The organism is Magnetospirillum fulvum, assembly GCF_900108475.1.
GTDB lineage: Bacteria > Pseudomonadota > Alphaproteobacteria > Rhodospirillales > Magnetospirillaceae > Phaeospirillum > Phaeospirillum fulvum_A.
Window position 1 is genome coordinate 111,019 of record NZ_FNWO01000010.1, and the last position, 50,676, is coordinate 161,694.

49 protein-coding genes and 1 pseudogene (1 of these 50 only partly in view) are annotated in these 50,676 nt (G+C 66.4%); 25 read left to right on the forward strand and 25 right to left on the reverse strand.

From position 1 onward, the window contains the following. From BLW40_RS12360 to BLW40_RS12385, 6 genes are all read right to left on the reverse strand, one after another. Positions 1-473, reverse strand: partial view of a glutamate-5-semialdehyde dehydrogenase gene (locus BLW40_RS12360; RefSeq protein WP_074769005.1) — the 5' end (the start) only. 793 nt of this gene lie to the left of the window's left edge; the window shows 473 of its 1,266 coding nt (coding positions 1-473); it begins with the start codon at positions 471-473; the stop codon falls past the left edge of the window. 2 nt (positions 474-475) lie between these two features. Beyond that, the gene (gene proB, locus BLW40_RS12365; protein ID WP_074769007.1) at positions 476-1,603 is read right to left on the reverse strand and encodes a glutamate 5-kinase; all 1,128 of its coding nucleotides are present in this window, start codon (positions 1,601-1,603) and stop codon (positions 476-478) included. Beyond that, positions 1,572-2,768 (reverse strand): GTPase ObgE, encoded by a 1,197-nt coding sequence (obgE, locus tag BLW40_RS12370; RefSeq protein WP_074769009.1) that lies wholly within the window; start codon positions 2,766-2,768, stop codon positions 1,572-1,574. Before obgE ends, proB begins: the two co-directional genes overlap by 32 nt. A 115-nt stretch (positions 2,769-2,883) precedes the next feature. Next, positions 2,884-3,153: a 50S ribosomal protein L27 gene (gene rpmA / locus BLW40_RS12375; RefSeq protein WP_002729644.1), complete on the reverse strand. Its 270-nt coding sequence runs from the start codon at positions 3,151-3,153 to the stop codon at positions 2,884-2,886. A 30-nt stretch (positions 3,154-3,183) separates the two neighbouring features. Next, the gene (rplU, locus tag BLW40_RS12380; RefSeq protein ID WP_021132514.1) at positions 3,184-3,486 is read right to left on the reverse strand and encodes a 50S ribosomal protein L21; all 303 of its coding nucleotides are present in this window, start codon (positions 3,484-3,486) and stop codon (positions 3,184-3,186) included. A gap of 93 nt (positions 3,487-3,579) precedes the next feature. Further along, the gene (locus BLW40_RS12385; protein ID WP_074769011.1) at positions 3,580-3,768 is read right to left on the reverse strand and encodes a DUF1289 domain-containing protein; all 189 of its coding nucleotides are present in this window, start codon (positions 3,766-3,768) and stop codon (positions 3,580-3,582) included. Positions 3,769-3,915: 147 nt separating this feature from the next. Here BLW40_RS12385 and BLW40_RS12390 point away from each other — a divergent pair, with 147 nt between their 5' ends. After that, complete coding sequence (locus BLW40_RS12390) at positions 3,916-5,130, forward strand: 6-phosphofructokinase (RefSeq protein WP_074769013.1); 1,215 nt, start codon at positions 3,916-3,918, stop codon at positions 5,128-5,130. 162 nt (positions 5,131-5,292) lie between these two features. Here the strand turns inward: BLW40_RS12390 and BLW40_RS12395 are convergent, their stop codons facing one another. The 5 genes from BLW40_RS12395 to BLW40_RS12415 all read right to left on the reverse strand — a co-directional run bounded on the left by BLW40_RS12395 (position 5,293) and on the right by BLW40_RS12415 (position 10,878). Further along, positions 5,293-6,444 (reverse strand): hypothetical protein, encoded by a 1,152-nt coding sequence (locus tag BLW40_RS12395; RefSeq protein ID WP_074769015.1) that lies wholly within the window; start codon positions 6,442-6,444, stop codon positions 5,293-5,295. Between the two features lie 19 nt (positions 6,445-6,463). Then, positions 6,464-7,528 carry a hypothetical protein gene (locus BLW40_RS12400; RefSeq protein WP_244511178.1) on the reverse strand — a complete coding sequence of 355 codons (1,065 nt, stop codon included), beginning with the start codon at positions 7,526-7,528 and terminating at the stop codon, positions 6,464-6,466. A gap of 152 nt (positions 7,529-7,680) precedes the next feature. Continuing rightward, the gene (gene map / locus BLW40_RS12405; protein ID WP_074769019.1) at positions 7,681-8,484 is read right to left on the reverse strand and encodes a type I methionyl aminopeptidase; all 804 of its coding nucleotides are present in this window, start codon (positions 8,482-8,484) and stop codon (positions 7,681-7,683) included. A gap of 124 nt (positions 8,485-8,608) precedes the next feature. Continuing rightward, positions 8,609-9,415, reverse strand: a complete 807-nt coding sequence (locus BLW40_RS12410; protein ID WP_074769021.1) for a methyltransferase domain-containing protein — start codon at positions 9,413-9,415, stop codon at positions 8,609-8,611. Between the two features lie 206 nt (positions 9,416-9,621). After that, on the reverse strand, positions 9,622-10,878 hold the full coding sequence (locus tag BLW40_RS12415) for a D-alanyl-D-alanine carboxypeptidase family protein (protein WP_244511179.1): 1,257 nt from the start codon (positions 10,876-10,878) through the stop codon (positions 9,622-9,624). A 270-nt stretch (positions 10,879-11,148) separates the two neighbouring features. On the opposite strand from BLW40_RS12415, the gene BLW40_RS12420 reads away from it, so the two are divergent. From BLW40_RS12420 to clpA, 4 genes are all read left to right on the forward strand, one after another. Continuing rightward, on the forward strand, positions 11,149-11,814 hold the full coding sequence (locus BLW40_RS12420) for a hypothetical protein (protein ID WP_074769025.1): 666 nt from the start codon (positions 11,149-11,151) through the stop codon (positions 11,812-11,814). A 171-nt stretch (positions 11,815-11,985) separates the two neighbouring features. Further along, entirely contained in the window at positions 11,986-12,627 is a 642-nt protein-coding gene (locus tag BLW40_RS12425; RefSeq protein ID WP_211656770.1) for a phasin family protein, read from the forward strand. Positions 12,628-12,783: 156 nt separating this feature from the next. Then, complete coding sequence (clpS, locus tag BLW40_RS12430) at positions 12,784-13,116, forward strand: ATP-dependent Clp protease adapter ClpS (RefSeq protein WP_074769029.1); 333 nt, start codon at positions 12,784-12,786, stop codon at positions 13,114-13,116. Between the two features lie 40 nt (positions 13,117-13,156). Next, positions 13,157-15,457, forward strand: a complete 2,301-nt coding sequence (gene clpA / locus BLW40_RS12435) for an ATP-dependent Clp protease ATP-binding subunit ClpA (protein ID WP_074769031.1) — start codon at positions 13,157-13,159, stop codon at positions 15,455-15,457. A gap of 82 nt (positions 15,458-15,539) precedes the next feature. Here clpA and BLW40_RS12440 read toward each other — a convergent pair whose 3' ends face one another. Beyond that, positions 15,540-16,670, reverse strand: coding sequence for a patatin-like phospholipase family protein (locus BLW40_RS12440; protein ID WP_074769033.1), 1,131 nt, complete (start codon positions 16,668-16,670; stop codon positions 15,540-15,542). Positions 16,671-16,937: 267 nt separating this feature from the next. Between BLW40_RS12440 and fabI the strand changes: the two genes are divergently transcribed. Together fabI and aroC are read left to right on the forward strand one after the other, a co-directional pair. Then, on the forward strand, positions 16,938-17,756 hold the full coding sequence (fabI, locus tag BLW40_RS12445) for an enoyl-ACP reductase FabI (protein WP_074769035.1): 819 nt from the start codon (positions 16,938-16,940) through the stop codon (positions 17,754-17,756). Between the two features lie 5 nt (positions 17,757-17,761). Further along, on the forward strand, positions 17,762-18,847 hold the full coding sequence (gene aroC / locus BLW40_RS12450) for a chorismate synthase (RefSeq protein WP_074769037.1): 1,086 nt from the start codon (positions 17,762-17,764) through the stop codon (positions 18,845-18,847). Between the two features lie 4 nt (positions 18,848-18,851). On the opposite strand, the gene BLW40_RS12455 is transcribed toward aroC, so the two are convergent. The 3 genes and pseudogenes from BLW40_RS12455 to BLW40_RS12465 all read right to left on the reverse strand — a co-directional run. After that, positions 18,852-20,495, reverse strand: a complete 1,644-nt coding sequence (locus BLW40_RS12455; RefSeq protein ID WP_074769039.1) for an AMP-binding protein — start codon at positions 20,493-20,495, stop codon at positions 18,852-18,854. A gap of 89 nt (positions 20,496-20,584) precedes the next feature. Continuing rightward, entirely contained in the window at positions 20,585-21,805 is a 1,221-nt protein-coding gene (locus BLW40_RS12460) for a hypothetical protein (RefSeq protein WP_074769041.1), read from the reverse strand. Next, positions 21,802-22,923: pseudogene (locus tag BLW40_RS12465) on the reverse strand (NAD(P)/FAD-dependent oxidoreductase); the annotation flags it as partial. The gene BLW40_RS12460 and the pseudogene BLW40_RS12465, both read right to left, overlap by 4 nt. Positions 22,924-23,094: 171 nt before the next feature. On the opposite strand from BLW40_RS12465, the gene BLW40_RS12470 reads away from it, so the two are divergent. From BLW40_RS12470 to BLW40_RS17805, 12 genes are all read left to right on the forward strand, one after another. Next, the gene (locus tag BLW40_RS12470) at positions 23,095-23,916 is read left to right on the forward strand and encodes a division plane positioning ATPase MipZ (protein ID WP_074769043.1); all 822 of its coding nucleotides are present in this window, start codon (positions 23,095-23,097) and stop codon (positions 23,914-23,916) included. A 102-nt stretch (positions 23,917-24,018) separates the two neighbouring features. Continuing rightward, entirely contained in the window at positions 24,019-24,423 is a 405-nt protein-coding gene (locus BLW40_RS12475) for a DUF6481 family protein (protein ID WP_074769045.1), read from the forward strand. 179 nt (positions 24,424-24,602) lie between these two features. After that, positions 24,603-26,618 carry a hydrogenase 4 subunit B gene (gene hyfB, locus BLW40_RS12480; RefSeq protein WP_074769047.1) on the forward strand — a complete coding sequence of 672 codons (2,016 nt, stop codon included), beginning with the start codon at positions 24,603-24,605 and terminating at the stop codon, positions 26,616-26,618. Beyond that, complete coding sequence (locus tag BLW40_RS12485) at positions 26,615-27,562, forward strand: respiratory chain complex I subunit 1 family protein (protein WP_074769049.1); 948 nt, start codon at positions 26,615-26,617, stop codon at positions 27,560-27,562. The genes hyfB and BLW40_RS12485 overlap by 4 nt, the downstream gene beginning before the upstream one ends. Next, positions 27,562-28,230 carry a hydrogenase-4 component E gene (locus BLW40_RS12490; RefSeq protein ID WP_074769051.1) on the forward strand — a complete coding sequence of 223 codons (669 nt, stop codon included), beginning with the start codon at positions 27,562-27,564 and terminating at the stop codon, positions 28,228-28,230. Before BLW40_RS12485 ends, BLW40_RS12490 begins: the two co-directional genes overlap by 1 nt. Next, positions 28,227-29,717 (forward strand): hydrogenase 4 subunit F, encoded by a 1,491-nt coding sequence (locus tag BLW40_RS12495; protein ID WP_074769053.1) that lies wholly within the window; start codon positions 28,227-28,229, stop codon positions 29,715-29,717. Before BLW40_RS12490 ends, BLW40_RS12495 begins: the two co-directional genes overlap by 4 nt. After that, positions 29,714-31,234, forward strand: coding sequence for a hydrogenase large subunit (locus BLW40_RS12500; protein ID WP_139305585.1), 1,521 nt, complete (start codon positions 29,714-29,716; stop codon positions 31,232-31,234). The genes BLW40_RS12495 and BLW40_RS12500 overlap by 4 nt, the downstream gene beginning before the upstream one ends. Continuing rightward, a complete protein-coding gene (locus BLW40_RS12505) occupies positions 31,231-31,767 on the forward strand; it encodes an NADH-quinone oxidoreductase subunit B family protein (protein ID WP_074769055.1) in 537 nt (178 codons plus the stop codon). Before BLW40_RS12500 ends, BLW40_RS12505 begins: the two co-directional genes overlap by 4 nt. A 129-nt stretch (positions 31,768-31,896) precedes the next feature. Continuing rightward, a complete protein-coding gene (locus tag BLW40_RS12510; RefSeq protein ID WP_083386767.1) occupies positions 31,897-32,370 on the forward strand; it encodes a CreA family protein in 474 nt (157 codons plus the stop codon). Between the two features lies 1 nt (position 32,371). After that, positions 32,372-33,997, forward strand: coding sequence for a hypothetical protein (locus BLW40_RS12515; protein ID WP_074769057.1), 1,626 nt, complete (start codon positions 32,372-32,374; stop codon positions 33,995-33,997). Beyond that, on the forward strand, positions 33,997-34,947 hold the full coding sequence (locus tag BLW40_RS12520) for a glycosyltransferase family 9 protein (RefSeq protein ID WP_074769059.1): 951 nt from the start codon (positions 33,997-33,999) through the stop codon (positions 34,945-34,947). Before BLW40_RS12515 ends, BLW40_RS12520 begins: the two co-directional genes overlap by 1 nt. Positions 34,948-34,958: 11 nt before the next feature. Continuing rightward, positions 34,959-35,702, forward strand: a complete 744-nt coding sequence (locus tag BLW40_RS17805; protein ID WP_074769112.1) for a hypothetical protein — start codon at positions 34,959-34,961, stop codon at positions 35,700-35,702. A 140-nt stretch (positions 35,703-35,842) separates the two neighbouring features. Here BLW40_RS17805 and BLW40_RS12530 read toward each other — a convergent pair whose 3' ends face one another. The 5 genes from BLW40_RS12530 to BLW40_RS12545 all read right to left on the reverse strand — a co-directional run bounded on the left by BLW40_RS12530 (position 35,843) and on the right by BLW40_RS12545 (position 38,136). Next, positions 35,843-36,478: a ChrR family anti-sigma-E factor gene (locus BLW40_RS12530; RefSeq protein WP_074769061.1), complete on the reverse strand. Its 636-nt coding sequence runs from the start codon at positions 36,476-36,478 to the stop codon at positions 35,843-35,845. Next, positions 36,475-37,059: a sigma-70 family RNA polymerase sigma factor gene (locus BLW40_RS12535; protein ID WP_074769063.1), complete on the reverse strand. Its 585-nt coding sequence runs from the start codon at positions 37,057-37,059 to the stop codon at positions 36,475-36,477. The genes BLW40_RS12530 and BLW40_RS12535 overlap by 4 nt, the downstream gene beginning before the upstream one ends. A gap of 93 nt (positions 37,060-37,152) precedes the next feature. Continuing rightward, positions 37,153-37,308: a hypothetical protein gene (locus tag BLW40_RS17670; RefSeq protein WP_170834575.1), complete on the reverse strand. Its 156-nt coding sequence runs from the start codon at positions 37,306-37,308 to the stop codon at positions 37,153-37,155. A gap of 79 nt (positions 37,309-37,387) precedes the next feature. Beyond that, the gene (locus BLW40_RS12540) at positions 37,388-37,816 is read right to left on the reverse strand and encodes a hypothetical protein (protein WP_074769065.1); all 429 of its coding nucleotides are present in this window, start codon (positions 37,814-37,816) and stop codon (positions 37,388-37,390) included. Further along, positions 37,813-38,136, reverse strand: a complete 324-nt coding sequence (locus tag BLW40_RS12545; protein ID WP_074769067.1) for a hypothetical protein — start codon at positions 38,134-38,136, stop codon at positions 37,813-37,815. Before BLW40_RS12545 ends, BLW40_RS12540 begins: the two co-directional genes overlap by 4 nt. 189 nt (positions 38,137-38,325) lie before the next feature. On the opposite strand from BLW40_RS12545, the gene BLW40_RS12550 reads away from it, so the two are divergent. Beyond that, a complete protein-coding gene (locus BLW40_RS12550) occupies positions 38,326-38,799 on the forward strand; it encodes an SH3 domain-containing protein (RefSeq protein ID WP_342027668.1) in 474 nt (157 codons plus the stop codon). Positions 38,800-38,811: 12 nt separating this feature from the next. On the opposite strand, the gene BLW40_RS12555 is transcribed toward BLW40_RS12550, so the two are convergent. The 3 genes from BLW40_RS12555 to BLW40_RS12565 form a co-directional block, all read right to left on the reverse strand. After that, positions 38,812-39,765 (reverse strand): hypothetical protein, encoded by a 954-nt coding sequence (locus tag BLW40_RS12555; protein ID WP_083386765.1) that lies wholly within the window; start codon positions 39,763-39,765, stop codon positions 38,812-38,814. A gap of 271 nt (positions 39,766-40,036) precedes the next feature. Continuing rightward, on the reverse strand, positions 40,037-40,582 hold the full coding sequence (gene ppa, locus BLW40_RS12560; protein WP_074769073.1) for an inorganic diphosphatase: 546 nt from the start codon (positions 40,580-40,582) through the stop codon (positions 40,037-40,039). 180 nt (positions 40,583-40,762) lie between these two features. Beyond that, positions 40,763-42,100 (reverse strand): AmpG family muropeptide MFS transporter, encoded by a 1,338-nt coding sequence (locus tag BLW40_RS12565; RefSeq protein ID WP_074769075.1) that lies wholly within the window; start codon positions 42,098-42,100, stop codon positions 40,763-40,765. A 302-nt stretch (positions 42,101-42,402) separates the two neighbouring features. On the opposite strand from BLW40_RS12565, the gene dnaK reads away from it, so the two are divergent. The 3 genes from dnaK (at position 42,403) to BLW40_RS12580 (ending at position 46,246) form a co-directional block, all read left to right on the forward strand. After that, positions 42,403-44,313: a molecular chaperone DnaK gene (gene dnaK / locus BLW40_RS12570; RefSeq protein WP_074769077.1), complete on the forward strand. Its 1,911-nt coding sequence runs from the start codon at positions 42,403-42,405 to the stop codon at positions 44,311-44,313. A gap of 131 nt (positions 44,314-44,444) precedes the next feature. Next, positions 44,445-45,587: a molecular chaperone DnaJ gene (gene dnaJ, locus BLW40_RS12575; protein WP_074769079.1), complete on the forward strand. Its 1,143-nt coding sequence runs from the start codon at positions 44,445-44,447 to the stop codon at positions 45,585-45,587. An 11-nt stretch (positions 45,588-45,598) separates the two neighbouring features. After that, positions 45,599-46,246 (forward strand): response regulator transcription factor, encoded by a 648-nt coding sequence (locus BLW40_RS12580; protein ID WP_244511180.1) that lies wholly within the window; start codon positions 45,599-45,601, stop codon positions 46,244-46,246. 52 nt (positions 46,247-46,298) lie between these two features. On the opposite strand, the gene BLW40_RS12585 is transcribed toward BLW40_RS12580, so the two are convergent. Both BLW40_RS12585 and BLW40_RS12590 read right to left on the reverse strand, forming a co-directional pair. Beyond that, entirely contained in the window at positions 46,299-47,345 is a 1,047-nt protein-coding gene (locus BLW40_RS12585; RefSeq protein ID WP_074769083.1) for a glycosyltransferase family 4 protein, read from the reverse strand. A 29-nt stretch (positions 47,346-47,374) separates the two neighbouring features. Next, complete coding sequence (locus BLW40_RS12590; protein WP_074769085.1) at positions 47,375-48,208, reverse strand: UDP-2,3-diacylglucosamine diphosphatase; 834 nt, start codon at positions 48,206-48,208, stop codon at positions 47,375-47,377. A gap of 190 nt (positions 48,209-48,398) precedes the next feature. Here BLW40_RS12590 and BLW40_RS12595 point away from each other — a divergent pair, with 190 nt between their 5' ends. Both BLW40_RS12595 and BLW40_RS12600 read left to right on the forward strand, forming a co-directional pair. Continuing rightward, on the forward strand, positions 48,399-49,337 hold the full coding sequence (locus BLW40_RS12595; RefSeq protein ID WP_074769114.1) for a diacylglycerol/lipid kinase family protein: 939 nt from the start codon (positions 48,399-48,401) through the stop codon (positions 49,335-49,337). Positions 49,338-49,485: 148 nt separating this feature from the next. Continuing rightward, positions 49,486-50,616 (forward strand): IS481 family transposase, encoded by a 1,131-nt coding sequence (locus BLW40_RS12600; protein ID WP_074769087.1) that lies wholly within the window; start codon positions 49,486-49,488, stop codon positions 50,614-50,616. The last annotated feature ends 60 nt before the right edge of the window (positions 50,617-50,676 follow it).

Sequence of the window (50,676 nt, forward strand, 5' to 3'; positions counted from 1 at the left end):
GAGCGGAAGCTTTCCGAGCCGCCGCGCAGGATGCAGGCATTGCCCGATTTCAGGCACAGTCCGGCGGCGTCGGCGGTGACGTTGGGGCGGCTTTCATAGATGATCCCGATCACGCCGAGCGGCACCGCGATCCGGCTGATCCTCAGCCCGTTGGGGCGGGTCCAGTCGGCCAGGACGCGGCCGAGCGGATCGGGCAGCGCCGCGACCACTTCCAGCCCCGAGGCCATCGCCTCGATCCGGGCCGGGGTCAGGGTCAGCCGGTCGATCATCGCCGCCGACAGACCCTTGGCGGTCGCGGCGGCGACATCCTCGCGGTTGGCATCGGCGATTGCGGCGGCATCGGCGCGGATCGCGGCGGCGGCAAGGCTAAGCGCGCGGTTGCGCTGATCGGCGGGAGATTGCGCCAAGGCGCGTCCGGCGGCGCGGGCGCGACGCCCCATGTCGGTCAGCGTCGCTTCGATTTGGTCCGACATCGCTATCCCTCCACCACCAGATCGTCGCGATGGATCAGTTCATCGCGACCATGAAAGCCTAGAATTTGCTCGATTTCGGCGGATTGACGACCGGCGATCCGCCGCGCGTCCTCGGCGCTATAGGCCGACAGGCCGCGTCCCAAAATCTGCCCGTCCTTGCCCTGGACCAGGACGCAATCGCCCCGCTCGAAGCTGCCTTCGACCGCGACGACGCCAGCCGGCAGCAGCGAGCGGCCATGGCGCAGGGCGCGCACCGCGCCATCGTCGAGGATCACCGCCCCGGTCGGGCTCATCGCGCCGTAAATCCATTGCTTGCGGGCGGTGCGCGGCTCGGCCGAGGGCAGGAACCAGGTGCAGCGCCCCCCCGCCTCGATCGCGGCTAACGGGTTCATCGCCTGCCCGCGCGCGATCGCCATCTTGCATCCGGCCGACAGGCAGATCTTTGCCGCCACCAGCTTGGTCACCATCCCGCCCGAGCCATAGGCCGAGCCGGGATCGCCCGCCATCGCCTCGATCTCGGGGGTCAACTCGCGGACTTCGGGGATGAAGGCGGCGTCCTTGTCCTTGCGCGGATCGGCGGTGTAAAGCCCGTCGATGTCCGAGAACAGCACCAGCGCGTCGGCCGAAACCATCTGCGCCACCCGCGCCGCCAGCCGGTCATTGTCGCCAAAGCGGATTTCGGCGGTGGCGACGGTGTCGTTTTCGTTGATGACCGGCACCGCTCCCAGCCGCAGCAGGGTTTCCAGGGTGGCCCGCGCGTTGAGATAGCGGCGGCGATTGTCGGAATCGTCCAGGGTCAGCAGCACTTGGGCGACGGAGAGGCCGTGATGGGCCAGCGCTTCCTGATAATCATGGGCGAGACGGATCTGGCCGGTGGCGGCGGCGGCCTGCTTCTCTTCCAGCTTCAAGGGCGGGGTGAGGCCGAGGCGGCGGCGACCCACCGCCACCGCGCCCGACGAGACGACGATCACCTCCTGGCCGCGCTTGCGGCAGGCGGCGATATCGGTGCAGACGGAATCCAGCCAGGTGCGGCGGACCAGACCGCTGGCCTCATCGACCAGCAGGGACGAGCCGATCTTGACGATCAGCCGTTTCGCCTCAGCGATCGGACCCGTCTTCGTCTTCACCATCGTCTTCGTCCCCGTCCTCGTCATCCCAGATCCATTCGCCGTCCGGGCCGTAATGTCCGTCATCTTCTTCGTCGTCCTCCGCCTCGGCGGCGGCAAGGGCGGTCGCGAATAACGGGGTGGCCCGCTTGGCGGCACCGATCGCACCCGAAGCGGCCAGGATTCCCGGCTCGGCCTCGCGGGCGTCGCGGATATGCAGGAACAACCGCGACAGCACCGGCTTTAGCCCGATTCCCGACACGCCGGACAGCGGCAGCACTTCGGCCCCGCACGCCGCCGACAGCGCGGCCAGCTTGTCCTCGATCTCTTCGGGCATCAGCGAATCGCATTTGTTGAGCGCGACCACTTCGGGCTTTTCGGCCAGTCCGCCGCCATAGGCGGCCAGCTCGCCCCGGACGATCCGATAGGAGTCGGCGACGTCGTCGGCGGTGCCGTCGATCAGATGCAGCAGCACCCGGCAGCGCTCGATATGGCCGAGGAAGCGGTCGCCGATTCCGGCCCCTTCATGCGCGCCCTCGATCAGGCCGGGAATGTCGGCGATGACGAATTCCTCGTCGCCCAGCGTCACCACGCCCAGATTGGGGTGAAGGGTGGTGAAGGGGTAATCGGCGATCTTCGGCCGTGCCCGGGTGACGGCGGCCAGGAAGGTCGATTTCCCGGCATTGGGCAGACCGACCAGACCGGCATCGGCGATCATCTTCAGCTTCAGCCAGATCCAGCGTTCCTCGCCCGGCCAGCCTTCGTCGGAGCGGCGCGGCGCCTGATTGGTCGAGGTCTTGAAATGCAGGTTGCCGAACCCGCCGTCGCCGCCGGTCAGCAGCACGATGCGCTGGCCCGGCTGGGTCAGGTCGGCCAGCACCGTTTCGCGGTCTTCGTCGAGAATCTGGGTGCCGACCGGCACCTTCAGGGTGACGTCGTCGCCCTTGCCGCCGGTCTTGTTGCGGCCCTGACCGTGATTGCCCTTCTGCGCCTTGAAATGCTGCTGATAGCGGTAATCGATCAGGGTGTTGAGGTTGGCGACGCATTCCAGGATGACGTCGCCGCCGCGTCCGCCGTCGCCGCCGTCCGGTCCGCCGAACTCGATGTACTTCTCGCGGCGAAAGCTGCAACAGCCGGCTCCGCCGTCGCCGCTCTTCACGAAGATCTTGGCCTGATCGAGGAATTTCATCGCGGGGGTTCTCTGGACAGGAGGGGCGTCAGGACAGGGCGAACAGAAACCAAAAGGGGGGAACGGTGCCCCGTTCCCCCCCTGGCAAAACGAAATGCGTTCCGGGAACGGCGCGCTATTCGGCGGCCTCCGGCAACGGCTCGACCACGACGAAGGTGCGGCCCTGCGCCTTGTGGCGGAACGCGACACGGCCCGGCGCGGTGGCGAACAAGGTGTGATCCTTGCCCATGCCGACATTGGTGCCGGGATAGTACACGGTGCCGCGCTGGCGGATGATGATGTTGCCGGGGATCACCAACTCGCCGCCGAACTTCTTGACGCCGAGACGCTGAGAATTCGAATCGCGACCGTTGCGCGACGAACCGCCCGCCTTTTTATGAGCCATGGTCCAAACTCCTGCTTACAGCCGGGCTTATCAGCCAGCCGTGATGTCGGTGATGCGCAGGATCGTCAGGTCCTGGCGGTGGCCGTTCTTGCGGCGGGAATTCTGCCGACGGCGCTTCTTGAAGACGATGATCTTTTCGCCACGGGCCTGAGCCACCACAGTGGCAGTCACAGCGGCACCGGACACCAGCGGAGCGCCGATCTTGTCGCCGACCATCAGGACCTGATCGAGCACGATCTCGCCCCCGGCCTCGCCAGCCAGCTTCTCGACGCGGATCACGTCGTCCTTGGCCACCTTGTACTGCTTACCGCCGGTCTGGATGACTGCGAACATGACGATTCTACCTGAGCATAAGGAATGACGCCGCGCAAGACACATAGCACCCCGCGCGAGAGGGCCGCACTATTACCGCGGCGGGGCCAAGAGTCAACGTCTTTGTCGCGGGGCGGACGCACGACGGGCGCATCGGGCCAGAATCGCGTGGCGTTCGGCGTCGTCGGCATCGCGCCAGGCGGCGATTTCGTCGGCGGTGCGACCGCATCCGGCGCAGCAGCCCAGGTCGAAATCGAGATGGCAGCGCGAGATGCAGGGGGATTCGGGCGGTGGTGGCGGCATCGGCGGCTTTCGGCTGGTTTGACGGGGGTATAATGATAAATGGGAAGGCCGACCCGCCGAGAAAAGAGAGGCGGAGGCACAAAGACGGAGGTACGCTTCGTCTGACCGGCGCGCGAAGACGCCGTCGCGACGATAAAGGGGGATGGGATGCTGCAAGGGAAGGTTCTGGTCGCTCAGGGCGGCGGTCCGACGGCGGTGATTAACCAGTCGCTGGTCGGCGCGGTCCTGGAATCGCGTAAGTTCCGTAATGTCGATCTGGTCTATGGGGCGCATCACGGCGTGCGCGGCATCGTCGATGAGGAATTTTTCGACCTGACCCAGGAAACCAGCCACAATCTCGAGATGGTGGCGCAGACGCCGTCCTCGGCGCTGGGTTCGACGCGGGACAAGCCCGACCTGAAATATTGCCAGGAGATCTTCAAGGTTCTGAAGGCTCACGGCATCGCCTATTTCTTCTATACTGGCGGCAACGATTCCTCGGACACGGTGCGGATCGTCAGCGAGCAAGCCCGTCAGGCCGAGTATCCGCTCCGCTGTATCCACATCCCGAAGACGATCGACAACGATCTGGTCCATAACGACCACACCCCGGGCTTCCCCTCGGCGGCGCGCTTCGTCGCCCAGGCGTTCATGGGGGTCAATCTCGACAATACCGCGCTGAAAGGCGTCTATGTCGCGGTGGTGATGGGCCGTCATGCCGGGTTCCTGACCGCCGCCTCGGCGCTGGGCAAGAAGTTCCCCGACGACGGTCCCCACCTGATCTATATCCCGGAACGGACCTTCTCGGTCGATCGCTTCCTCGCCGATGTGCGCGAGACCTACGACCGCTATGGCCGCTGCGTCGTCGCGGTGTCCGAAGGCATCCACGACGAAAACGGCGCGCCGATCATCACCCGACTGGCCAAGGAGGTCGAACACGACCAGCACGGCAATATTCAATTGTCGGGGACCGGGGCGCTGGCCGACCTGCTCTGTCACGAGATCAAGGAAAAGCTCGGGATCAAGCGGGTGCGCGGCGATACCTTCGGCTATCTGCAACGCTCGTTCATCGGCTGCGTTTCCGACGTCGATCAGCGCGAGGCACGCGAAGTCGGCGAGAAGGCGGTCCAGTACGGGATGTGGGGCGACCGCGACGGCTCGGTGACGATCCAGCGCACCGGGTTCTATTCGGTCGATTACGCCCTGATGCCGCTCGAGGCGGTCGCGGGCAAGACCCGGGTGATGGAAGACCATTTCATCGCGCCGTCGGGCACCGACGTCACCGACGCCTTCCGGATGTATCTGCGCCCGCTGCTGGGGTCGGGGATGCCCGACGCCTTCCGCCTGCGCCATAATTCGGTGCCGAAAATCCTGGGGAAATAATACCGGCCAACCTTTGTTTTGACCTGTTGGCCGGTATCTGGCCGCCATTGCGGCGGCGGCCAAGCGGCCGGATGGCCGCGCTTAGGCCGAGGGGCAATACGGCGGATCAAGTCATTGAGCCGCCGGTATGACAAGGCGAGGGCTGGCCCCGATTGCGTGGGGTCAGCCTCGTTTGACCGAGGCGAAGAGGCGGCGGCAGAAGACGGCGATCCCCGCAAGCGGGGTGGTCTGGTCGATCCCGGCCGCCTTGGCCCGGTCGATGAACTTGCCGACATACTCAAGATTGCCGGTCAGCCCGAACGAGCGGCTGAACATCTCCGCCCCGACCATCTCGTAGATCGTCAGCATCATCACCACCAATTGCTCCGGGCGCAGCCCCAATTCGCCGATCAGCCGCTTGGCGGGCAGGCCGCCGACCTCGGCCAATTGCCCGGTCAGTCGCACCGTCTGTTCGGGCTGCGACAGCGCCGCCCGAACCTCGGGATTGAGCAGGATCAGGGTAAAGGCTTCGGGGCGCAGCCGCTTTTGATCGGCGGTGAGAATGTCGGCGATCCGGGCGCGGTGGTCGCCGCCCGGAACGGCGACGGGCGGCGGCATCCCCGGACCGGGCGCGGGCGGGCGCGGCGGCGGGGGAAGAGCGGCGGCACTTTCGGCCACCGGTTCGGGCGGGCGGGTGGGCGGCGGTGGGTTGAACGGATTCTCGCGCAGCCGTTTGATATCCTCGGGGATGCGGTAATCGAGGATGCGGGCTCCCATCCGTCGCACCAATTGCGGCGACAGGGTCGAATAATCCGGCACCAGGGCGACCTGCCAATCGTGGCGCAGATGCTCCTTGAACGAATCGTAGAGGATGTCGCCCCGGCTGCGACGGGGCGGCGGCGGTGGCGAGAACAGATGGCTCAACCGCTTCAGCAGGCTGTCCGGGCTTTTGCCACGGGAGCGGTCGGCCCCGCGCAAGGGGCGCGAGACGCCGTCCAGCCGCTGGCGGAACTGACGCTTGGCGCAGGTCCGAACCACCATCCCCACCACCTCGTCGAGGGTGCGGCCACAGGCCAGCATCGCGTCGGCCTGGTCGATCGGCAGGTTCTGGCGATCGACCAGCAGGGCATAGAAGCGCTCGGGCTCGGCCCGGAACGCCTTGAAGCAGCGGTCGAGCAGATCGGGATCGTCCAACACCCGTTCCAGCACGCCCCGACGCGGCAGCTTTTTCAGTTCGGGGACCATCTGGGCCAGCACGTCGGCCACCGGACCTTCCAGGGTCAGGTTGATCCGTCGGATTGCCTGGGACCGGGTCGAGGACGGCGGGCGAGGCATGGGGACCGCACCGGTCTCGTTAGGAATCGCGGCGGGAGCGATGGCCGAAGCGGGCGAACACGCTGCGCATGAAGATGGCGCATTCGATCACTCCGGAGTCCGGCCCGATACCGTGCAGGCGGGCGCGGACCAGGATACGATCGAGCAGTTCGGGATCGGCGCGCGGTCCGAACAGGCGGCCAAACACGATGGTGCCGATGCAATCGTGGGCCACCAGCAGCATCACCGCCAGTTGGTCCTTGCGTAGCCCCAGCCCCTCGACCAGAGCGAGGGCGGACCCGCTGCCGACGTTGCGCAGAATGTCGGCGATGGCGCGGATATTGTCGGGGTGGGGCAGCGTTGCCCGCACCTCGGGGTCGAGGAAGACCGGGGTGAACGCCTCGGGCCGCAACCGTTCCTGAGCCTCGCACAGAATCTCGGTCGGGTGAGCGGTCATCGGGTGGCGGCGCTTCGGATGCAATGTTCCGCTGGAGCCACGCGGGGCGTCATTATCTCCAGCCACGGCGATAGCGTCGGGACGGGCGATCCGGTCGGGGGGAAGCGGGGCGTCGGGGTCGGCGATCAGCCGGGCTAGGCTCGACGCCTCCCGCGCCCGGAGCAGCTTGGCCCCGATCCGGCGGATCAGCGACGGCTCCATCCCGGCATAGGTCGGGACCAGCGGAACCTGCCACTCGTAGAGCAGATAGGCCCGGATCGCGTCGTACACTTCGTCGGCGCGGCCAAGGGGTTCGGTCGGGCGGGGGGCAGAGGGCAGGGTGCGGCGGAAGAATCGCTTGGCCGCGGTGCGGACCACCATCGCGATCACGTCGCCCAGAGAGCGGCCGCAGGACAGCGGCGTCGAGTCGTCGGTGACCGGGCGCTTGCGCTCATCGACCAGGATCGCCCGGAAACGGTCCGTCTCACGGCGAAAGACGTCGAAGCAGCGGGTCAGCAGCCCCAGATCGTCCATGATGGTGTCATAGGCCCGGGCCCGTGGCAGCACGTTCAGTTCGGGTAGGAATTGGCCCAGCACATCGACCACCGGACCTTGCAGGGCAAGGTTGACCCGGTAGACCGCCATGGCGGTGTCGGATGTGGCGGTCATGGTATCTCCCATGGTCGGCTCCTTCCGGCCGGGAGTTCCGCGCGGTAGGGGAGGGGTCCCCGCCGCTGCGGCCTGAAATCGGCTCTCAGCACCACAGATATACGCCAGACGAGTGGATTATCTGTTAAGCAGGTCACACAGCACCGATCGCATCAGGAGGCGATGGGATAGTGTCGGCCGGCGGGCGACAGGGTAAAGATCTCGCAGCCGGTGGCGGTGACGCCGATCGAATGCTCGAACTGGGCCGACAGCGACTTGTCCTTGGTCACGGCGGTCCAGCCGTCGGCGAGGATCTTGGTGCCGGGACGTCCGGCGTTGATCATCGGCTCGATCGTGAAGATCATCCCCTCGACCAGGGCCAGCCCCTCGCCCGGGCGGCCGTAATGCATGATGTTCGGCGGCTCGTGGAACACCCGGCCCAGCCCGTGCCCGCAGAAATCGCGCACGACCGAGAAACGGTGCTTTTCGACGAAGCTCTGGATCGCGTGGCCGATATCGCCCAGCGTCGCGCCGGGGCGGACCACCTCGATCGCGCGCATCAGCGATTCATAGGTGACCTCGACCAGCTTGCGCGCCTTCACGCCGACCTTGCCGACGTAATACATCCGGCTCGAATCGCCGTGCCAGCCATCAAGGATCGGGGTGACGTCGATATTGACGATGTCGCCCTCTTCCAGCCGCTTGTCGCAGGGGATGCCGTGGCAGACGACATGGTTGACCGAGGTGCACAGCGACTTCGGATAGCCGCGATAGCCCAGCGGCGCGTTGATGCCGCCGCGTTCGGTGATGAAGGCCGATCCCAGCCGGTCCAATTCTTCGGTCGTGACGCCCGGGACAACGTAGGGGCCGAGGAAATCCAGCGTTTCGGCGGCCAATTGTCCGGCCCGGCGCATCGATGCGAAATCGGCGGGGCCATAGATTTGGATACGGGACGAGTCCTTGTCTTTGCGTTCCATCGTGCCTTCGCGTCCGTGCGCGCCGGGGAAAAATTCCGCATCCCGGCCTAGGGTGGAATCAGGATATATCAGATCGTGACGGCGTCGTCGCCTTTCATCCCGGCATCCTTGCCCGGCGATAGTGTCACGGATCGGGAGCCCATCCGGTCAGGGTAATCAGCTCCAAAGTCGCCGGGATTCGGCCGTCCTCGCCCGCGAAAGCGCGGCGATAGCCCTCGACCGCGCCCATCAGGGTCGCGCGGCGGGACAGCGAGCGGCGGCGCTCGATCTGGGCGTTGGCCTCGCCCATCCCACGCAGATCGGCCAGCAGGCGGACCGGATCGCCATAGCGGACCGAGATGGTGTCGCAATCGGCGACCGGCTCGACGAACCCGGCGCGCGGCAACAGCGCACCCAGGGACTTGATGTCGGCAAAGGGGGCGACGCGGGGGCTGGCCCCGCCTTCGGCGGCCAGTTCGGCCTCGATCAGCGCCTGACGCAGTTCGGCCAGGGTGCCCGCCCCAGGCAATGCCGCCAGCAGCAGCCCGCCCGGCTTCAGGATGCGGCGAATCTGGATCAGGGTGCCGGGCAGGTCGTTGACCAGATGGAGCGACAGGCAGGACAGGACCAGATCGAAACTGGCCGGGGCGAAGGGCAGCCATTCCTCGTCCGCAGCCAGGGTGGGATGCCCGTTGGCGGCGGCGCGGGCGGCCATCTTCGGCGACAGATCGCACTGGACCAGAGTCTCGATCCCGCCGCGCCCCTGAAGGGCGGCGGCGATTTCGCCGCCATGGCAGCCGAGGTCGAGCGCGGTGGGGAAGGCGCGGGTGATGTCGTCCAGCCGGTCGGCCAGCCGCTCCGCGACTTCGGACACCATGAAATCGTGATTGGAGAAGATGGCGGCGGCGCGGTCGCGGTTACGCCGTACCGCGGGGCGATCAAAGATGTGCATCGGCGGGTTATCGCACGGGCGTGCCGGTGGCGGAAACTCTCTTTTTGGGCCAACACGTCATGGCCGTGCGCGACACGGCCATCCCGGTGGGACCGATCCGACCGCTTTAAATCAACGGATTATCCGGCAACCACAGATGCGCGGGTCAAGCCCGCGCATGACGGAAAAGAGCATGGGGGCGCTGAAATAACGTCCAACCGGGGAGACTAGACGTCGGGACCGATCAGTTTGCAGCTTTGGCCGGACTTGCCGAGCCGCTTGCAGGCGGCGCGGGCCTGGCTTTCGTTGAGACCGGCCAGACGGGCACGATAGATCGGCTTGTTCCCCTTGATCTTGTCGATGTCGATCGAGCCCCTTGCCACCAGATGGCCGAGGGTGCGGGCGGCCTGGGCGGCGGCCTGCTGGGCCGGGCGGTATTCCTTGAACGCGCCCACCTGGATGGTCCAGGATTCCGGATCGGAATCGCCGATATCTTCGCGGCCCTTGTGCCCTTTGGCGGCAGGATGGCTCTTGGCCGAGGCGACCTTGAAATGGGCGGTCTTGGTGACCTTGGCGTGTTTGGTTTTCTCGGCGGCGGCGATCTTGGCGGCTTTGGCCTGGGCCTTGGTCTGGGCAGGTTTCGCCGTGGCGGAGGCTTTGGCGGCAGATCTGGCGGCGGCGACGGTTCCGGCGCCCTGGGCGGCGGCGACCAGATCGTCGATGTCCGAGCGGTCGTCGGCCGAGGGGGCGGCGGCGATTTCGACCGATTCGCCGGTTCTGATCCGGGAGAAGCCCTTGTCGAGCAACTCCTTCATGTGATTATCGCGCGAGGTGCCCGAGGCGCCGCCGAACACGACGCCGATGATCCGCTGATCGTCGCGTTTGGCCGACGAGATCAGGTTGAAGCCCGACGCCTGAATATAGCCGGTCTTGATCCCGTCGGCGCCGGGATAGCGCAGCATCAGCCGGTTGTGGGTGCTGATGGTCTGGCCCTTCCACACGAACTGGCGGGTCGAGAAATAGTGGTAAGGACCGGCGTGACGGTTGATCAGGGCGCGGGCCAGAATCGCCTGATCGCGCACCGTCGACATCTGGCCCGGATTGGGCAGGCCCGAGGCGTTGCGATAGACGGTCCGGCTCATCCCCAGCGTCTGGGCCTTGCGGGTCATCATCTGGGCGAATTCGCTTTCGGTGCCGCCGATCCCTTCGGCGGCGACGACGGCGGCATCGTTGGCCGATTTGGTCACCAGGGCGAGGATGACGTCGCGGACCGAGATTGTCTCGCCGGGGCGCAGACCCAGCTTCGACGGGGCCTGGGCGGCGGCATGGGCCGAAACCGGCAGCGGCGTCTCAAGGTGCATCCGCCCGGATTCCAGCTCGTCGAACAGCAGGAACAGCGTCATCACCTTGGTCAGCGAAGCGGGATAGCTGCGGACATCGGGATTGGCGGCGTGCAGCACCTTGCCCGAGCCGGCATCAACCACGATCGACGCGTATTTACCCGCCCAGGCCGGGGTGGCCACGAGCAGGACAAGGGCTGCAAGTCCCAACAGGACGGGGCGAAGAAAAGGGAAAGCCCCTTGGCGTCTCGATTGCAAGGTCTCGACCTGTCATTCAGCGTGACGAAAGTTGGTACAATAGCGGGAAAACCTTAAAGAATTTAGCAATACGTGTCCAGCTTGGCGGCCGGTTATTTTTCTGGCAGGCTCGGCCCCGTCGATCGAATGCCGAATTTCCAGGGTGGAGAGAACAGGATGATGCGACGTTCCGGCCTTTGCCTCGCCTTGATTTTGTCGCTGTCGGCCTGCGCCTATGATGGCGGCGACATCGGCAATCCTTTCACGCGAAAGGTGCAATGGTATTCTTTTGTCGGCGGCGACGACATCCAGGCCGCCTGTGCGGCCGGAGCGCCCGATCAGGCGCGACTCGTCTACAATGCGGTGTGGGGCGAACAGGTTCGCATCTATGAGTGGGACGGCAACCGCCGCGACCTGAAGATCCGGGTGATCGGCCCCGGTAATTTGACCGGCCTGTCTTCGGACGATGTTCTGGCGCCATGGCGCGCGGTCGAGACCCGGGTGGCGCTGTCGGCTGAGGCCCGCGCCGGGTTGGACGCCGCCTTGGCCGAGGCCGGTGGCTTTGGCCCGCCAGCGGTGGGGCTCGATCTGCCCTCGCACGGCTATTACTGGGCGTCGGCGACCTGCTATGCCGGACGCTTCACCTTCACCGGCTGGCGCTGGCCGTCGGCTGCGTTCGATGCCGCCCGCTTCCCCGCCGCGCTGTTCGCGCTCGATCCCGGCCGCGACGGCGTGCGCCCGCCCGCCGACCAGAGCCTCGATCTGCAATGGGAGGAAGATGTCCGCCGCGGTGTCGCCGCGCCGTTCCTGATCAGCGTCGGCCGGACCGGGCGGGTGCGCTGATCCGTTTGCTGCACCTGCGAATGGGGTATTGACGGGCCTGCCACTCTTGCGCGATAGTTCCCTAATGCTGCGATGCAGCATCGGCCGCCTCGCCGCGACCGTGCCATGTCCGTTCCAGGGAGGGAAGAGACGACCACCGAGAAAGCCAAGTCGGCCAATGACGAAGCACCCGTGAGCAGCCCCGCCGCTCCGGCCGCCAAGGTGGCGAAGCCGGCGGCTTCCGCCCCCGCCCCGGCTTCGGCTGCGCCCGCCGCCGTTCCGCCCCTCGTCGCTCCGGTGGCCGAGGCGATTTCCGCCGTCCAGGCCGAAGCGGTCAAAAGCCTGGGCGAAGCGGTTGTCGTCGGCAAGGAGACGATCGAATCGGTGGTGAAGGTCTCGACCGACGCTGCCGCCAAGGGCTATGACAAGGCGCTCGATCTCGGCCGCGATCAGGTCACCGCCGCCGTCAAGGCGCACGGCGCGGTCTATCAGGGCTACGAGGACGCGATCGCCTTCAACCGCGATACCGTCGAAGCCCTGGTCAAGGCCGGGACGATCCTGACCAAGGGCCTGCACGACCTGACTCGCTCGCTGCTGGGGCTGACCCAGATCGCGATCGAGGAGAATGTCGCCGCATCGAAGGCTTTGCTGGGGGCGCGCACCGTCCAGGATCTGATCGAGGCCCAGGCCGGTCTGACCCGCGTCGGTCTCGATCGCGTCGCCGAGGAAAGCACCCGCCTGTCTGGCGATTCGGTGCGGCTGATCGAGGACGCCGTCGCCCCGATCAACGACCGTCTCAACGCCGCGCTCGACCGCTTGTTGCGTGCCGCCTGACCCGGCGACGCCGAAACCAAACCGGACGGCCCGGCGGGGGATCACCCGTCGGGCCGTTTTTCGTTCGATCCTTTCCGCATAAGGGGCCTTTTCGTTCGGCGATCCGACCCAATATGATAGGAGTACGGAATTCGTGATTACCGCACCGGGGAGGCTATGAGCGAGGACGGCAACGACAGGCGCAACGGAGACGGCGGGCAGACCGGCGTGGTCATCAAGACCCGGACGAGAACCCGCAAGCCGTCGATGTACAAGGTGCTGATGCTGAATGACGATTACACTCCGATGGAGTTCGTCATCCAGGTTCTCGAGCAGTTCTTTGCGAAGAACCGCGAAGAGGCCACGCGCATCATGCTCAACGTCCATACCCGAGGGGTCGGAATTTGCGGTGTGTACACTTATGAGGTGGCGGAGACCAAGGTGACCCAGGTGATGGATCTGGCGCGCCAGAATCAGCATCCGCTGCAATGTACGATCGAGAAGGAGTAGTCCGGCCCGCCGGCCACTCCCTGCCAGGAAGGATCGGCCCATGCTGTCGCGCAACCTTGAGCAAAGCCTGCACCGCGCTCTGTCTCACGCCTCCGAGCGTCGTCACGAATACGCCACGCTGGAACATCTGCTGCTGTCGCTGACCGAGGATATCGACGCCGTCGCGGTGCTGCGCGCCTGTAACGTCTCGGTCGAGAAGTTGCGGACCGACCTGACCGACTTCCTCGACACCAGCCTGTCCGAACTGGTCGGTCCCCGTGGCAGCGATCCCAAGCCCACCGCCGGGTTCCAGCGGGTGGTCCAGCGCGCCGCGATCCACGTCCAATCCTCGGGGCGCGAGGAAGTGACCGGGGCCAACGTCCTGGTCGCCCTGTTCTCCGAGCGCGAGAGCCACGCCGTCTATTTCCTCCAGATTCAGGAAATGACCCGGCTGGACGCCGTCAATTACATCAGCCACGGCGTCGCCAAGGCCCCCGGTCGCGGACAAAGCCGACCGGCCCAGGGCGTGGACGAGGATGTCGCCGCCGAAAAGGTGGTCAAGAAAGGCATCGAGGCCCTGACCGCTTATTGCGTCAACCTCAACCAGAAGGCCGTCGAGGGCAAGATCGACCCGCTGATCGGCCGCGAGGCGGAAATCGAGCGGACGATCCAGATCCTCTGCCGCCGCTCGAAGAACAACCCGCTTTATGTCGGCGATCCCGGCGTCGGCAAGACCGCGATCGCCGAAGGGCTGGCTCGGCGCATCGTCAATGGCGAAGTGCCCGAAGTGCTGCGCTCGGCCACCATCTTCTCCCTCGACATGGGGGCGCTGCTGGCCGGAACCCGCTATCGCGGCGATTTCGAGGAGCGGCTGAAGGCGGTCGTCACCGAACTGGAGAATTACGACGGCGCGATCATGTTCATCGACGAAATCCACACCGTGATCGGGGCGGGTGCCACCTCGGGCGGGTCGATGGATGCCTCGAACCTGCTGAAACCGGCGCTGGCGGCAGGCTCGCTGCGCTGCATCGGCTCGACCACCTACAAGGAATACCGCACCCATTTCGAAAAGGACCGCGCCCTGGTCCGCCGCTTCCAGAAGATCGACGTCAACGAACCCAGCGTCGCCGATGCGATCAAGATTCTGAACGGGATCAAGACCTATTACGAAAGCCATCACAAGGTTCGCTATGCCCCCGACGCGATCAAGGCGGCGGTCGAGTTGTCGGCGAAATACATCACCGACCGCAAGCTGCCCGACAAGGCGATCGACGTCATCGACGAGGTCGGCGCGTCGCGGATGCTGCTGCCCGAATCGAAGCGGCGCAAGACCGTGACCGTCCGCGATATCGAGGAAATCGTCGCCAAGATCGCCCGCATCCCACCGAAATCGGTCTCGCTCGACGATATGGAGGCGCTGAAATCGCTCGACCGTGACCTCAAGACGCTGGTGTTCGGTCAGGACAAGGCGATCGACTCGCTTGCTTCGGCGATCAAGCTGGCCCGCGCCGGTCTGCGCGAGCCGGAAAAGCCGATCGGATGCTATCTGTTCAGCGGCCCGACCGGCGTCGGCAAGACCGAGGTCGCCCGCCAGCTCGCCCGCATCATGGGGATCGAGCTGACCCGCTTTGACATGTCGGAATATATGGAACGCCACTCGGTGTCGCGGCTGATCGGCGCGCCGCCCGGCTATGTCGGCTTCGATCAGGGTGGTCTGCTGACCGACGCGATCGACCAGCATCCCCATTGCGTCCTGCTGCTCGATGAAATCGAAAAGGCCCATCCCGACCTGTTCAACATCTTGTTGCAGGTGATGGATCATGGCCGCCTCACCGACCATAACGGCAAGATCATCGACTTCCGCAACGTGATCTTGATCATGACCACCAATGCCGGGGCGGCCGATCTGGCCAAGGCGGCGCTGGGCTTCGGTCGCGAAAACCGCCAGGGCGACGACAGCGAGGCGATCAACCGGATGTTCACCCCGGAATTCCGCAACCGGCTCGACGCGATCATTCCCTTCGCCAACCTGTCGCCCGAGATCGTCAGTCAGGTCGTCGATAAGTTCATCATGCAGTTGGAAACCCAGTTGGGCGACCGCGACGTCTTGATCGAACTGTCCGACGAGGCCCGCGCCTGGCTTTCGCGCAAGGGATACGACCACAATTACGGGGCCCGGCCGCTGTCCCGCGTCATTCAGGAGCACATCAAGAAGCCGCTGGCCGAAGAATTGCTGTTCGGACGGCTGGCCAAGGGCGGCACCGTCCGCATCACGATCGGTCCCGATGGCGGGCTGGCGTTCGATATCGCCTCGGGCTCGCCCCGGCCGGAAAAGGCAGCGGAACCCGAACTGGTCGATTAACCTTTTCCGTTTGTTACCATTAAGGCCACGGCGTTTGTCGCCGTGGCCTTTTTTGTCGGCGGTCTCGCGCCCCCTCTGCCCCTTATGGCGGCAGGATCGCCTTGCGCGACAGGATGTGGTCGCAGACCGAGGTGGTGTCCCAGGTCGAGCTCTTGCCCAGGGCCGGTTCGATCGTCGGCCACGCCTGATCAAACGCCCGGCGGCCCATGTCGCGCAGATGGACCAGGAATTCCCAGGCCGGGGCTTCCTTCGAATAGACACCGAGCGCGGCGATTTCGGTATCGGCCTCGATCCGATGCAGATTGATGTGGCGGAACGGATGGTGCCCCGGCGGGGGATCGGCGATCATCTTGGCATCGACCAGCCGGTTGACGGTTTCGATCGTGTTGATCTCGTGGATCAGCGCGGCATTGAACGTCAGTTCGTTAAGGCGATCGACGACGTGGCGGGCGCTGCGTGGCGGCGGCCCGTCGCGCCGCAGCGGGTTGATCGTGACCAGGACGAGGTCGTTCGCCTCGGTCTCGCGCAGCCGTTCGGCCAGACAGGTCAGCGGCGGATTGCCGAGATAGCCGCCGTCCCAATAGAGATGTCCGTCGATCTCGACCGCCGAAAAGGGCGCGGGCTTGCAACTCGACGCGCGCAGCGCGGCGGGCGAGACCGCACCATCGACGAACAGCTTGCGGCGGCCCTCGCTGATATCGGTGGCGGCGATCACCAGAGAGGGGGTTCCCGCCTGGGGCAGGGCGAAGATCGCCGGAATTTCCGGCATCACTTCGCGCAGAACCGCAGAGAGCGTGCCGCCCAACCCGGTTTCGGCGACCGGCGAGGCCGATCCGGCGACGTCGGCCCAGCGGGCGGCGGCGCTATCGTCGATGTTCCACCCGGTACTGAGGGTGGCGGCGGCGACGAACGGATTGCCGCTCCAGAAGGCGGCGCGGGCGATCGTTTCCCATAATTCACGGATCTTGTCCCGTCCCGCCTCGGCAATGCGGCGGGTCCGGGCGGTGGCGGGGCCAGGCTGTCCGGCTCCTTCGTGGCAGCCATAGGCGAAGGCGGTGGCGGTCAAGGCCCCCGACGACGCGCCGCTGATTCCGACGATTTCGACTTTTCCGGCGACGACCTGATCAAGCAGGCCGTCCAACACGCCCCAGGCAAACGCGCCATGGACGCCGCCGCCCTGTAAAGCCAGGGCGATCTTGTGTGGATGATTCATGATTCGCGCCTCCCGCAACCTGTTCAGCCGCCGCGCACTTTTTTGATGAGGGTACGCTGAACCGCCGATTGGAGCAACCAATGGTGTTGTGCCGGCAAGGTTAGGATCATCGTTCGGTCGGGGGGCCTCGCATGCCATGCGCGGGGATCGGGGGAGGGGGGGCGTCAACCGCCTTTGCCGTCTGTGGTGTTTCGTGTATGTAGAAACCTCCGTTGCCGCCGCCTTTGATCGCGTCCGGCTCCCCCCCCTTCCTCGGAAAGGACCCGCATGACCGCTCCTGCACCCCTGATGGCCGGAAAGAGAGGCCTCGTCATGGGCGTCGCTAACGACCGCTCCATCGCCTGGGGCATTGCCCAGGCTGCGCGTGCCCAGGGGGCGGAGCTCGCCTTCACCTACCAGGGCGAGGCCCTGGAAAAGCGGGTCCGTCCTCTGGCGGAAACGGTGGGCTCGTCGTTAGTGCTGCCCTGTGATGTCTCGGACGAGGCGTCGATTGATGCCGTGTTCGATACCCTTGCCAAGACCTGGGGGAAGATCGACTTCCTGGTCCATGCGATCGGGTTCTCGGACAAGGAAGAGCTGCGCGGTCGCTATGCCGACACCTCGTTGCAGAACTTCCAGAACACGATGCACATCTCGGTGTTCTCCTTCACCTCGGTCGCCCGTCGCGCCGCGGCGATGATGCCCGATGGCGGCTCGCTGCTGACCCTGACCTATTACGGGGCCGAGCGGGTGATGCCGCATTACAACGTGATGGGCGTGGCCAAGGCCGCTCTGGAAGCCAGCGTGCGCTATCTCGCCGTCGATCTCGGCCGCGACAATATCCGCGTCAACGCGCTGTCGGCCGGTCCGATGAAGACCCTGGCTGCCTCGGGGATCGGCGATTTCCGCTATATCCTGAAGTGGAACCAGTACAACAGCCCGCTGAAGCGCAACGTCACCCTCGAAGATATCGGCGGTGCCGGTCTGTACCTGCTGTCCGATCTGTCGAGCGGCGTCACCGGCGAAACCCATCATGTCGATTCCGGCTATCACGTCGTCGGCATGAAGGCGGTGGACGCTCCCGACATCAACGTCGCGAAGGACTAGACTCCGTGTCGGGCAACGCCTTCGGCCATCTGTTCCGCTTCACCACCTTTGGCGAAAGCCACGGTCCGGCGATCGGATGTGTGGTCGATGGCGTTCCGGCGCGTATTCCGCTGGCCGAGTCGGACCTTCAGGTCTGGCTCGACCGCCGCCGTCCCGGACAGAATCGCTTCACCACCCAACGGCGCGAGCCGGATAGTGTCAAGATTCTCTCCGGAATCTATCAGGGCCAGACCACCGGCACTCCGATCGGCCTGCTGATCGAGAATACCGACCAGCGCTCGAAGGATTACGGCGAGATCGCCGATCGCTTCCGCCCCGGTCATGCCGATTGGGTCTATCAGCAGAAATATGGCATCCGCGACCCGCGCGGCGGCGGACGCTCCAGCGCCCGCGAAACCGCGATGCGGGTTGCCGCAGGCGGCATCGCCCGCAAGGTGCTTGACGCTTTGGTGCCGGGTGGCTTGTCCATTCGCGGCGCGATGGTCCAGATGGGGCCGCACCCGATCGACTCCGCCCGCTGGGATTGGGACGCGATCGAAGCCAATCCGTTCTGGTGTCCCGATGCCACCGCCGCGCAAGAGTGGGAAGGCTATCTCGACGGGATTCGCAAGTCCGGCTCGTCGATCGGCGGCATCGTCGAAGTGGTGGCCAAAGGCGTTCCGGTCGGTCTTGGTGCGCCGGTCTATGACAAGCTCGACGCCGACCTTGCCAAGGCGATGATGAGCATCAACGCGGTCAAGGGGGTCGAGATCGGGGCCGGGTTCGCCGCCGCCGCCTTGTCCGGTGAAGAGAATGCCGACGAGATGCGGATCGGACCCGACGGCCAGCCCTGTTTCCTCTCCAATCGCGCCGGAGGCATTTTGGGCGGGATCTCGACCGGGCAGGACATCGTCGTCCGTCTGGCCGTCAAGCCGACCAGCTCGATTCTGACGCCGCGGCGCAGCATCGATATCACTGGGGCCGAGGTCGATGTCTCGACCAAGGGCCGCCACGACCCTTGCGTCGCGATCCGCGCCGTCCCGGTGGCCGAGGCGATGATGGCCTGCACCCTGGCCGACCATCTGCTTCGCGCCCGTGCCGTCGCGCGCTAAGTCCCTATTTCCGCAACAGCCAGCGATCTTCGGCCGCGGGGGCGTCGATCCGCAACGGCCGCGCCCGCAAATCGTCATAGAGGACGCTGCCATCGACGGCGAGCGGCAGCGACTCGACCAGTTCGATTCGGCGCGGCACTTCGGCCTCGCCCCGTCGCAGCCGGACCCAGGCGCGCAGGTCGTCCGGGTCGGGCGCGGCTCCGGGGCGGGCGACGACGAAGGCCCGCAGGGTGCCGTTCTCGAGATCGACCAGACCGGCGGCGGCGATGGCGGGATGGTCGGCCAGCGTCGCCTCGATCTCGTCCAGCCGGACCCGCTGGCCTGCGACCAGCGCCACCCCTTCCTCGCGGACCAGCGGCTCGGGCCACAGATAATTGTCGAGGTCGCGCATCCCCAGCCGCCCGGTCAGCAGCCAGTCGCGGACCCGCCGCGCCGGTCCGCTGGCCTCGCCCCAATAGCCGAGACAATTGCCCGGCGCATCGGCCGACACCGCCAGGATGCCGCGTTCCCCGGCGCGGACGGGGCGGCCGTGCTCGTCAACCGCCTCGACGGTCAGGCCCGGTGCGGCACGGCCGGGCGAGGGTGGGCGTAATTCCATCATTCCGGCCAGATTGGCGGTGACGGCGCCGGTCTCGGTCACTCCCCAGGCTTCGTTGACATGGATGCCAAAGGCCCGCAGCGCGGTTTCGTGCAGCTCGAGCGACAGCGGGTCGGGACCGCTGGCGATGGCGCGGGGGCGGGCGAACGGGCGCGACGCCGCCTCGGCCAGGGGCGCGACCAGCGCGGGCGGCAGCCACAGCGCCCGCACTCCGTGGCGGCCGATCAGATCAAGGCCGCGGCCCGGATCGAACCGTCCCGGCGCGGCCAGCACCGCGACGCCGTGATGCCAGGCGGGCAGGACCAGCCGGAACAGGGCTTCGGCGTTCATCCAGTCGGCCGGGGTCCAGGCGATGTCGCCAAACTGGGGGAACAGCCCCATCGCCAGTTCGATCGCCGGAAGCCCGCCCGCCATCGCGCGGTGGGCGTGGACCAGCCCCGGCGGCTGCCCGGCTCCGTCGGTGGGGTAGAACACGAAGGCGGGGGTGTCGGGCTGGGTCACCAGCGGAGCGAAGCTGTCCGAGGCGCACTCCAGCGCAGGCCACAGCGCCAGGGCGGCGGGACCGTCGGCTTCGCTCGCGACCAGGACTGTCAGCAGATCGGGCAGCAGCGGCCGGGCGATCTCGAGCACCGGCAGCAGCGCCGGGTCGGCGATCAGGGCGACCGCGCCGGAATTGCCCAGCCGCCAGACCAGCGGCTCGGCCCCCAATCCCAGCGGCACCGGCACCGCCAGTGCTCCCATCCGCGGGATTGCCAGCAGGGCGATGGCGGCTTCCAGTCCGGGCGGCAGGGCCAGCGCGACCCGGTCGCCAGCGCGAACCCCTCGGGCGGTCAGGACGTTGGCCAGCCGGTTGGCGAGCAGGCGCAGGACGTGAAAGGTATAACGCTCGACCGCGCCGTCGGGCGTCTCGACGATCAGCGCGGTGCGGTGGCCATCGGCTCCGCCCAGGGTCTGGCGGTCGCAGACGTCGAAGGACAGGTTGTAAAGCTCGGGGATTCGCCAGCGGAAGGTGCGGCAGGCTTCCTCGTAAGTGCGGGGATTGTTCAGCACGGCGCGTCGGTCCGGGAGAGGGGGTGTTCCACCGGAAAAGACAATGCGGGTTTCCCGGTCCGAGTCAACACTCTCCCCCCCCTGCGGTCCTAGCGGTCGATCGGCATCAGCTCTTCAAGCCACAGATAGGTCTCGATGTCGTCGAACATCACCCCGTCGAAGCCGAGATCCATCACGCCCGCGATATACTTGCCGAGCAGGGCCTTCCACTCGGCGCTGCCGACATCGGCGATATAGGTTCCCGGCTGGTCGTCATGGGCGAACAGGAAGGGCGGCGCACCGACCTCCCAGCCCTTTTGCCAGTACCAGCGCCAATCATAGGCCCGACCGACCGGCATCACCGCCAGCACCAGACGGCGCGGCCCCAGCTTCTTGAACTTCATCTGGGCGATGTCGGCCTTGACCAGGAAATCGACGCCGCGATGGGCGACGTCGATCACCACCATGTCGTAATTGCTGTTCGAGATCGCCTCGACAAAGCGGCCCTTGCTGCCGAATCCGTCCGAGCGCAGCAGCGGCAGCCAATTGTGAATTGTGTTCAGCGACAGCACCTCGCCCGCATTCTCGCCCGGCGGGTGGGGGCGGGGCGGCTGGTCCAGCCGCGTTCCCACGGCGGCGAAGGTGGTGACGCGGTCGCGGGCGGCCCCGCGCAGGGCCGTCTCGATCCCCGCCGGGCCGGTGCAGGCATCGACCGACAGCACCGCCCGGCCCTCGGCCCGGATCGCGTCGGCGGCATAGACGATGCGGCGGACCCGCTCGGCCTTGTCCAGCTTCTCCTTGATCTCGGCGGCGCGGCGCAGTTCGACCGCCGGATCGTTGCTGAACGGTCCCATCTCGACCGGAATCGGCGGGCGGTGGATGCCGATCTTCTTTTCGCTGTCGATCTGGGCATCGTCGGCCTTGCGCTCCTTGATCGCGTCGGCCAGCGGCTTGTCGAGGACGTTGGCCCCGCAATACAGCCCGTCGATGACCAAGCCGTCGAGCAGCTTGACCAGCGGCCGGAACACCGAGCGTTCGGGCAGACGGCGATAGAACCCGCTGCTGGAGGGATCGTGCAGCGCCTCCCACTGGACTTCCCAATCGCCCTTGACCAGCAGTTCGACGCCGCCGCGCATCAGCACCTGGAAATTGGGATCGCGCTTCTTGGCATAGCTCGCCAGTTCGATCATCACCGCGCGGGTCTGTTCGCGGACGTTGGGAACCTGCTCGGGCGGAGGAGGAACGAAGTCGCGCGGCTTGTCGAGCGCCAGCACGGGCGAGGCCAGCAGAGCCAGGATCAGGGCGAGTCCGACCCGTCCGCGCCCTCTCATGACAGCAAATCCCGGACGTGATCGGCGATGGCGAGGCAGGCGGTCAGGCCGGGACTCTCGATCCCGTACAGCGCCACCATCCCCGGCGCGCCGGTTTCGGCCGGGCCGTGGATCAGGAAATCGCGTCCCGGCTGGTCGGGGGCGCTGATCTTGGGGCGGATGCCGCAATAGGCCGGGGCCAGTGCCCCGTCGGGCAGGCCGGGCCAATAGCGGCGGATCGCGTCGTAGAACACGTCGCCCCGGTGGGGATCGACGGAATAATCCTCGCGCTCGATCCATTCGACGTCGGGACCGAAGCGTCCGGCACCACCGAGATCGAGGGTGAAATGAACCCCCAGCCCGGCCGCGACCGGGACCGGATAGACCAGCCGCGCAAACGGCGTCCGCCCGGTCAGGCTGAAATAAGTGCCCCGGCACAGATAAGCGGGCGGCACGTCGGCCAGCCCCAGCGCCGCCCCGATCCGGGGCGCGGCCAGACCGGCGGCCAGCACCACCGAGCGGGCGCTGAGCCGCATCGGCTCGGCTCCGCCGGTTTCGATCAGCATCGCATCGCCGTCGGCGTGGCCGCCGGTGACCGGAGCGTGAAAAGCGATCATCGCGCCCGCTGCCTCAGCCTCGCCTTGCAGCGACAGCATCAAGGCGTGGCTGTCGATGATGCCGGTGAAGGGCGACAGCAAAGCGGCGGTGCAGACCAGATTGGGCTCAAGCGCGCGCGCCTCGGCTCCGCTCAGCATCCGCAGCCCCTCGGCCCCGTTGGCCTGACCGCGCGCGAAGATTGTCGCCAGGGCGGCTTCCTCGCTCTCGTCGGTGGCGACGACCAGCTTGCCGGGAAGGGAATGGGGGATGGAGCAGCGGAGAGCGTGAGCGCGCATCAAGCGGCTGCCCGCGACGCACAGCCGCGCCTTCAACGAGCCCGGCGCGTAATAGAGACCGGCGTGGATCACTTCGCTGTTGCGCGACGAGATGCCGGTGCCGATCGCGCCCTCGGCCTCCAGCACGATCACGTCGCGTCCGGCCTGGGCCAGCGCACGGGCCGCGGCCAGCCCGACCACGCCCGCGCCGATCACAACGCAATCGACCGGCTCGGCATCTTGCTCCGTCAACACCTTGTCTTTCCCCCGGAAGTAATCCTCTACATCTCGCGAAGCATACCACCGGCATCAGACCTGCGGAAGGCGCATGGTCATTGCGTGAGGACGCGGCTAACGGTAGAATCGACAATCCGTACACACGCGGTGCCCCCAGTTTCGACCCGCCCGACGCACGCCCCCGCCGCCCGCGAGGTTTTCATGACAAAGCGCGCCCATGTCATCGTCGTCGGCAACGAAAAGGGGGGGACCGGCAAATCGACCGTGTCGATGCATCTGATCGTCAGCCTGCTCGATCGCGGCCTGTCGGTCGGCAGCATCGACCTCGACGCCCGTCAGGCGACGCTGACCCGCTATCTCAAGAACCGCGAGGCCCGCGCCGACCGCGCCCAACTGGGGCTGGCGATGCCCGATCATATCGCGGTGCCGCCGACCCCAGATCCCAAGGAGGACGAGGCGCGGCTGCTTGAGACCTTCAACCAGTTCGCCAATAGCCATGACGTGATCGTGATCGACACCCCGGGCAGCGACCATGCGTTGTCGCGGATGGGGCATTCCTTTGCCGATACCCTGGTAACGCCGTTGAATGACAGTCTGGTCGATCTCGACGTGCTGGGGCTGGTCGATCCGGCGACAATGAAGGTCGTTCGCCCCAGCCATTACGCCGAAATGGTGTGGGAGACCAAGAAGGCGCGGGCGATGCGCGGCGAACGGGCGATGGTCGATTGGATCGTGCTGAGGAACCGGCTGTCCAACCTTGACGCCCGCAATAAGCGCGAGATGGAAAAGCTGCTGGCCGATCTGGCCCGCCGGGTCGGGTTCCGCGTCATTCCCGGCCTGGGCGAGCGGGTGATCTATCGTTCGATGTTTCTCGAAGGGCTGACCCTGCTCGACCTGCGCCGCAAAATCGAAGGCTTTGATCTGTCGATGAGCCATGTCGCCGCCCGTCAGGAATTGCGCACCCTGGTCGACGCAATTGCCCTGCCGAAGCTGGGCGGAGCCGGGTCGGGGCAGGGGGGATGATACGCGGTCGGCGTTTTTCCGATTGCCTCTGCCCCCCGGTATAACCATATGCTGTGAGATGAAGTGCGCAGCTCGATCTGACGCGCTAATCTCGGAGAACATATGCAAAACATCGATAAACAGGCCAAGTCCAAGGCCAAAGCTGGCTTTGGCGAGCGTCTGAACACGGCCGCCGCCGCCAAGAAGGCGATGGTTGAGAAGTGGCGCGCCAACAAGGTTGATACCACCGATCCGGCCTATCTGGAGAAGCAGGCGGCCCTTCAGGTCGCCGCTGCCGCCCGGGCCGAACGCGACGCCCAGCGCAAGGCGGAGAAAGAGGCGGCCAAACTTCAGGCCATCGCCGACCGCAAGGCGGAAAAGGACGCCGCCGCCGCCCAGATCATCGCCGATCAGGCCGCCGTCGAGGCCGCCCGGATCGAGGCGATCGCCGCCGAGGCCGCGTTGGAAGAGCAGCGCAAGGCCGCTCGCGACGCCCGCTACGCCGCCCGCAAGGCGCGCAGCAAGTAAGGTCGCCGGGACTCCGCATTCTTCGGCCGCACAATGGGGGGAGCGGCGCTCTTGTCGTCCCCCCCGTTCTTCGTGTTAAGCTCCTGAAAAGGACCGGGAACAGACCGGCCGTCCGGGAGCGCTTTCTTGACTTCTCATCCGTCGTTCTGCCGTCCTGGCCCGTCCGGGTCGATCCTCCCATGCTGATCGCCGCGTCTTTGGCCGCGCTGGTGCTGCTGGCGGTGGTCGGCGTCGTCGCCGGTGGCCGCGAGATCACCCACCGGCTGGTTCATGCCGGGTGCGCCGTCGCCAGCATCGCCCTGCTGATCGGCGGGTTGACCCACCTCGGCGCCGGTCCGGGTGGATCGCCCGCGATCGTCCTGCCGCTCGGCTTGCCGTGGATGGCGGCGCATTTCCGCCTCGACAACCTGTCGGCGCTGTTCATGGTGGTGGTCGATCTCGCCGCCGCCGCCGCCTCGATCTACGGCATCGGCTATTGCCGCCATCTGCCCCAGGTGCGGCGGGTGACCCCGTTCTTCCCGCTGTTCCTGTTCGGAATGAACGCGGTGCTGCTCGCCGACGACGCCTTCATGTTCCTGGTGTCGTGGGAATTCATGTCGCTGGCGTCGTGGCTGATGGTGCTGTCCGACCATAAATCGGCGGAAAATCGCCATGCCGCAGTGATCTATCTGGTGATGGCCGCGTTCGGCACCTTTTGCCTGTTGACCAGCTTCGGCCTGATGGCCGGGGCGGGCGGGGCCTATACCTTCGCGGCGATGCGTCAGGCCGAACTGGCGGCGGTTCCGGCCTTTCTGGTCGTGCTGATGGCGGTGCTGGGGGCGGGGTCGAAGGCCGGTCTGGTCCCGCTGCATGTCTGGCTGCCGCTGGCCCATCCCGCCGCCCCCAGCCATGTTTCAGCGCTGATGAGCGGGGTGATGACCAAGGTCGCGCTGTACGGCCTGATCCGTATCCTGTTCGACCTTCATGGCGAGGTGCCGTGGGAATGGGGCGCGGCGCTGATGGTGATCGGTGGAGTGAGCGCGGTTTTAGGCGTGCTCTACGCGCTGTTCCAGGACGATTTGAAGCGGCTGCTGGCCTATTCCACCGTCGAGAATGTCGGTGTCGCGGTGATCGGGCTGGGGCTCGGCATTGCCTTCAAGGATGCGGGCGAACCGGCGCTGGCGGCGCTGGCTTTGGTCGGCGGGCTCTATCACATCGTCAACCACTCGATCTTCAAGACCCTGCTGTTCCTTGCCGCCGGGGCGGTGATCAGCGCGACCGGCGAACGCCGCTTGAGCGGTCTGGGCGGGTTGTTGAACCGGATGCCGTGGACCGGCACCGCCGCCTTGATCGGTGCCGCGGCGATTTCGGCGCTGCCGCCGCTAAACGGCTTCGTTTCGGAATGGCTGATCCTCCAGGCCCTGTTCAAGGGGCCGGGCCTGCCGCATTGGGCGATGAAGTTCGGCGTGCCGGTGGTCGGCGCGATGCTGGCCCTGGCCGGGGCACTCGCCGCCACATGCTTTGTCCGCGCTTACGGTATCGTCTTCCTCGGCCGTCCGCGCTCGCTCGCCGCCGCCCAGGCCGATCTGCATCCGACCCCGGCCAGCATGCGCTGGACGATGGCGGTGCTGGCGCTGCTGTGCATCTTGCTGGGCGCGCTGCCGGTCACCGTCACCGATGCCCTGTCGGCGGTGGTCCAGCCGATGACCGGGATGCATTTCGCGGTGTCGGCCGATCTGGGCTGGCCGTGGCTGTCGCCGGTCAGTTCGACTCGCGGCTCCTATTCCGGCACGATGCTGGTGATGGTCGGCACCGCGCTGTTCGCGATCGCGGTGGTGCTGGCCCACGGGCTGGGCACCCGCCGCGTCCGCCGCGCCGATGCCTGGGATTGCGGCCACCGTGAGGACATCCCCGAGACTCAATATACCGGCCAGAGCTTTTCCCAGCCGCTGCGCCGGGTGTTCGGCGGTTCGGTCTTCCTGGCGCGCGAGACGGTCGAGATGCCCGAGCCGGGCGAGCGCAGTCCGGCGCGGCTGTCGGTGCGGATGATCGACCCGGTGTGGGTCGGGCTGTACGACCCGATCGTCCGCGCCATCAATTTCATCGCCGACCGGGTCAACCGGATGCAGTTCCTGACGGTGCGGGGCTATCTGCTGATGATGTTCTCGACCCTGGTCTTCATGCTGCTGGTGGTGGCGTGGAGGCAGCAGCCATGATCGAGCTTCTGATCGAGGTCGCGCAGGTCTTCCTGGTGGTGGCGCTTGCCCCGCTGGTCACCGGCTGGGTCCGGCTGGTCAAGGCGCGGTTGCAGGGCCGGATCGGAGCCTCGCCGATCCAGCCCTACCGCGACCTCTATCGCCTGCTGCAACAAGAAGCGGTGGTGGCCCATTCGGCCTCGTGGCTGTTCCGCGCCGCGCCCTATGTCACCTTCAGCGCGGTGTGGCTGGCCGCGGTGCTGATCCCGACCTTCACCACCGATCTGGTGCTAGCCCCGGCTGCCGATCTGATCGCCCTGGTGGCGCTGTTGGGGGTGGCGCGGTTCTGGACCGCTTTGGCCGGGATGGATGTCGGCACCGCCTTCGGCGGGCTGGGGGCATCGCGCGAGATGCTGATCGCCTCGCTGGCCGAACCGGCAATGCTGATGGTGACCTTTTCGCTGTCGCTGGTGTCGGGCAGCACCGCGCCGTCGCAGATCATCGCCTTCGTGCTGTCGGGCAGCGTCGGCATCGAGGTGTCGATGGGGTTGGCGCTGGCGGCGCTGGTGATGGTGGCGGTGGCCGAGAACGGGCGGATTCCGATCGACAATCCTTCGACCCATCTGGAACTGACGATGGTGCACGAGGCGATGGTGCTGGAATATTCCGGCCGCCACCTTGCGCTGATGGAAGCGGCGGGGATGGTGCGGTTGACCCTGTTCCTCGCCCTGATCGGCGCCCTGTTCGCGCCGTGGGGCATTGCCCAGCCCGGGGCGGGCGCGACGGAGATGGCGCTGGGGCTGGGGGTGTTCCTCGCCAAAAGCTTCGCCCTGGCCTCGGCCCTGGCGGTGTTCGAGACCGGGATCGCCAAGATGCGGGTGTTCCGCTATGCCGATTTCCTGGGCGGCGCGCTGTTGCTGGGGCTGCTGGCGACGATCTTCCTTTACGTGTCGGAGGCGGTGTGATGGGAGCGGGACAGATCTCCTATGACGTCGCCCATCTGATCGGCGCCACCGTGCTGATGGCCGGGCTGCAATTGCTGTATCAGCGCCGCCTGTTCGCGGTGATCAACACCTTTGCCTTCCAGGCCCTGGCGCTGGCCGCCGCCGCCGGGTGGCAGGCCCATGTCCAGGACGCGCCGCATCTCTATGTCACCGCCGGGATCGCCCTGGTGTTCAAGGCGATGATCGTTCCCTTTGCCCTGCATTGGCTGATCGAGAAGCTGGGGATTCACCGCAGCGTCGAGACCGCGATGTCGATCGGCTGGACGATGATGGCCGGAGTGGCGCTGGTGGCGCTGTCGATTTTGCTGGTGCTGCCGGTCACCGCCAACGCGGCGGCGCTGACCCGCGAGAGTCTGGCCCTGGCGATGAGCGTGGTGCTGATCGGCCTGTTGATGATGATCACGCGGCGCAATGCGGTGACCCAGGTGGTCGGCTTCATGGCGCTGGAGAACGGGCTGATCCTGGCGGCGGTGTCGGCCAAGGGAATGCCGCTGGTGGTGGAGATTTCGGTGGCGTTCTCGGTTCTGGTGGCGATGACCCTGTTCGGCATCTTCTTCTTTCGCATCCGCGAGCGCTTCGACACCCTCGACATCAACGACGTCGAAACCTATCGCGGGGACCGGCAATGATCGACCGCTTGGCCGGCTTGCCCGGACTGGACAACCCGCTATTGTGGATTCTGGCGCTGCCGCTGGGGGCGGCCGGGTTCCTGGCGGTGATCCGCGACTGGCGGGTGGCGTCATGGGTCAATGTCGCGGCGTCGGCGCTGACCTTCGCCGCCTCGCTGGTGCTGCTGCGGGTGCGCCCGGTCCCGACCAAGCTGTTTTTCATCGACGATTTCAACGTCTATCTGGTGGTGCTGACCGCCTTTGTCGGGCTGACCACCGCGGTGTTCTCGGCCGCCTATATCGCCCGCGAGAGCGAGGGCAACCGCCTGTCCGACCTGCATCTGCGTTTTTATCACGCGATGTATCAGGCCTTTCTGTTCACGATGTTGCTGGCGCTGTCGGCCAACAATACCGGGGTGATGTGGGTCGCGGTCGAGGCGGCGACCCTGACCACGGTGCTGATGGTCAGCCTGTACCGCACCCGCGAGGCGATCGAGGCGGCGTGGAAGTATTTCATTCTCTGCTCGGTGGGGATCGGGCTGGCGTTGTTCGGGACGATCCTGGTCTATCTGGCGGCGCAGCCGGTGATGGGCGACGGGGCGGATTCGATGGCCTGGACCGAGATGATGCGCCGGGCGGCCGAGTTCCAGCCCGATCTGCTGAACCTCGCCTTCGTCTTCGTGCTGGTCGGCTATGGCACCAAGGTCGGGCTGGCCCCGCTCCATGCCTGGCTGCCCGATGCCCATGCCGAGGGGCCGACGCCGATTTCGGCGGTGCTGTCGGGGCTGTTGCTGAACGTCGCGCTGTACGCCTTGCTGCGCTTTAAAATGCTGCTGTCGGCCAACGGTCACACCCTGTCGCCCGGCCCGCTGCTGGTGGTGATGGGGCTGTCGTCGCTGTTCCTGTCGGCCTTCATGCTGTACCGGCGTGGCGACATCAAGCGGTTGTTCGCCTATTCCTCGATCGAGCATATGGGGCTGATCACCTTCGCCTTTGGGATGGGCGGGCCGCTGGCCAATTTCGCCGGGCTGCTGCATATGACGATGCATTCGCTGACCAAGTCGGCGATCTTTTTCGCGGTCGGCATCATCGCCCAGAACGAGGGGACCAAGCGGATCGCCGACATCCGGGGCCTGACCGTGTCCCATCCGCTGTTGGGCTGGGGCTTTGTCCTGGCGGTGCTGGCGATTGCCGGTCTGCCGCCGATGGGCGTGTTCATGAGCGAGTTCCTGGTGCTGGGCTCGACCTTTGCCCGCGAGCCGTTGCTGGCGCTGCCGCTGGCGATCGCGCTGCTGCTGGCGTTCGCGGCGCTGATCAGCCGGTTGCAGATGATGGCGTTCGGCGAGCCGCCGCCGCGTTCGGCGGCTCAGAGCAGCGCCGGGCGGGTGTCGGGCATCCTGGCGCTGACGCCGTTGTGGCTGCATATGGCGCTGGTGCTGGTGGCTGGGCTGTATTTGCCCGCGCCGCTGGTGGCGTGGTTCCACACCGTGGCGAGGATGCTGGGATGATCGGGCAGGAAACGCTGGCGGAGTTCCTGGCCGGACTCGAGGCGGTGGCGGACTGCGCCCCTTATCCGCGGGTGCGGCTGGACCGGGGCGGCTGGCAGTCGCTGGTGGCGCGGCTGGCCGGGTCGGACTGGGGCCTGATGGCCGAATGGGGCGAGCCGGACGAAATCCACGTTGCCCTGCGCGACGAAAGCGATGGCGAGATTCGCATCGTCTCGCACCGTTGCGTCGATCGTCGTTTTGCCGCGATCGGCACGGTCCGCCCGGCGGCGATCCGGCTGGAGCGGGCGATTCGCGATCTGTGGGGGTTGGAGCCCGAGGGACTGGACGACCGCCGTCCCTGGCTCGATCATGGCCGCTGGCCGGTGCGTCAGCCGCTGGCGCTACGGCCGCGCGATCCCTCGCCGTCGTCGTTCGCCTATCCGTTTCTGACCGCCGAAGGCGAGGGGCTGCACCAGATTCCGGTCGGGCCGGTCCATGCCGGGGTGATCGAGCCGGGCCATTTCCGCTTTCACGCCCAGGGCGAGACGGTGGTGCGGCTGGAAGCGCGGCTGGGCTATACCCATAAGGGGATTGCCGGGCTGGCGACGGGCCGGACAATTGGAGAGGTGGCGCGGCTGGCCGGGCGGATTTCGGGGGATTCCACCGTCGCCTATGCCCTGGCCTTCGCCCGCGCCGTCGAGGCCGCGACCGGAGCCGACGTGCCGCGCCGGGCCGACTGGCTGCGCGCCCTGATGGCCGAGTTGGAGCGTCTGGCCAACCATCTCGCCGATATCGGCGGAATCTGCAACGACGCCGCCTTCGCGGTGATGCTGGCTCAGATGCAGGTGCTGCGCGAGCGCATCTTAGGGGTCAACCGGGCGCTGTTTGGCCATCGTCTGCTGATGGATCAGGTGGTGCCGGGCGGACTGGTCGCCGATCTGCCGCCCGAGGGGCCTGAGACGATCAAGCACTTGCTCTACGGGCTGCACAAGGACGTCGAGCGCGCCCGCCATCTGTACGAAAACACCCCGTCGCTGTCGGACCGCACCCAGGGCACCGGCATCCTGCCTTCGGCTCTGGCCAATCGGTTCGGCGCGGGCGGGTATGTCGGCCGCGCCTCGGGGCGGGGACACGATGCTCGCCGTGTGCCGGGCTATCCGCCATACGAGATGCTCGACCTCACCGTGCCGATGCTGCTGGAAGGCGACGTCAACGCCCGGGTGATGGTCCGCTTTGCCGAGGCGGCGGAAAGCCTGCGCCTGATCAACCGCATCCTGCTCGAACTGCCCGACGGGCCGGTGCGGGCCGACCTGCCGCTCCGGGCGGGCGAGGGAATGGCGGTGATCGAAAGCTTTCGCGGCGAGGTGCTGGTGTGGGTTCGGGTCGACGAGGCCGGCCGGGTGGTCCGCTTCCACGCCCACGACCCATCCTGGTTCCAGTGGCCGTTGCTGGAAGCCGCGATCAAGGGCAACATCGTCGCCGATTTCCCGCTGTGCAACAAATCGTTCAATTGTTCCTATTCGGGGCATGACCAATGATACCCCCGATCTCGAAGCTGCTGTTCCGCGCCCTGACCCGGGGACCGTACACCAGGCGCGGTCCGGTCGCGCCCGATCCCGACGGCGCGCTTGAACTGGCGGCGGCGCTGGGCGAGCGGGCGCGGGCCAAGCTGGGCCGCTCGCTGGCGATCCGCGAGGTCGATGCCGGGTCGTGCAATGGCTGTGAATTGGAGATTCACGCCGTCAACGGCCCTGTCTACGATCTGGAGCGGTTCGGTATCCGCTTTGTCGCCAGCCCGCGCCATGCCGACCTGCTGCTGGTGACCGGACCGGTTACCAGCAATATGGCCGAGGCGCTGCGGCGGACCTTCGAGGCGGTGCCGTCGCCGAAATGGGTGGTGGCGCTGGGCGATTGTGCCCGTGACGGCGGCTGCTTCGCCGGGTCTTATGCCGTGCTGGGCGGAGCCGACTCGGTGGTGCCGGTCGATCTGCACATTCCCGGCTGCCCGCCCGAGCCTGCGCGGATTCTGTCCGGCCTGCTTGAAGTGCTGGAACGGGCGGCCAAAGGATGATCTTTTCGCGTCCGCGTTAAGAAGACCCGTGCACCCGCGATCACCCTCGGCTAAGACAGTACCGGATAGACTGAATGGGGTTTGCCTCCGTCCCGGCGGCGGGCGGCCCCGGTCAAGGAAGGTATGACGATGACACAGCGGATGAAGTCTCTGGTTCCGGCGGTGCTTCTGGCGGCAGCGATGGCGGCCCCGGCGGCGGCCGATGAAATCGGCAGCGTCTCGACGGTGTTCAAGGCGCTTGGCCCCAACGACAAGATCGTGATCGAGGCGTTCGACGATCCCCAGGTTGTCGGCGTCACCTGCTATCTGTCGCGGGCCAAGACCGGCGGGATCAAGGGTGGGATCGGCATCGCCGAGGACACCGCCGACGCCGCGATCGCCTGCCGTCAGGTCGGCCCGATTCAGTTCCTCGAGCAGATCAAGGACGGCGATACCGTGTTCAAGAAGGACACCTCGCTGCTGTTCAAGACGATGCAGGTGGTCCGGTTCCTCGACCGCAAGCGCAACGTGCTGGTCTATCTGGTCTATAGCGACCGGATCATCGAGGGATCGCCGAAGAATTCGGTCTCGGCAGTGCCGATTCAGAAGAACTGGATCCCGTAAGATGACGGTGGACCTGCCGGACGACCAGCGCCTGTTGCTGGACGGGCTGCTCGTCCGGCTTGAATCCATCCGCGATTCGACGGCGCTGGCCCGCTTCATGGCCGAAGTGCTGAATAGCCTGCTGCGTCGCCGGGGCGATGCCGAGTTCCGCGAGACGATCCAGGCCGCCTTCGCCGACGGTCTGATCGCCCATACCCTGGACGAGCAGAAGGCGTTGGCCGCCGAGGTGATCCGGGTCGTGATCGTCAAGCGGCCCGAGATCGCGCTGGCCTGGCAAATGGCCAATGCCGCGTCGCCTCCGGCCGTTGGGGCGCGCCGGGCCGCTGATGCGCCGACGGCGGCTTCGCCTGAAGCACCCGTTGCCCCGCCTGCTGCGGCCCCGTCGGACGATTACCTCTATGCCGAGGCCGAGGCGGGACTGGGCCGCTATGTCGCCGACATCGTGACGCGGCGGCTGGCCCAGCTTCAGGTGCCGCCGGCGGCGTTGCCCTCGGCCGCCTATCATTCCGGCCGACCGTTCTTTTTGTTCGATCCCGCCCTGGCCCAGGTGCTGGGCGATTTCGTCGCCGGGCCGTTTCTGCGCTATTGCCGCGATGGGATGGAACGGCGGGTCTATCGCCCGTGCGAGGGAGGCGTGCCGGTCGGCGACGAGGCTTGGGCCGCCTATATGGCCGACAAGCGCGACCCGGTGTGGGCGATCCTGCTCGACCGGCTGGCCCGGCTGTCGGCCGCCTACAAAGCCGCCGAGGCCAAGCAGAGCGCGGGCGAAGGGGGCGATCCCGGCTATCGTCTCGTCGAGGTGCCGGTCACGAGGCCCCGCCATTACGCGATCCTGGGGGTCGAGTTCGCGCTGGGCCACGTCACCACCACCCGCAAGATCAAGGTCAAGACCCCGCCCGCCAACGCGTTGGAGCCCAGCGAGCGCGAGGCGCTCGACCTGCTGGCCGAACTGCGTCATCTGGCCGAGCGGGCGCGGATCGACCTGCCCGACAGCGTCGATTACCAATTCCTGCGGACGCTGTTCGATTTCAACGTCCGCCAATTCGTCGCCATCCGCGATGAATTGATGGGACTGATCGCCAATGCCGGGACCAGCGGGCCGTTTCTGCTCGAACGCCTGCATGCGATCGACGATGTTCTCAGCAACATCCTGGCCGACATCCTGGGCCTGATGCTGTTCACCCGTCATGGCGACGGCCGGTTCGGCCTGTCCGATTTCTATTATTTCTGCCAGGGAGCCGCGCGCGATTTCAGCGCGGTCAGCGAGACCCGACCGTTCAGCGTGATCGAGATCGCCTCGCGCCCGCGCGAATTGGTGCTGCAAGTGCGCGAGGGGCTCCGGCGGCGGGTCCATCCCGACAAGCTGCTGTCGGCGGTCGAGAAACTGCTCGAATGCTGGACCGTGATCGGCCGTACTCGCTTTGGCGACGAACTCGACCACGGGCTGGCAATGTTCGACTCGTTTGCTCCACTGTTTGCCGACGATCCCGACCGCGAGGTGATCGCCGAGATCACCCGGATGGTTCGCGGGCAATTGATGACCGGGGGCGCCAGCCGCGAGTCGCTGATGCTGGCGGTCGGACGGGCCTATGAACCGATTGGACGGCGGACGGCGGGACGATATTGATGCGGATTCTGTTTATCACCGCCAGCCGGATCGGCGATGCCGTGCTATCGACCGGCTTGCTGAACCATCTGGCCGAACGCTATCCCGAGGCTCGGTTCACTGTCGCCTGCGGGGCACCGGCGGCCCCGTTGTTCGCCGCCGCCCCGTTCGTTGACGAGGTGATCCCGATGGTCAAGCGCCGCCGCGCCGGTCATTGGATTGATCTGTGGCGGCGCACCGTCACACGGCGGTGGAGCCTGGTGGTCGATCTGCGCGGTTCGGCGATCGGCTGGCTGCTGCCCGCGTGGCGGCGGCGGGTGCTGAAATCCTCGTGGGAGCCGCGTCACCGGCTGGCCCATCTCGCCACCGTGCTGCGGCTCGATCACGTTCCGCTGCCCCGCCTGTGGGCCGGGGCGGCCGAGCGGGCGGTGGCCGAACGGCTGATCCCGTCCGGTGGGCCGGTTCTGGCGGTCGGTCCCACCGCCAATTGGGGGGGCAAGCAATGGCCCGCCGACCGCTTCGTCGCGGTGATCGCGCGCCTGACCGCGCCGGGAGGGGTTCTGGCCGATGCCCGGGTCGCGGTGATCTGTTCGCCTGCCGAGCGGAATGCCGCCGCCTTGGTGCTGGACGCGGTGCCGCCCGAGCGGCGGATTGATCTGACCGACGGCGCGCACGATCTGGCCACGGTCTATGCCTGTCTGGAACGCTGCGCTTTTTACCTGGGCAACGATTCCGGGCTGATGCATATGGCGGCGGCGGCCGGGGTGCCGACGCTGGGGCTGTTCGGACCGTCGTCCGAGATCTTCTATGGCCCGGCGGGGGCGCGGACGGCCAGCGTGCGCGGACCGCGCTCGTTCGAGGATATCTGCCACGCGCCTGAGTTCGATCACCGCCGTCAGGACAGCCTGATGCTCGACCTTGATCCCGAGACGGTGGTCGCGGCGGCTGAACGGCTGTGGGCCAGCCGGTAAGGCGCGGGCGCGTGCGCCTGCGCCTGTTGTCCACCACGGCCTGGGCGTTGCTGATTTCGTTGGCGTTGCATCTGGTGGCGTTTGTCGGCGTGTGGCGGTTGCAGATCGACCTGCCCCCCGAGCCAAAGGCCGAGCGGGTGACGATCGTCGAACTGACCCCCCAGCCGGTTCCGCCGCCCACCCCGCCCGCACCGCCGCCGCCTCCTCCGCCTCCTCCGCCGCCGCAATCACCCGACGCCAAGTCCGATCCCAAGGCGAAGCCGATCCCAAAGCCGCCGCCGCCGCAACTGAACTCCGCCCCGCTTGGCCCACGCTCCTCGGGGGAGAAATCCGGGGCAGGGGCCGTGCGCCATGGCGAAGGATTGGTCAGCCTCGAAAGCGCCGGAAGCCGCAAACCACCCGCGCCGGTGCGGGGGGGCCTCAGCCAGAGTGCGCAGGATTTCATCCTGGCCCAGATCCTGAAGATGTGGCGGTTCAATACTCTGGCGATCAAGGGCAAGGGCGTGGTGATCTCGGCGGTGATCGAGATCAATGGCGACGGCACCCTGGGCGGGTCGATGAACCGCTCGGCACCGTGGAATCCCGGTGCGGTGATTTCCGACTATGACCGCCTGCCGCCCGACAGCCCGCTCCGCCGCGCGCTGGAATCCTATCTGCTGGCGCTGCGGCTGGCCCAGCCGCTGACCCTGCCGCCCGACGACGGCAAGGGCTGGCCGCGCCGGATGACGCTCCGTTTCGCCATCGACGATTTGTAAGGAGAGCTTATACCAAGCTGCATCATGCAGCTTGTAGGCCCAAGGGGCCGCGCGCCCCATGGCGCGGAGCCAAGCGAACGGAGTGAGCGCCCGGCGAATGAGGGCCTGCGCGGATCGATTTCGATCAGCGCAGCTTGGTATTACCCCGCGAACGGGCTTAATAGACGGCCCAGCAGCCCGGTCGGGCGAATCGGGTCGTCGCCGACGCACAGGCACAGGCAGGCGGTGTCGGCATCGGCGACCGGGCGATAGGTTCGGTTGGCAGCCTCGACCGCGAAATCGCCGGGACGGTAATGGCCGGACTCGTCGCGATAGGCTCCCTGCAATACCACGTTGAGCTCGGCGGCGGCGTGGCGATGGCGGGGCGAGACGATACCGGCTTCCATCCGGATCAACTTGGCCTGGGCGCGGTCGGAGCGGATCAAGATCGCCTGGTCGATGCCGGGAGAGAGGGGCCGCCAGGACAGGCTGGCCGGATCGCCGCCGCAATAGGCCCCGATCGGGCCGGGCAGGGCAGAGCCGCGCGCGGGCGGGCAGGGCACGGGCGGGGTGCGGTCGAGCCGGGCCAGGGTGCGGGCCAAGGCATCGTCGGCCATCGCGCAGACGGGCAGGGATTCGAGGTGGGCTCCGGCCAGGGCTTCGAGCCGGGTCACCTCGGCCCGGCAGCGCGGGCAGAAGGCGAGGTGGGTGGCGACGGCCAGCGCCGTCGGCTCGTCCATCGCTCCGGCGGCATAGGCCGCCAGCAACGCATCGGAAGGGTGGAAGGAGGCGCTCATCGGCTTTCTCCCAACAGGGCCTTGATCCGCCCCATCGCCAGTCTCATGCGGGATTTAACGGTTCCCAGCGGCACATCGAGCCGGGAGGCGATCTCGGCGTGGGGCACGTCCTCGAAGAAGGACAGCGCCACCACCCGCGCCTGATCCGGCGGCAAATGGGTCAAAGCGTCGCGCACCCGCTGCTCGCGCCGTCCGGTCTCCAACGCCTCGTCGGCGGGCGGGGCCGGGTCGACCACCAGATCGGGATCGTCCGGGTCGATCTCGGGCCGTCGCTCGTGGCGCAGTCGGTCGATCCGCAGATTGCGGGCAATCGTGAAAATCCAGGTGCTCGCCCCGGCCCGTTCGGGATCGAACGCCGCCGCCTTGCTCCAGACCGCCAGCATCGTTTCCTGGGCCAGTTCCTCGGCCACCGTATCCTCGGTGCCCAGGCGGCGCAGATAGGATTTGATCCGGGGCGCGTAGAAACGGAACAGATCGGCGAAGGCGGCCTGATCGCGGGATTGGGCCACCGCCCGCAAGCGAGCGTTCATCGCCTGGGCTTGCGGGTCCGGGTCCGCCGGGGCGTTGTCGCGCGCGACCATGATCCTCCCGTCTTGTTATCGGCGGGCCGAGCGGAGAATGCTCCGGCTCGGCCCCGGACCGATCATCGGCGCGACGGGAGGAAAAAGCCAGCATCAGCCAGCTCCGGCCGCCATCCGCTCGTAGCTGATCGCCAGCGAGCGCAGCACCGGACCGGCTCCGTCATGGCCATTGGCGATGTCGCGCAGCGCGCGGGCCAGGGCGATCAGGGTGGTCTTGTCGGCAGAGCGGGAAATCGTCGAAGCCATCATCGGTCTCCTTGGAGAGCGTCGGTTATGATGGTTCTACGCGGCCCCGGCCGGGTTGGATCACCGGCCGGAGCAAAAAAGATCAGGGGAAGCCGCCGCCGTCGGCATGGGATTGCTTGCCGTCGGTCAGGTGAAGGTCGATCTCGCTGACCGGACAGGGGGCGACACCGGTGCTGCGCCCGCCCAGCGGCCGGACTACCGTCTCGACCATGCATTGCTGCGAGCAGACTTCGGAGCAGACTTCGATGCGGTTTTCCCACATTTCGGTGGCGGCCTGGACGACATAGCCGTGCATCGCCCGCGCATCCTCGTCGGAATAGCGGCCGCCCAGCGCCTTGGTGTAGTCGGCGATTATCCGGTCGGGCGAGATGTCGGAACAGCCGCAATTGGCGACCAGCCCCAGAAAGCGGCCCATCCGGCCGTACCAGGCCGGCTGTTCCGGCGGCGGCAGACAGCCGGGCAGCAGCAGCAGCAACCCCAGCGCCAGCGCGAACGCGGCGCGGGCTGTCATGCCGCGACCCGTTCGATATGGTCGGCCAGCCGCGCCAGCGCCGCCGACAACAGGCGATGGTCGTTGGCGTCGAGCACGGCGGCCATGATCGCGGCGGCTTCGTCGCTCAACAGGTCGATCGCCTGGAGCGCGGGCAGGACGCCGTCTTCGGCCAACAGGTCGAGCGCGGTACGGAAGACGCGGTGTCGCCCGCCGCGCGATTCCTCGCCCAACATCTCGGCCAGGGCGTCGGGACAGGGTTGCTTGCGGTGGACGCGAAAGGCGAGACCTCGCAGTAAGCGAGCTTTTTCAATTGGGTCGAGAGAATCGTTGCGGGCCATGATGGACGCTCCTGCTCCGGCTGACTCCGGGCACGCAACCTTCGCTCCCGCACCTGGGGTGCGTCAACCTTTTCACGATACCGATTGACCGGCTCTGAAATCGGGTACCTTGACCATAGGGTCGGCCTCCCCCCTATAATGGCGGGGGGAGGACTCATGCGGGCCAGCGGACCAAGATTTTTGATAGGGTTGTTGCTGCTTTCGGCTGCGCTGCTGCCGATTCCAGCTTTGGCGTCCGAGGGAAGCGGGCTGCCCTTGCCGCGCTTCGTCTCGTTGCGGTCGGACGAGGTCAATCTGAGAACCGGGCCTGGGGTGCGTTATCCGATCGACTGGATCTACGCCCGCAAGGATTTGCCGGTCGAGGTGGTGGCCGAGTTCGAATCCTGGCGCAAGATCCGCGACTGGCAGGGGTCCGAGGGCTGGGTTCATCAAAGCATGCTGTCCAGCCGCCGGATGATGGTGGTGATCGGATCGCCGCGTCCGTTGCGCGCCTCGGATTCGGATTCCGCCGATCCGGTGGCGATGCTGGAGCCGGGCGTGCTGGGCCGCCTGCTGCAATGCCCGCGCAGCCGCGATTTCTGCCGTGCCGAGATCGGACGCAGCCAGGGATGGCTGCGCCGTGACGAAATCTGGGGCGTCTATAAGGGCGAGTGGATCGAATAGATCCGGATTCCGCTAGGGCGCGGCGGTCTCGGCGGCTCGCGCGTTCGACTTCTGATACTTGTTCAGTCCCTCGGCCATCGCGGCGGAGAACCAGTCGTTGGCAACCGGTGCGGCGGCGGCATTCTTCGTGCCGTCGGTCTGGGGGCTATCGGCCTGGGCGGCGGCGATCGGAGCGGCATTGGCCGGGGCGATCAATCCCGACTGAGGCCGCGCCCCGGTGACGGGAAGCGCCGACCGTCCGCTATTGCCCGAGACCGAGGTGGCGACCGCTGGCGGCGAGCGGGTGGCGAGTGGGGTGGTGCGCGGTGGCATCGTCAACACCCGGCTTTGTCGGCTGGTCCAGGCATTGGCCGAGGCTGCGGTGGCAGCGACCGAGATTGCGGCGGGCTCGCTGGCGGCCTGAGTCGTTTGAGCCGCTTGAGCGGTCTCGCCGGACGGGGCGGCGGCGGCGCTGGTGCTGACCGGGGCGCGCGGCATCGCGGCGGGGGCGGCGGGTTCGTCGCCGATCATGTCGGCCAGGATGATCGGGCGGGCGTCGGTGCTGGTGGCGGTTTTAGTCTCGGTGGTTTTGGTCTCGGCGGTTTTAGTCTCGGTGGTTTTGGCCTCGGCGGTTTGGGCCTGCGCCGGATCGTCCGTGGCCGCTTGGGCCTGGGCGGGAGGCGGAACGGCCTGGGCCAAGGCGGTGCCGCTGCCGCTGCCATCCGGTGTCGATTCGTCGCGGAACAGGGCCAGCACATGCCCGCCCGCCGTGGCTCCGGTGCTTTCCTCGACCACGCCACTGATCGCCGCGCCGATCAGCCCGATCACGCCGCCGAACAGCGCTCCTCCGGTCAGACGGGCGGCAATGCCGATCTTGTCTCCGGACAGTTCGCGATAGACGTCGTTGACCAGCGGGATATGTTGCAGCGGATTGACGACGTCGAGCAGATCCCAGAACGAGGGGCTGTCGTCTTCGGCCCCGAACATCCCGATATGGCTGGTTTTCCCGGTCGTCGAAGCCGCAGACGCAGTTTCGGCGTTTTCCGACGGCAGCGTCGGAATCAGGGAATCGATTGGATTCGAAGGCCGAACAGAAGACGTTGCGGAGACCGACATCGCGTCACCTCGGGGACTGGGGCGACGTATTATCTGCAAGAGCGATGCCAGGTCGAGGAAGGGCGGAAAGTCTGGGTCTGCCGTCCGCGGCGGCGCTCCCCCGACGGCCAGATGCCGCCGGGGGGAAGATTCTGCCCGGTCGTTATTTCTTCTTGGGCTTGCTGGCCAAGGCCCGCTCGATCCCCTGCTGGATGATCTCGCCGGCCTTTTCCGGGCCGCCCCAGCCCTTCAACTGGACCCACTTGCCGACTTCGAGGTCCTTGTAATGGACAAAGAAGTGCTCGATCTGCTGGACCAGAATCTTGGGCAGGTCTTCATAGCTGTTCACGCCGTCATAGAACGGGTGCAGCTTGGAATGGGGCACGGCCAGGATCTTCTCGTCCATGCCGCCTTCGTCTTCCATCAGCAGCACGCCGATCGGGCGCGAGCGCATCACCGCGCCGACGGCAACCGGGGTGCGTCCGACCACCATGATATCGACGGGGTCGCCGTCTTCGGACAGGGTGTGGGGAACGAAGCCGTAATTGACCGGATAGTACATCGCGGTGTTGAGGAAGCGGTCGACGTACATCGCGCCGGATTCCTTGTCGATCTCGTATTTGACCGGATCGCCGTTCAACGGGATCTCGACGATCACGTTGACGTCGCGAGGCGGGTTCTTACCGATCGGAATCTTCTTGAGGTCCATGGGATTGGTCAGTCCTGTCAGAGAAGTACGTGAGGCCGCCGCGGCAAAAGCGGGGCCTCGGACAGCGCGCCGACCCGGCCCGTGACGGCCTTGGTCGGTGCGAAAGCAAAATCCCCGGTGGATATGGTTTTGCCCCTCCCACAGGAGCGCCCCCGAGGATGAGCCCGCCGACAGCACGATTCAACCATGCTGGGGCGGCTCGGTCCGGTAATGGCGGGCCAGCCAGGGCAAAAGCAGCAGAGCGGGCAGCGTCACCACCGTGGTAATCAGAAAAAAATCGACCCAGCCGAAACGGTCGGCCAGCCAGCCGCTGGTCGAGGCGAACAGCGTCCGCCCCACCGCCGTCAACGACGACAACAAGGCGTACTGGGTCGCAGTATAGGCCACATTGCACAATCCGGACAGATAGGCCACCAACGCCGATCCGGCCATTCCGGCGGTCAGGTTCTCGGCGAAGACACAGACCGCCAGAGCGGTGACATTATGCCCGGCCATCGCCTGAACGACATAGAACAGATTGCCAAGCGATTGCAGCACGCCGAACAGCAGCAACGCCCGCATCACGCCCATCCGGGCGATCAGGGCGCCGCCGATCAGGGTTCCGGCGATGGTCGCGCCAAAGCCGAAGATCTTGCTGACCCAGGCGATTTCTTCCAGGGCGAAGCCGCTTTCGATATAGAGCGTGTTGGCCATCGCCCCGGCCATAGCCTCGCCGGTCTTGTAGCCGACGACAAACAACAGCACCGCCCACCACACCGGCCGCGACATGAATTCGGCGAACGGGCAGACCACCGCGCTATACAGCCAGCCAGCCAGCCGGGCGACGTTTCCCTGCAAATCGGGACGGCGGGCCAGGAAGGCGGCGGCGCGCTCCTCGCGCTCGCGGGTGGCGGGCGATACGACGACCGCCGGTTCGGGGCCGAACAGGAACACCGCCAGCCCCACCGCCACCAACGCCGCCATCGTCGCATAGGCGGCAAACCAGCCCCAGGCCGAGGCGACGAACAGCGCGCCCGCGCCCGAGGCCAGCATCGCGAGGCGATAGCCGGTCTGGACCGCGCCCGCGCCCGGACCCTGGGCCTCGGGGGGCAGGATTTCGACGCGGTAGGCGTCGATCACGATATCCTGGCTGGCCGACAGGAACGCGACGCCCAGGGCCAGACATCCGGTCACCCACAGATTGTGGGCGGGATCGGTCGCTCCCAGCGCCAGAATCGCGCCGATCAGAAGACACTGAATCGTGATGCCCCAACTGCGCCGCCGCCCCAGCCGCTTGGTCAGCACCGGCAGGCTCAGCCGGTCGATCAGCGGCGACCACAGGAATTTCAGCGCATAGGGTGTCCCGACCAGGGCAAAGGCCCCAATCGCGCTGCGGCTGATTCCCTCGCCTTTCAGCCAAGCCGACAGGGTGGAAAAGGTCAGCAGCAGGGGCAGCCCGCTGGAAAAGCCCAGCAGCAGAACCAGCATCACCCGCCGGTCGAGATAGGCGGCGAAGGCGGCGGACCAGCTTCGTTTCATCGGGGGCAGGGGACCAGGATCAGTGGGGGGAAAAAGCAGGCTCCCTGCTATGCCAAAGCGGTCGGTCGGCTGGCAAGACAATTCGCCCGGACGGTTTCGCTGCGGCCGTCGCGGGCCGGATAAGTTTCGCCATCTTTTTGCCATGGTTGCACGCTCTGCCCCCCGACCTATATAAGGCGCGGGGGATGGCCGTTTCGGTCGATCCCCGGACAATTTAAAGCGATTCAACCCGGAAGGGGGTCGCGGGGCGGCTGCGCAGACAGCAGAGCCCCGGGGATCTGCCGAGCAGGAATGAGGATGACATGAGCAAAGTTATCGGCATCGACCTGGGCACCACGAATTCGTGCGTTGCCGTCATGGAAGGCAAGACTGCCAAGGTCATTGAAAACGCCGAGGGCATGCGCACGACCCCGTCGATGGTGGCTTTCGCCGAATCCGGTGAACGGCTGGTCGGCCAGCCGGCCAAGCGCCAGGCGGTGACCAATCCCGCCAACACCCTGTTCGCGATCAAGCGTCTGATCGGTCGTCGCTATGAAGACCCGATCACCAAGAAAGACGCCAACCTCGTTCCGTATCACATCGTGTCGGGCGACAATGGCGACGCCTGGGTCGAAGCCCGCGATGCCAAGTACAGCCCCAGCCAGGTGTCGGCCTTCATCCTGCAAAAGATGAAGGAAACCGCCGAAGGCTATCTGGGCGAGACCGTCACCCAGGCGGTGATCACCGTTCCGGCCTACTTCAACGACGCCCAGCGTCAGGCGACCAAGGATGCCGGTCGCATCGCCGGTCTTGAGGTGCTGCGCATCATCAACGAGCCGACCGCCGCCGCTCTGGCCTATGGGCTGGAAAAGAAGGGCGCGGGCATCGTCGCGGTCTATGACCTTGGCGGCGGCACCTTCGACGTGTCGGTGCTGGAAATCGGCGACGGCGTGTTCGAGGTCAAGTCGACCAACGGCGACACCTTCCTGGGCGGTGAAGATTTCGACGCCCGGATCATTGATTACCTCGCCGACGAGTTCAAGAAAGAGCAGGGCATCGACCTGCGCAAGGACCGGCTGGCGCTCCAGCGTCTGAAGGAAGCGGCGGAAAAGGCCAAGATCGAGCTGTCGTCCTCGATGCAGACCGAAGTCAACCTGCCCTTCATCACCGCCGACGCCTCGGGCCCGAAGCACCTCAACATCAAGTTGACCCGTGCCAAGCTCGAAGCCCTGGTCGAGGATCTGGTCGCCCGCACCATCGAGCCGTGCAAGGCCGCCCTCAAGGACGCTGGCGTCAAGGCCAGCGAGATCGACGAAGTGATCCTGGTCGGCGGCATGACCCGCATGCCCAAGATTCAGGAAGTGGTGAAGGAATTCTTTGGTCGCGAGCCGCACAAGGGCGTCAACCCGGATGAAGTCGTCGCCATCGGCGCCGCGATCCAGGGCGGCGTGCTGAAGGGCGAGGTCAAGGACGTCCTGCTGCTCGACGTCACCCCGCTGTCGCTCGGCATCGAGACCCTGGGCGGCGTGTTCACCCGCCTGATCGACCGCAACACCACCATCCCGACCCGCAAGAGCCAGGTGTTCTCGACCGCCGAGGACAACCAGACCGCCGTCACCATCCGCGTCTTCCAGGGCGAGCGCGAAATGGCCGCCGACAACAAGATGCTGGGCCAGTTCGATCTGGTCGGCATTCCGGCGGCGCCGCGCGGCGTGCCGCAGGTCGAGGTCACCTTCGACATCGACGCCAACGGCATCGTCAACGTCCAGGCCAAGGACAAGGCCACCGGCAAGGAACAGCAGATCCGCATCCAGGCGTCGGGCGGTCTGACCGATTCCGACATCGAAAAGATGGTCAAGGATGCCGAGGCGCACGCTGCCGAGGACAAGAAGCGCAAGGAACTGATCGAAGCCCGCAATCAGGCCGACTCGCTCTCTCATTCGACCGAGAAGAGCCTGAAGGAATTCGGCGACAAGGTTCCCGCCGATCTGAAGGCCGAAGTCGAGCGCGACATCGCCGCGGTTCGCTCCGAGATGGAGAGCGAGGATTCCGCCGCGATCAAGGCTCGCACCGAGACTCTGATGCAGAGCTCGATGAAGCTGGGCGAGGTGATGTACAAGCAGGCTGGCGAGGCCGAAGCGGCTCAGGGCGGTGCCCAGGGCGGCGCCGGTCACGATGAGAAAGTCGTCGACGCCGATTTCGAAGAAGTCGACGGCGACAAAAAGGGCCACTGATCCGGCCCGATCGTCTCTACGGCCGACGGGCGATCCCGTCGGCCGTTCGTTCGCCCCGGCGCCGCCGCCCCCCGTCGCTTGAAACGGGGGGCACGGCCGTCTGGGCCAGTACCGGATAGCAAGCGAAGCGCATGAGCAAGCAGGATTACTACGACCTTCTTGGTGTCGGGCGTGGTGCCTCGGCCGACGAGATCAAAAAGGCCTATCGCAAGATGGCCATGCAATTTCATCCCGACCGAAATCCAGGCGATGCCGCGGCCGAGCAGAAATTCAAGGAAATCAACGAAGCCTATGATGTCCTGAAGGACGATCAGAAGCGCTCGGCCTATGACCGCTTCGGCCATGCCGCCTTCGAACAGGGCGGCGGACGCGGCGGCGGCCCCGGCGATTTCGGCTTCGGCGGCGGCTTTGCCGACATCTTCGACGAAATGTTCGGCGAGATGATGGGCGGCGGTCGGCGCGGTCAGGCCACCGGCCGGGGGGCCGATCTCCGCTACGACATGGAAATCTCGCTCGAAGACGCCTTTGCCGGCAAGTCGGCGACGATCCGGGTGCCGACCTCGGCGGTGTGCGAGGAGTGCAAGGGCACTGGCGGCCGTGATGGCGCCCAGCCGGTGACCTGCTCGACCTGCCACGGCCACGGCAAGGTCCGCAGCCAGCAGGGCTTTTTCACCATCGAACGCACCTGCCCGACTTGCCAGGGGATGGGCCGGATCATCAAAGATCCCTGCCGCGCCTGCGGTGGCACCGGTCGGGTCCGCAAGGAAAAGCAATTGTCGGTGACGATCCCGGCCGGGGTCGAGGACGGCACCCGGATCCGTCTCGCCGGAGAGGGCGAGGCCGGGATGCGCGGGGCACCGGCGGGCGATTTGTACATCTTCCTGTCGCTGAAGGCGCACCGCCTGTTCCAGCGCGAGGGCGCCAACATCTTCTGCCGGGTGCCGATCCCGATGGTGACGGCGACGCTGGGCGGCACGATCGAGGTTCCCACCATCGACGGCGGCAAGGCCAAGGTGGTGATCCCCGAAGGCACCCAGACCGGCCACCAGTTCCGCCTGCGCGGCAAGGGAATGAGCGTGCTGCGCAGCCCGTCGCGCGGCGATATGTTCATCCAGGCGACGATCGAGACGCCGGTCAACCTGACGCCGCGCCAGATCGAGCTTCTGCGCGAGTTCGAATCCGCCGGTGAAGAGAAGAAGGGCGGCAATTCCCCGGAAAGCCATGGCTTCTTCGCCCGGGTCAAGGAATTCTGGGAAGACCTCAAGGAGGGCTGATCCTGACCCTGATGCCCCGTCTGCTGCTGGTCATCGCCGATCCTCTGCTGGCCGAGACCGTCGCCGGTCATCTCGGCCGGGCGATGGCGGTGACCCGCGCCGACGATCCCGCCTCGGCGCTGGCGGCGGTCGGGGAGCAGGATCTGATCCTGGTCGATGATGCCGCCTGGACGGGAGAGGACGCCCCCTGCCGGGCGTTGCGGGCGGCAGGCGTTACCCTGCCGCTGGCGTTGCTCGCCACCGGCGGGACCAGCGATCCCGACGCCGATCTGGTGATCGCCAAGCCGCTGCGCCTGTCGGCGCTCGCCGCCCGCCTGACCGAGATGCTGTCGCGTCGGTCGTCCCCGTCGGAATGGACGATCGGGCCGTGGCGGCTCGATCCCGACCGCAGGCTGCTGACCGCCGACGATGAGCGAACGGTGCGGCTGACCGACAAGGAGGTCGCGATTCTGCGCCGTCTCGCCGAAGCGGCCGGGGCGGTGGTGACGCGCGAGGATTTGCTGGCCGACGTGTGGGGCTATTCCGCCGATCTCGATACCCACACCCTGGAAACCCACATCTACCGCCTGCGTCGCAAGATGGAGGACGGGGGCGACGAGGATTCGCCCGGCCTGCTGCGGACCGAACCCGGCGGCTATCGTCTCGCCCTGGCGGGATAGGCGGACATACCCCCGCTCCACCTCGCGCGGTGAAACGGGGGCGGCGCGGGCGTTACAGCGGCGCCGGTTCTTTCCAGCGGGTGATTTCGAACGGGGCGAGGTTCTCGATGAACTGGCGGGTCGAGGCCGCCCACGAGAAGTCGAGGGCGTGGGCGCGGCACAAATTCGGGTCGATGCCGATCACCGCCCGCGCCGCCGCTCCCAAATCGGTGTCGAGCCGTCCGACCGGGCTGGTGCCGATCACGTCCTGCGGCCCCGGCACCGGATAAGCGGCAACCGGCAGGCCCGAGGCCAGCGCTTCGAGCAGGACCAGACCGAACGTGTCGGTGCGGCTGGGGAAGACGAACACGTCGCCTGCGGCATAATGGCGGGCGAGGGCCTCGCCGAACTGGGCTCCGGCGAAATGGACATCGGGATGGCGGCGGCGCAGATCGTCGAGTTGCGGCCCGTCGCCGACCACGACCTTGCTGCCGGGCAGGTCAAGCGACAAGAAGGCGGCGACGTTCTTTTCGACCGCGACCCGGCCGACATAGAGGAAGATCGGGCGGGGCAGACCGGCGAAGGGGCCGGTGTCGCCCTTGGCCTCGGGGCGGGGACGGAACAATTCGGTATCGACCCCGCGCGACCAGCGGCCGATATGGTGGAAGCCGCGCCGTTCCAACTCGGTCTCGATTCCCTGGGTCGCCACCATCACTCGCGACGACGCGGCGTGGAACCGCCGCATCACCGCATAGGACAGCGGCAGCGGGACGCGGAACCGCGCCTTGATATATTCGGGGAAGCGGGTGTGATAGGCGGTGGTGAAGGGCAGCCGCCGCCGCAGGCAATAGCGTCTGGCCGCCCAGCCCAGCGGGCCTTCGGTGGCGATATGGATCGCGCAGGGCTGCGCCGCCTCGATCAGGCGGGCGATCCGCGGGCCGGGGCGGACGGCAAGGCGAATCTCGGGATAGGTCGGACAGGGCACGGTGCGGAACCGCTCGGGGGTGACCATCACCACCTCGTGGCCGGTTCGCTGCAATTCGCTCCGCAGCGTGTCGAGGGTGCGGACAACGCCGTTGACCTGGGGGAGCCAGGCATCCGAGACGACAAGAATACGCATTCCTACTCCTTGGGACAGCCCGGCCGCCGTCAGGGGCGGCTGAGCAGCGGTGAGGCTTCGATGGTTTTGTCTTCCGGAGCGGGGGCGGAAGCGGCGAGGTACATCCCCGGAGCCTGAAGCCAGTAAAGGATTTCAAGGCTGCCGTCGAAATTCTCGACCAGGGCGGTGCAGCTTTCGACCCAATCGCCGTCGTTGCAGTACAAGATGCCGTTCATGTCGCGGATCTGGGCGTTGTGGATGTGGCCGCAGACGACCCCATCGGCCTGGGAGCGGCGGGCTTCCTCGGCCATCGCTTCCTCGAAATTGGCGATGTACTGGACCGCGTTCTTGACCTTGTGCTTCAGGTAGGCCGACAGCGACCAATAGGGAAAGCCCAGGCTGCGGCGGGCGACGTTCAGCCAGTGATTGAGCGACAGCGCCAGGGTGTAGGCCCCGTCGCCGAGATGAGCCAGCCACTTGGCATGCTTGACCACGCCGTCGAAGGCGTCGCCATGGACGATCAGCAGCCGCCGTCCGTCGGCGGTCTGGTGGATCGCGTTGGTGGCGACGCGGATGTCGCCGAACAAGATGCCGTGATAATCGCGGGCGAATTCGTCGTGATTGCCCGGAACGAACACCACCCGGGTTCCCTTGCGCGCCTTGCGGAGCAGCTTCTGGACGACGTCGTTATGCGATTGCGGCCAGAACCACGATTTCCGCAGCCGCCAGCCGTCGATGATGTCGCCGACCAGATAAAGCGTGTCGGATTCCGTGCATTTCAGGAATTCGAGCAGGTCATCGGCCTTGCTGCCCCGTGTCCCCAGATGGATGTCCGAAATCCAGATGGTCCGGTAACGCCGCTTTATATCAGAACTGGCGTTCATGCATCCACCTATCCAATTTCAGTTCCGGACGCCTCAGGTGTCGCGGTTCTAGTGCGGTGCGACCGTCTTGTACATATCGATTGCCTTCGTTTTGACAAAATTCATCAAACTGAATAAAGCTCGTAACAATTATTTCACTGATGATTCGTTGTCCGACCGGGATATAGAACGGCCTATGTTGGAAAACACGATGATCCCCCCGATCGAAGCTTCGCCGATCCCGACCCGGCCGCGCCGTGTACTGATCGTCCACAATCCCACCGCCGGACGTCACAAGCGCCGCCGTCTGATCGGCGTCGTCGAGCGGCTGGAACGGCATGGCTGCGCCGTCACCATCCAGGAAACCGCCAAGCGCGGCGATGCCGAGGATTTCGCCGCCCGCGCCGACGAAGCGCTATTCGACGCGGTGATTGCCGCTGGCGGCGACGGCACCGTCAACGAAGTGTTGAACGGGCTGGCCCTGACCGGGGGCGGGCTGGCGCTGGGAGTGATCCCGCTCGGCACCGCCAACGTGCTGGCCTGCGAGATCGGGCTCGATCCCCGCGACAGCGAGCAGATCGCCCAAGCCATCGCCTTTGGCCCGGCGCGCCGGGTCCATCTCGGCACCGCCAACCGCCGCCGCTTTCTGCTGATGGCCGGAGCCGGGCTCGACGCCGAAGTCGTCGCCGGGCTCAACGTCACCTTGAAGCGGCACGCCGGTAAGCTGGCCTATGTTTTCGAAGGGTTGAAGCAGGCGGTCGGCTATGATTTCCCGCTGCTCAGCATTCGCGCCGACGGCGCGACCTACGAAGGCCGAATGGTGGTGGCGTGCAAGGGTCGGTTCTATGGCGGTCCGTTCATTGCCGCGCCCGACGCCAACCTGGAAGCGCCGATGCTGGAAATCTGCATCCTGCCCGCCGCCGGGGTGGCCGGGATGCTGCGCTACGGCATCGCCCTGCCGTTGGGCAAGCTGACCGAATTGCCCGAGGTTCAGGTGATCAAGGCGAAGTCGATCGTCATCACCGGCCCGCGCGGCGCGCCGGTGCAAGGCGACGGCGACATCGTCGCCCGTCTGCCCGCTGAAATCGCGATCGCCGACGAAACCGTCGATCTGATCTGCCCGCACGACAGCCCCGCCCCGGCCCCGTGAGGCACGGGACGAGGCCACGCGGCCCTGCCGCCGCGCTGCCGCCAATAAAAAACCCTCCCCCGGCTGGTGTACGGACCGGGGACAGAGGTAACACCCGTTCGGGGACATGGGTGACACTTCAAGGCATGAGCACTCGCAGGAGGGAGCCATGCCGTTCCATGAGGTGTCAGTCATGTCGCAACGGGAAGAGTTCGCCCGCCTGGCGAGCCAGGCGGGCGCCAACGTCGCCGATCTGTGTCGGCGATACGGCATCAGCCGTAAGACCGGATACAAATGGCTCGGACGTTTTACCGAGCATGAGGAGCATTGGTCAGCAGACCAGTCGCGGCGCCCCCAGCACAGTCCCGGTCAGACCCCGGTCGAGGTCGAAGCTTCGGTTCTGGCGGTGCGGGCGGAGCATCCAGTATGGGGCGGACGCAAGATTCGTCGCGTTCTGGAGCGGGCCGGAAAAGTAACGCCGGCTGCCTCGACGATCACGGCGATCCTGGCTCGCCATGGCCTGATCGATCCTCGGGCCTCACAGGCGGCCACCGCCTTCACCCGCTTTGAGCATGACGCCCCCAACCGGCTCTGGCAGATGGATTTCAAAGGACATTTTGCCATCGATTCTGGACGGTGCCATCCCCTGACGGTGCTCGACGACCATTCTCGATTTTCTCTCTGCTTGGCAGCTTGCCCAAACGAGACCGGCAATACGGTTAAGGATCGGCTGACCATCACCTTCCGGCGCTATGGCCTCCCCGAAGCCATGGTGATGGATAACGGCTCTCCCTGGGGTGATGGACCAGGTTCGCCCTGGACACCGCTGACCGTATGGCTGATGCAACTCGGCATCCGTGTCGCCCATGGGCGGCCCTACCATCCGCAGACGCAGGGCAAGGATGAACGATTCCATCGCACCCTGAAGGCCGAAGTTCTGGCCTGTCGGCGCTTCCGCGACTTGGTCGAGTGTCAGCAGCGCTTCGACAATTGGCGATCCATTTACAACAATGATCGCCCGCACGAGGCCCTCGACATGGCGGTGCCGATGGATCGCTACAGGGCGAGCCGACGGGCCTTTCCCGAGATACTTTCTTCGCCCGATTACGCCCCAGGCGAAACCCTGCGCAAGGTCCAGGACGGCGGGTTTATAAGCTTCAAAGGCCGCCAGATCCGCCTGTGCAAGGCATTCAAGGGCCACAGCCTTGCCCTCAGGCCAACATCCTGCGATGGGATTTGGGAGGCATGCTTCGGCGCACACCGGGTCGCGCAAATCGACTTGCGCGACCCGGTGGATTAGGATGCCCTAACTGTCACCCATGTCCCCGAACACCTGTTACCCATCTCTCCGGTCTAAACA

Coding starts and splice junctions, on each gene's coding strand:
- BLW40_RS12400 (WP_244511178.1), bottom strand. CDS start 7,528: ATGACCGCCACATCCGACACCGCCATGGCGGTCTACCGGGTCAACCTT.
- BLW40_RS12395 (WP_074769015.1), bottom strand. CDS start 6,444: ATGCCTCGCCCGCCGTCCTCGACCCGGTCCCAGGCAATCCGACGGATC.
- BLW40_RS12390 (WP_074769013.1), top strand. CDS start 3,916: ATGCTGCAAGGGAAGGTTCTGGTCGCTCAGGGCGGCGGTCCGACGGCG.
- BLW40_RS12470 (WP_074769043.1), top strand. CDS start 23,095: ATGACAAAGCGCGCCCATGTCATCGTCGTCGGCAACGAAAAGGGGGGG.
- BLW40_RS17670 (WP_170834575.1), bottom strand. CDS start 37,308: ATGATGGCTTCGACGATTTCCCGCTCTGCCGACAAGACCACCCTGATC.
- clpS (WP_074769029.1), top strand. CDS start 12,784: ATGAGCGAGGACGGCAACGACAGGCGCAACGGAGACGGCGGGCAGACC.
- BLW40_RS12460 (WP_074769041.1), bottom strand. CDS start 21,805: ATGAGAGGGCGCGGACGGGTCGGACTCGCCCTGATCCTGGCTCTGCTG.
- BLW40_RS12555 (WP_083386765.1), bottom strand. CDS start 39,765: ATGTTCGGGGCCGAAGACGACAGCCCCTCGTTCTGGGATCTGCTCGAC.
- obgE (WP_074769009.1), bottom strand. CDS start 2,768: ATGAAATTCCTCGATCAGGCCAAGATCTTCGTGAAGAGCGGCGACGGC.
- BLW40_RS12545 (WP_074769067.1), bottom strand. CDS start 38,136: ATGGCCCGCAACGATTCTCTCGACCCAATTGAAAAAGCTCGCTTACTG.
- BLW40_RS12485 (WP_074769049.1), top strand. CDS start 26,615: ATGATCGAGCTTCTGATCGAGGTCGCGCAGGTCTTCCTGGTGGTGGCG.
- BLW40_RS12420 (WP_074769025.1), top strand. CDS start 11,149: ATGATGCGACGTTCCGGCCTTTGCCTCGCCTTGATTTTGTCGCTGTCG.
- BLW40_RS12600 (WP_074769087.1), top strand. CDS start 49,486: ATGCCGTTCCATGAGGTGTCAGTCATGTCGCAACGGGAAGAGTTCGCC.
- BLW40_RS12540 (WP_074769065.1), bottom strand. CDS start 37,816: ATGACAGCCCGCGCCGCGTTCGCGCTGGCGCTGGGGTTGCTGCTGCTG.
- BLW40_RS12590 (WP_074769085.1), bottom strand. CDS start 48,208: ATGAACGCCAGTTCTGATATAAAGCGGCGTTACCGGACCATCTGGATT.
- BLW40_RS12440 (WP_074769033.1), bottom strand. CDS start 16,670: ATGAATCATCCACACAAGATCGCCCTGGCTTTACAGGGCGGCGGCGTC.
- ppa (WP_074769073.1), bottom strand. CDS start 40,582: ATGGACCTCAAGAAGATTCCGATCGGTAAGAACCCGCCTCGCGACGTC.
- proB (WP_074769007.1), bottom strand. CDS start 1,603: ATGGTGAAGACGAAGACGGGTCCGATCGCTGAGGCGAAACGGCTGATC.
- rpmA (WP_002729644.1), bottom strand. CDS start 3,153: ATGGCTCATAAAAAGGCGGGCGGTTCGTCGCGCAACGGTCGCGATTCG.
- clpA (WP_074769031.1), top strand. CDS start 13,157: ATGCTGTCGCGCAACCTTGAGCAAAGCCTGCACCGCGCTCTGTCTCAC.
- BLW40_RS12505 (WP_074769055.1), top strand. CDS start 31,231: ATGATACCCCCGATCTCGAAGCTGCTGTTCCGCGCCCTGACCCGGGGA.
- dnaJ (WP_074769079.1), top strand. CDS start 44,445: ATGAGCAAGCAGGATTACTACGACCTTCTTGGTGTCGGGCGTGGTGCC.
- BLW40_RS12580 (WP_244511180.1), top strand. CDS start 45,599: ATGCCCCGTCTGCTGCTGGTCATCGCCGATCCTCTGCTGGCCGAGACC.
- hyfB (WP_074769047.1), top strand. CDS start 24,603: ATGCTGATCGCCGCGTCTTTGGCCGCGCTGGTGCTGCTGGCGGTGGTC.
- BLW40_RS12510 (WP_083386767.1), top strand. CDS start 31,897: ATGACACAGCGGATGAAGTCTCTGGTTCCGGCGGTGCTTCTGGCGGCA.
- BLW40_RS12595 (WP_074769114.1), top strand. CDS start 48,399: ATGATCCCCCCGATCGAAGCTTCGCCGATCCCGACCCGGCCGCGCCGT.
- BLW40_RS12475 (WP_074769045.1), top strand. CDS start 24,019: ATGCAAAACATCGATAAACAGGCCAAGTCCAAGGCCAAAGCTGGCTTT.
- BLW40_RS12515 (WP_074769057.1), top strand. CDS start 32,372: ATGACGGTGGACCTGCCGGACGACCAGCGCCTGTTGCTGGACGGGCTG.
- BLW40_RS12495 (WP_074769053.1), top strand. CDS start 28,227: ATGATCGACCGCTTGGCCGGCTTGCCCGGACTGGACAACCCGCTATTG.
- BLW40_RS12565 (WP_074769075.1), bottom strand. CDS start 42,100: ATGAAACGAAGCTGGTCCGCCGCCTTCGCCGCCTATCTCGACCGGCGG.
- BLW40_RS12500 (WP_139305585.1), top strand. CDS start 29,714: ATGATCGGGCAGGAAACGCTGGCGGAGTTCCTGGCCGGACTCGAGGCG.
- BLW40_RS12520 (WP_074769059.1), top strand. CDS start 33,997: ATGCGGATTCTGTTTATCACCGCCAGCCGGATCGGCGATGCCGTGCTA.
- BLW40_RS12490 (WP_074769051.1), top strand. CDS start 27,562: ATGGGAGCGGGACAGATCTCCTATGACGTCGCCCATCTGATCGGCGCC.
- BLW40_RS12385 (WP_074769011.1), bottom strand. CDS start 3,768: ATGCCGCCACCACCGCCCGAATCCCCCTGCATCTCGCGCTGCCATCTC.
- map (WP_074769019.1), bottom strand. CDS start 8,484: ATGGAACGCAAAGACAAGGACTCGTCCCGTATCCAAATCTATGGCCCC.
- fabI (WP_074769035.1), top strand. CDS start 16,938: ATGACCGCTCCTGCACCCCTGATGGCCGGAAAGAGAGGCCTCGTCATG.
- dnaK (WP_074769077.1), top strand. CDS start 42,403: ATGAGCAAAGTTATCGGCATCGACCTGGGCACCACGAATTCGTGCGTT.
- BLW40_RS12535 (WP_074769063.1), bottom strand. CDS start 37,059: ATGGTCGCGCGCGACAACGCCCCGGCGGACCCGGACCCGCAAGCCCAG.
- rplU (WP_021132514.1), bottom strand. CDS start 3,486: ATGTTCGCAGTCATCCAGACCGGCGGTAAGCAGTACAAGGTGGCCAAG.
- BLW40_RS12530 (WP_074769061.1), bottom strand. CDS start 36,478: ATGAGCGCCTCCTTCCACCCTTCCGATGCGTTGCTGGCGGCCTATGCC.
- BLW40_RS12410 (WP_074769021.1), bottom strand. CDS start 9,415: ATGCACATCTTTGATCGCCCCGCGGTACGGCGTAACCGCGACCGCGCC.
- BLW40_RS12585 (WP_074769083.1), bottom strand. CDS start 47,345: ATGCGTATTCTTGTCGTCTCGGATGCCTGGCTCCCCCAGGTCAACGGC.